General features: G+C 63.1%; 47 protein-coding genes and 1 pseudogene (1 of these 48 running past the window's edge). 14 read left to right on the forward strand and 34 right to left on the reverse strand.

What is annotated here, in order from left to right:
• Positions 1-471: 471 nt before the first annotated feature.
• From EST26_RS06710 to radC, 3 genes and pseudogenes are all read right to left on the reverse strand, one after another.
• A pseudogene (locus tag EST26_RS06710) lies at positions 472-1,654 on the reverse strand (IS91 family transposase).
• A gap of 7 nt (positions 1,655-1,661) precedes the next feature.
• A complete protein-coding gene (locus tag EST26_RS06715) occupies positions 1,662-2,534 on the reverse strand; it encodes a site-specific integrase (RefSeq protein WP_291066416.1) in 873 nt (290 codons plus the stop codon).
• Between the two features lie 127 nt (positions 2,535-2,661).
• Complete coding sequence (gene radC, locus EST26_RS06720) at positions 2,662-3,354, reverse strand: DNA repair protein RadC (RefSeq protein WP_291066418.1); 693 nt, start codon at positions 3,352-3,354, stop codon at positions 2,662-2,664.
• A 110-nt stretch (positions 3,355-3,464) separates the two neighbouring features.
• Here radC and EST26_RS06725 point away from each other — a divergent pair, with 110 nt between their 5' ends.
• From EST26_RS06725 to EST26_RS06760, 8 genes are all read left to right on the forward strand, one after another.
• On the forward strand, positions 3,465-3,911 hold the full coding sequence (locus tag EST26_RS06725; protein WP_291066420.1) for an FKBP-type peptidyl-prolyl cis-trans isomerase: 447 nt from the start codon (positions 3,465-3,467) through the stop codon (positions 3,909-3,911).
• On the forward strand, positions 3,911-4,882 hold the full coding sequence (gene ispH / locus EST26_RS06730; RefSeq protein ID WP_291066422.1) for a 4-hydroxy-3-methylbut-2-enyl diphosphate reductase: 972 nt from the start codon (positions 3,911-3,913) through the stop codon (positions 4,880-4,882). Before EST26_RS06725 ends, ispH begins: the two co-directional genes overlap by 1 nt.
• A gap of 44 nt (positions 4,883-4,926) precedes the next feature.
• Positions 4,927-6,240, forward strand: coding sequence for a serine--tRNA ligase (serS, locus tag EST26_RS06735; protein ID WP_291066423.1), 1,314 nt, complete (start codon positions 4,927-4,929; stop codon positions 6,238-6,240).
• A 144-nt stretch (positions 6,241-6,384) separates the two neighbouring features.
• Positions 6,385-6,861 (forward strand): 4Fe-4S dicluster domain-containing protein, encoded by a 477-nt coding sequence (locus tag EST26_RS06740; RefSeq protein WP_291066425.1) that lies wholly within the window; start codon positions 6,385-6,387, stop codon positions 6,859-6,861.
• A gap of 26 nt (positions 6,862-6,887) precedes the next feature.
• Complete coding sequence (locus tag EST26_RS06745) at positions 6,888-8,735, forward strand: aldehyde ferredoxin oxidoreductase family protein (protein WP_291066427.1); 1,848 nt, start codon at positions 6,888-6,890, stop codon at positions 8,733-8,735.
• Between the two features lie 79 nt (positions 8,736-8,814).
• Positions 8,815-10,125, forward strand: a complete 1,311-nt coding sequence (locus tag EST26_RS06750; protein WP_291066429.1) for an FAD-dependent oxidoreductase — start codon at positions 8,815-8,817, stop codon at positions 10,123-10,125.
• A 4-nt stretch (positions 10,126-10,129) separates the two neighbouring features.
• On the forward strand, positions 10,130-10,384 hold the full coding sequence (locus EST26_RS06755) for a MoaD/ThiS family protein (protein ID WP_291066431.1): 255 nt from the start codon (positions 10,130-10,132) through the stop codon (positions 10,382-10,384).
• A 17-nt stretch (positions 10,385-10,401) separates the two neighbouring features.
• Positions 10,402-10,701 (forward strand): hypothetical protein, encoded by a 300-nt coding sequence (locus EST26_RS06760; protein WP_291066433.1) that lies wholly within the window; start codon positions 10,402-10,404, stop codon positions 10,699-10,701.
• Positions 10,702-10,781: 80 nt separating this feature from the next.
• Here the strand turns inward: EST26_RS06760 and EST26_RS06765 are convergent, their stop codons facing one another.
• The gene (locus tag EST26_RS06765) at positions 10,782-12,146 is read right to left on the reverse strand and encodes a M23 family metallopeptidase (RefSeq protein ID WP_291066435.1); all 1,365 of its coding nucleotides are present in this window, start codon (positions 12,144-12,146) and stop codon (positions 10,782-10,784) included.
• 195 nt (positions 12,147-12,341) lie between these two features.
• Between EST26_RS06765 and tyrS the strand changes: the two genes are divergently transcribed.
• Both tyrS and EST26_RS06775 read left to right on the forward strand, forming a co-directional pair.
• The gene (gene tyrS, locus EST26_RS06770; RefSeq protein WP_291066437.1) at positions 12,342-13,604 is read left to right on the forward strand and encodes a tyrosine--tRNA ligase; all 1,263 of its coding nucleotides are present in this window, start codon (positions 12,342-12,344) and stop codon (positions 13,602-13,604) included.
• A complete protein-coding gene (locus tag EST26_RS06775) occupies positions 13,604-14,563 on the forward strand; it encodes a cation diffusion facilitator family transporter (RefSeq protein ID WP_291066439.1) in 960 nt (319 codons plus the stop codon). Before tyrS ends, EST26_RS06775 begins: the two co-directional genes overlap by 1 nt.
• A gap of 55 nt (positions 14,564-14,618) precedes the next feature.
• Here the strand turns inward: EST26_RS06775 and ybeY are convergent, their stop codons facing one another.
• From ybeY to EST26_RS06790, 3 genes are read right to left on the reverse strand one after another with little or no spacing between them, the layout of a single operon-like run.
• The gene (gene ybeY / locus EST26_RS06780) at positions 14,619-15,083 is read right to left on the reverse strand and encodes an rRNA maturation RNase YbeY (protein WP_291066441.1); all 465 of its coding nucleotides are present in this window, start codon (positions 15,081-15,083) and stop codon (positions 14,619-14,621) included.
• Between the two features lie 29 nt (positions 15,084-15,112).
• Complete coding sequence (locus EST26_RS06785) at positions 15,113-15,532, reverse strand: MliC family protein (RefSeq protein ID WP_291066443.1); 420 nt, start codon at positions 15,530-15,532, stop codon at positions 15,113-15,115.
• A 33-nt stretch (positions 15,533-15,565) separates the two neighbouring features.
• A complete protein-coding gene (locus EST26_RS06790) occupies positions 15,566-16,570 on the reverse strand; it encodes a PhoH family protein (RefSeq protein ID WP_291066445.1) in 1,005 nt (334 codons plus the stop codon).
• Between the two features lie 29 nt (positions 16,571-16,599).
• Between EST26_RS06790 and ruvA the strand changes: the two genes are divergently transcribed.
• Entirely contained in the window at positions 16,600-17,178 is a 579-nt protein-coding gene (ruvA, locus tag EST26_RS06795) for a Holliday junction branch migration protein RuvA (RefSeq protein WP_291066447.1), read from the forward strand.
• 210 nt (positions 17,179-17,388) lie between these two features.
• On the opposite strand, the gene EST26_RS06800 is transcribed toward ruvA, so the two are convergent.
• From EST26_RS06800 to EST26_RS06925, 26 genes are all read right to left on the reverse strand, one after another.
• A complete protein-coding gene (locus tag EST26_RS06800; protein WP_291066449.1) occupies positions 17,389-19,662 on the reverse strand; it encodes a YgiQ family radical SAM protein in 2,274 nt (757 codons plus the stop codon).
• 124 nt (positions 19,663-19,786) lie between these two features.
• On the reverse strand, positions 19,787-22,123 hold the full coding sequence (parC, locus tag EST26_RS06805; RefSeq protein ID WP_291066451.1) for a DNA topoisomerase IV subunit A: 2,337 nt from the start codon (positions 22,121-22,123) through the stop codon (positions 19,787-19,789).
• Between the two features lie 98 nt (positions 22,124-22,221).
• A complete protein-coding gene (locus EST26_RS06810) occupies positions 22,222-22,842 on the reverse strand; it encodes a methyltransferase domain-containing protein (RefSeq protein ID WP_291066453.1) in 621 nt (206 codons plus the stop codon).
• Positions 22,843-22,888: 46 nt separating this feature from the next.
• Positions 22,889-23,803, reverse strand: coding sequence for a glycosyltransferase (locus EST26_RS06815; RefSeq protein ID WP_291066455.1), 915 nt, complete (start codon positions 23,801-23,803; stop codon positions 22,889-22,891).
• Between the two features lie 5 nt (positions 23,804-23,808).
• Entirely contained in the window at positions 23,809-25,527 is a 1,719-nt protein-coding gene (locus EST26_RS06820; RefSeq protein WP_291066456.1) for an asparagine synthase-related protein, read from the reverse strand.
• 37 nt (positions 25,528-25,564) lie between these two features.
• Positions 25,565-26,521 carry a glycosyltransferase family 2 protein gene (locus EST26_RS06825; protein WP_291066459.1) on the reverse strand — a complete coding sequence of 319 codons (957 nt, stop codon included), beginning with the start codon at positions 26,519-26,521 and terminating at the stop codon, positions 25,565-25,567.
• A gap of 63 nt (positions 26,522-26,584) precedes the next feature.
• Complete coding sequence (locus tag EST26_RS06830; RefSeq protein ID WP_291066460.1) at positions 26,585-27,640, reverse strand: hypothetical protein; 1,056 nt, start codon at positions 27,638-27,640, stop codon at positions 26,585-26,587.
• Positions 27,641-27,642: 2 nt separating this feature from the next.
• Complete coding sequence (locus EST26_RS06835; RefSeq protein ID WP_291066462.1) at positions 27,643-29,124, reverse strand: lipopolysaccharide biosynthesis protein; 1,482 nt, start codon at positions 29,122-29,124, stop codon at positions 27,643-27,645.
• Positions 29,121-31,355, reverse strand: coding sequence for a polysaccharide deacetylase family protein (locus tag EST26_RS06840; RefSeq protein ID WP_291066464.1), 2,235 nt, complete (start codon positions 31,353-31,355; stop codon positions 29,121-29,123). Before EST26_RS06840 ends, EST26_RS06835 begins: the two co-directional genes overlap by 4 nt.
• On the reverse strand, positions 31,342-32,760 hold the full coding sequence (locus tag EST26_RS06845; RefSeq protein ID WP_291066466.1) for a putative O-glycosylation ligase, exosortase A system-associated: 1,419 nt from the start codon (positions 32,758-32,760) through the stop codon (positions 31,342-31,344). Before EST26_RS06845 ends, EST26_RS06840 begins: the two co-directional genes overlap by 14 nt.
• 51 nt (positions 32,761-32,811) lie before the next feature.
• Positions 32,812-33,981 carry a glycosyltransferase family 4 protein gene (locus EST26_RS06850; RefSeq protein WP_291066468.1) on the reverse strand — a complete coding sequence of 390 codons (1,170 nt, stop codon included), beginning with the start codon at positions 33,979-33,981 and terminating at the stop codon, positions 32,812-32,814.
• 53 nt (positions 33,982-34,034) lie between these two features.
• Complete coding sequence (wecC, locus tag EST26_RS06855; RefSeq protein WP_291066470.1) at positions 34,035-35,255, reverse strand: UDP-N-acetyl-D-mannosamine dehydrogenase; 1,221 nt, start codon at positions 35,253-35,255, stop codon at positions 34,035-34,037.
• On the reverse strand, positions 35,256-36,395 hold the full coding sequence (wecB, locus tag EST26_RS06860; RefSeq protein ID WP_291066472.1) for a UDP-N-acetylglucosamine 2-epimerase (non-hydrolyzing): 1,140 nt from the start codon (positions 36,393-36,395) through the stop codon (positions 35,256-35,258).
• Complete coding sequence (locus EST26_RS06865; RefSeq protein ID WP_291066583.1) at positions 36,392-37,606, reverse strand: TIGR04063 family PEP-CTERM/XrtA system glycosyltransferase; 1,215 nt, start codon at positions 37,604-37,606, stop codon at positions 36,392-36,394. Before EST26_RS06865 ends, wecB begins: the two co-directional genes overlap by 4 nt.
• 55 nt (positions 37,607-37,661) lie before the next feature.
• Complete coding sequence (locus tag EST26_RS06870; protein WP_291066474.1) at positions 37,662-38,795, reverse strand: glycosyltransferase; 1,134 nt, start codon at positions 38,793-38,795, stop codon at positions 37,662-37,664.
• Positions 38,792-40,891 (reverse strand): NAD-dependent epimerase/dehydratase family protein, encoded by a 2,100-nt coding sequence (locus tag EST26_RS06875; protein WP_291066475.1) that lies wholly within the window; start codon positions 40,889-40,891, stop codon positions 38,792-38,794. The genes EST26_RS06870 and EST26_RS06875 overlap by 4 nt, the downstream gene beginning before the upstream one ends.
• 40 nt (positions 40,892-40,931) lie before the next feature.
• The gene (locus EST26_RS06880; RefSeq protein WP_291066476.1) at positions 40,932-42,839 is read right to left on the reverse strand and encodes an XrtA/PEP-CTERM system amidotransferase; all 1,908 of its coding nucleotides are present in this window, start codon (positions 42,837-42,839) and stop codon (positions 40,932-40,934) included.
• Between the two features lie 2 nt (positions 42,840-42,841).
• Positions 42,842-44,443 carry an exosortase A gene (gene xrtA / locus EST26_RS06885; RefSeq protein ID WP_291066477.1) on the reverse strand — a complete coding sequence of 534 codons (1,602 nt, stop codon included), beginning with the start codon at positions 44,441-44,443 and terminating at the stop codon, positions 42,842-42,844.
• Complete coding sequence (locus tag EST26_RS06890) at positions 44,436-45,659, reverse strand: TIGR03087 family PEP-CTERM/XrtA system glycosyltransferase (RefSeq protein ID WP_291066479.1); 1,224 nt, start codon at positions 45,657-45,659, stop codon at positions 44,436-44,438. The genes xrtA and EST26_RS06890 overlap by 8 nt, the downstream gene beginning before the upstream one ends.
• Positions 45,660-45,671: 12 nt before the next feature.
• Complete coding sequence (locus EST26_RS06895) at positions 45,672-46,724, reverse strand: FemAB family XrtA/PEP-CTERM system-associated protein (RefSeq protein ID WP_291066481.1); 1,053 nt, start codon at positions 46,722-46,724, stop codon at positions 45,672-45,674.
• Positions 46,717-47,577 carry an XrtA system polysaccharide deacetylase gene (locus EST26_RS06900; protein ID WP_291066483.1) on the reverse strand — a complete coding sequence of 287 codons (861 nt, stop codon included), beginning with the start codon at positions 47,575-47,577 and terminating at the stop codon, positions 46,717-46,719. The genes EST26_RS06895 and EST26_RS06900 overlap by 8 nt, the downstream gene beginning before the upstream one ends.
• Positions 47,570-48,697 (reverse strand): XrtA/PEP-CTERM system-associated ATPase, encoded by a 1,128-nt coding sequence (locus EST26_RS06905; RefSeq protein WP_291066485.1) that lies wholly within the window; start codon positions 48,695-48,697, stop codon positions 47,570-47,572. The genes EST26_RS06900 and EST26_RS06905 overlap by 8 nt, the downstream gene beginning before the upstream one ends.
• Positions 48,698-48,700: 3 nt before the next feature.
• Positions 48,701-50,272: a TIGR03016 family PEP-CTERM system-associated outer membrane protein gene (locus EST26_RS06910; RefSeq protein WP_291066487.1), complete on the reverse strand. Its 1,572-nt coding sequence runs from the start codon at positions 50,270-50,272 to the stop codon at positions 48,701-48,703.
• 23 nt (positions 50,273-50,295) lie between these two features.
• The gene (locus EST26_RS06915; RefSeq protein WP_291066488.1) at positions 50,296-51,216 is read right to left on the reverse strand and encodes an XrtA-associated tyrosine autokinase; all 921 of its coding nucleotides are present in this window, start codon (positions 51,214-51,216) and stop codon (positions 50,296-50,298) included.
• A gap of 27 nt (positions 51,217-51,243) precedes the next feature.
• Positions 51,244-52,782 (reverse strand): XrtA system polysaccharide chain length determinant, encoded by a 1,539-nt coding sequence (locus tag EST26_RS06920; RefSeq protein WP_291066489.1) that lies wholly within the window; start codon positions 52,780-52,782, stop codon positions 51,244-51,246.
• A gap of 81 nt (positions 52,783-52,863) precedes the next feature.
• Entirely contained in the window at positions 52,864-53,502 is a 639-nt protein-coding gene (locus tag EST26_RS06925; protein WP_291066490.1) for an XrtA/PEP-CTERM system exopolysaccharide export protein, read from the reverse strand.
• 253 nt (positions 53,503-53,755) lie between these two features.
• Between EST26_RS06925 and EST26_RS06930 the strand changes: the two genes are divergently transcribed.
• From EST26_RS06930 to EST26_RS06940, 3 genes are read left to right on the forward strand one after another with little or no spacing between them, the layout of a single operon-like run.
• Complete coding sequence (locus tag EST26_RS06930; RefSeq protein WP_291066492.1) at positions 53,756-54,952, forward strand: amino acid aminotransferase; 1,197 nt, start codon at positions 53,756-53,758, stop codon at positions 54,950-54,952.
• Between the two features lie 34 nt (positions 54,953-54,986).
• Entirely contained in the window at positions 54,987-55,907 is a 921-nt protein-coding gene (locus tag EST26_RS06935) for a CoA transferase (protein ID WP_291066494.1), read from the forward strand.
• 15 nt (positions 55,908-55,922) lie between these two features.
• Positions 55,923-57,137, forward strand: a complete 1,215-nt coding sequence (locus tag EST26_RS06940) for an NAD(P)/FAD-dependent oxidoreductase (protein WP_291066496.1) — start codon at positions 55,923-55,925, stop codon at positions 57,135-57,137.
• On the opposite strand, the gene EST26_RS06945 is transcribed toward EST26_RS06940, so the two are convergent.
• Positions 57,134-57,671: the 3' end of a PLP-dependent aminotransferase family protein gene (locus EST26_RS06945; protein WP_291066498.1), read on the reverse strand. Its footprint extends 662 nt past the window's final position; the window shows 538 of its 1,200 coding nt (coding positions 663-1,200); its start codon lies beyond the right edge, outside the window; it ends in the stop codon at positions 57,134-57,136. The genes EST26_RS06940 and EST26_RS06945 overlap by 4 nt on opposite strands.

The following is a 57,671-nucleotide window of genomic DNA, read 5'->3' on the forward strand; positions in this document are numbered from 1 at the left end:
GGACACCTTCTGATAGTTGTGCGACTCACGCTGGCGCGAGTTGAGCTGGCTATACGGTACTTTGGCTAGGGCAAGGGGCATATTTTGGTGAGCCGAGGACGGCGCCTGTTGAGTGGCCTAACGAACAGCGTTTATCAGCCGCAAAGCAACGTGTGAATTCATCATGGGCCTCCCTTGCGGCTGATAAACCTTGTTGGACTGAACCGCGCGAGGTGGCGGCGTGTGTTCTTGTGAATGGGCAGTGTAAGCTTCAACCGCCGATTCGGGCAATCCCAAAGGCCGCTGGGAGCGCCCATTGTGTGGTGCTGACCACGTTGGAGAGGTCGGTTTCGCCCTGCACAGCGCACGACCGAGCCTGCTTGCAGGCTTTGCCCGTGTCACCACCGGCGCTCACGCCCCTGGGGGCGCAGGTGAGCCCACGGCCACACCGGCGTGGCTGGCGGTGATTCTTCAAAGCGTGCCCGGCCGCATTCATGGCGGCCCCCGGCAGGCAGCCTCTCGGGTTGGACCGGTCGATCTGCTGCGCTGCGGCCCCAGCAACTGCACCAGCCGCAGCCGTCCCATTCGGCAGTGGGGACAGGTGTCGATCTCCAGCGCCGCCACCCGCCGCATGAAGGCCTGCGCGTCCCAGGTGGCCTGCGGCTGCGGCTGGGGCATCTGCAGCAACGCCCTGGCCTGGCTCAGGCGCTCGCCCTTGCTCGCCGGCGCCAGCAGCCCAACGTTCCGGATGCGTTTGAACCCAGCGGGCAACACGTGTTGCAGCAAGCGGCCAATGAACTCGTCCCCGGCAATCTGCAGCACGCGTTTGCCGCCTGAGTCGTTGGCGCGCACACGCAAGCGCACCGCGTCCCCCTCGATGCCCAACAAGCGCTCGTTGCCCACCGCCGTGCGGTGCGTGTAGCGGAGGTAGTCCAGCACCGCTGCGGGCCCAGCCATCGGGGTCTTGGCGTACACCACCCAGTCGTGGTGGCGCAGCGCGGCCAGGCGCTGACTGCGCTCGTTTTGCGTCTGCGCCGGGTCGCGCGCAAGTGCGCCCGATTGTTCAGCCTGCACCAGCGCTGCTAGAAACTTGCCCCGAAACACTTCTCAATCAGCGCTTTGACCGGGAACAGGAAGTCCGGCGCTCGCTGGGGCATGACCCACCGGGTGTTTCCTTCACCGTCGCGCTGCAGTGCCCCACAGGCCATGAGCGCGTGCACATGCAGGTGGCGGCGCAGGTCCTGCGTCCAGGTGTGCAGCACCAGCGTGAAGGCGCCCGTGCCGCCCAGCCAGCGCGGGTTGGCAGCGTGGCCGCCGTGCACTGCATCAGCGCATCAAAGACCCAGCGCGGGTGAACACCGGCCAGCGCGTTCAACTCGTGCGGCAGGGTGAAGACCAGATGGCAATACGGCACATTGAGCAGCTCGGCCAGGCGTGCGCTGCGCCAGTTATCGCGCGCCCGGCTCTGGCACTGCGGGCAATGCCGGTTGCGACACGAGTGCCAGCGCCACTGCGGCGCCCCGCAACCGTCGCAGGCCAGTTGCTGGCCGCCCAGCGCCGCTGTGCGGCAGGCCACGATGGCGCGCCAGGCACGGGCCTGCACTGTGCTCAGGCGGTGCCCGCTGAGGTATTTGGCTCCAAAGTGCCGCAGCACCTGGGCCAGCGTGGTGGCCATGACCGCCTCACTGGCGGATCACCGGCGCCAGCTGGCTCAGCAGAGCCAGCGGCTGGCTGCGCGCGCCATCGGGTGCGTCCGGACGCGCCAGGTGCAGGTAGCGCGTGGTGGTGCTCACCTGGCTGTGGCCCAGCCACTGCGAGAGGCTGTGCAGGTCCACCCCGGCTTCGAGCAGGTGCGTGGCCCAGCAGTGGCGCAGGGTGTGGATGCCGCCGCGTTTGGTGATGCCCGCGTGCGCGCAGGCCGCGCGGTACCAGCGCTGGGCGCTCTCGGGCTGCAGCGGCTGGCCAGGGTCGCTTTGCGCCACGAACAGCCACTGCCGGGGGCGCCCCACTTGCCACCACGCGCGCAACAGTTCCAGCACATCGGGTGCCAGCGGCACGTAGCGGTCTTTGCCGCCCTTGCCTTGCTCGACTCGGATGCACATGCGGTCGGCGGCGCTGTCGATGTCGCGCACCCGCAGGTGGCACAGCTCCGACAGGCGCAGACCCGTTCCATAGGCTGCCATCAGGAAGGTGCGCGACTTCGCGTGCCGGGCCACGGCAAACAGTCGGGTCAGCTCCTGGCGCGAGAGGATCTCGGGCAACTTCTGGGGCGCTGGCGCCAGCGGGATCTCGAAGGCTTTGCCATCCAGCCCCAGCACGGTGCCGTAGAGAAAGCGGCAGGCGCTGGCGTACTGGTTGACGCTGGAGCGCGAGAGGTGTTTGTCTTGTATCTGGTGCAGCAGGTAGCGCTGTACCTCCAGGGCCGTGAGGGTGTCCGGGCTGCGCCGGTAGTGGCGCGCCAGACGCGCGACGGCCTCGGTGTATGCCTCCTGGGTGCGCGTTGCCATGCCGCGCAGCACCATGGCTTCGAGCATGCGTTGACGAAGCGGGGTCATTGCCTTCTCCTTGAAACCGGGAACATTCCCGTCTCCAAGGCTGTCAAGCTCACAACCCCATGCAAAACGCGGTGGCAGCACCAGAGTGCCAACCACCGCGTCAGCGGTTTAGTTCAACTCAGCATTATCAGAGCAGCCCCAACTCGGCCATCGACACCGCTTGCTCGCGCGTGACGATGAAGTGGTCCAGCACGCGCACGTCTATCAGCGCCAGCGCGGCTTTCAGTGCCTGGGTGAGCGCTTCGTCGGCGCGCGAGGGTTGGGCGGTGCCGCTGGGGTGGTTGTGCGCCAGCACCACCGCAGCGGCGTGGTGGTGCAGGGCGCGCAGCACCACTTCGCGTGGGTAGACACTGGACTGCGTCAGCGTGCCGCGAAACAGTTCCTCGAATTCGATCAGCCGGTTCTGGCTGTCCAGAAACAGCAGCGCAAAGACTTCGTGCGCGCGCGCGCCCAACTGCAGTTGCAGATAATCGCGCACCGCCTGCGGGCTGTCGAACAGCGGTTTTTGCTTGAGCTCCTGCGCCAGCGCCCGGCGCGCGAGTTCCAGCACCGCCACCACCTCGGCGCGTTTGGCCGGCCCCAGGCCCTTGATGATTTTGAGCGCGTCGGCGCTGGTGTGCAGCAGGCCGGCCACGCCGCCAAAGCGCTCCAGCAGCTCTTGTGCCAGTTGCAGCACGTGCTTGCCGGCCATGCCGGTGCGCAGCAGCAGCGCCAGCAGTTCGACGTCGCTCAGCGCGGCGGGGCCGCGGGCGAGCAGCTTTTCGCGCGGGCGTGCGTCGAGCGGCAGGTTTTTCAGCCCGGGCGTGGCAAGGCCATTCATGGGTTTTCCCTTCCAGCTTTGTGTCGCTTTCTACAATGACCGCTGTCGGTGAGCGCACGCCGCCCGGCCCCTGCGCAGCACCTATCCCAGCCACCTTCCTCATCTCGTTTATGACTCAGGTCCAAGCAGGCTCTTTCCTCACCTTGCACTATCGCCTGTCAGGGCCGCAGGGCAGGGTCGTCATCGATACCTTTGGCGGCTCGCCCGCCACGCTCAGCCTGGGTGCAGGCGAGCTCTCGCCCGCCATCGAGCAAGGCCTGATCGGACTGCACGAAGGCAGCCGCAGCGTGCTCGAGTTTGCCGCTGGCGAGGCCTTTGGTTCGCGCCAGGCGCAACTGGTGCAGTGGGTGGCGCGCCAGTTGCTCGAGCGCCTGGGCGATCCGCAGCAGGTTTACGCCGTCGGTGACGTGGTGCAATTTCCCACCCCCGACGGTCAGGGTCGTTATGCCGGTTCGGTGCTCGAGCTGGGTCCGGATGGCGCGTTGTTGTTTGACTTCAACCACCCGCTGGCCGGCCAGCCGGTGCGGTTTGAGTTGCAACTGATAGGGGTTTTGTGATGGCTGGACCGCAAGAAATCGTATTGGCCGAGCCGCGCGGCTTTTGTGCTGGCGTCGATCGCGCGATCGAAATCGTCGAGCGCGCGCTGACCAAGTTTGGGCGGCCCATTTATGTGCGGCATGAAATCGTGCACAACACCTATGTGGTCAACGACCTCAAGGCCAAGGGCGCGGTTTTCATTGAAGACCTGGACGACGTGCCGCCCGGCGCCACGCTGGTGTTTTCAGCCCACGGCGTGAGCAAAGCAGTGCAAGAGCAGGCGCAGCGCCGTGGCTTCAGGATTTTCGATGCCACCTGTCCGCTGGTGTCCAAGGTACACGTCGAGGTGGCCAAGCTGCACCGGGAGGGCTTTGAGTTCATCATGATCGGCCATAAGGGCCATCCGGAGGTCGAGGGCACCATGGGTCAGCTCGACAGCGGCATCCACCTGGTGGAGGACGCATCCGACGTGGCGCGCGTGCAGCCGGCGCAGACCGACAAGCTGGCGGTGGTGACGCAGACCACGCTCAGCGTGGACGATGCAGCCGACATCCTGGCGGCGGTGCAAGCGCGCTTTCCCACGGTGCGCAGCCCCAAGCAGCAAGACATCTGCTACGCCACGCAGAACCGGCAAGATGCGATCAAGCTGCTGAGCCCGCAGGTCGACATCGTGATCGTGGTCGGCAGCCCGGCCAGCTCCAACAGCAACCGGCTGCGCGAGGTGGCGCTCAAGCTGGGCACGCCCAGCCACATGGTGGACAACGCCGACGAGTTGCAAGCCGGCTGGTTCGAAGGCCGCGCCCGCGTCGGGCTGAGCGCCGGCGCTTCGGCGCCCGACATCCTGGTGCAGCAGGTGATAGCGCGCCTGCGCGAGCTGGGCGTGATTGCGCTGCGCCGCATGGACGGTTTGAGCGAAACCATCAAGTTCCCGCTGCCCAAGGGGCTCAAGGAGTCGGAGCCCGTGGCGACGGCACCCGCCCCTCGGCCCTGAAGCCACGCGCCGGGCCGGCGCGGGGGCAAAACTACAATGGCCGTATGCTAGACATTGTTCAACTCAGAAAAGACCTGGCCGCCGTGCTGGCCCGGTTGCAAACGCGCCAACAGCCCCAGACCTATCTGGACGTGGCGGCATTTACCGCCCTGGAGTCCGAGCGCAAGACGCTGCAAACCCGCACCGAAGAGTTGCAAAGCCAGCGCAACAGCCTGTCGCGCCAGATCGGCCAGTGCAAAGCCAAGGGCGAAAGCGCCGGCGCGCTGCTGGCGCAGGTGGCCGCCCTCAAGGACGAGCTCGACGGCTCGGCCGCTCGGCTGGAGCAGATTCAAGCCGAGCTGCAGGCCTTGCTGCTGCTGGTGCCCAATCTGCCGCACGAGAGTGTTCCGCTGGGCAGCGACGAGCACGGCAACGTCGAGCTGCGCCGCTGGGGCGTGCCGCGGGTGTTTGATTTTCCGCTGCGCGATCACGTCGAAATCGGCCAGGCGCTCGGGCTTGACTTTGACACCGGCGCCAAGCTGGCCGGGGCGCGCTTTAACTTCATGCGCGGCCCGGTGGCGCGCCTGCACCGCGCGCTGGGCCAGTTCATGCTGGACCTGCAAACCCAGGCACACGGCTACACCGAGTGCTACACGCCCTACATCGTCAACGCCGAGACCTTGCGCGGTACCGGCCAGTTGCCCAAGTTTGAAGCCGATTTGTTCGCCGTCAGCAAAGGCGGTCAAGACGGTCTGGCTGCCTGCGATGCGCAGGCGCTGTACCTGATTCCCACCGCCGAAGTGCCGCTGACCAACCTGGTGCGCGACTGTGTGCTGGCGCAGGCCGAATTGCCGCTCAAGTTGGTCGCACTCACGCCTTGTTTTCGCTCTGAGGCCGGCAGCGCCGGGCGCGACACGCGCGGCATGATCCGCCAGCACCAGTTCGACAAGGTCGAGCTGGTGCAAATCGTCCATCCCGAGCACAGCGCCGCCGCGCTCGAGGCCATGACTGGCCACGCCGAGGCGGTGCTGCAAAGGCTTGAACTGCCCTACCGGGTGATGGCCCTGTGCAGCGGCGACATGGGTTTTAGCGCCAGCAAGACCTACGATCTGGAGGTCTGGGTGCCGACGCAGGGCTGCTACCGCGAGATCAGCTCGGTCTCCAACTGCGAGGCGTTTCAGGCCCGGCGGCTGCAAGCGCGCTTCAAGAACGCGCAGGGCAAGAACGAGCTGGTGCATACGCTCAACGGTTCCGGCCTGGCGGTCGGCCGCGCGCTGGTGGCGCTGCTGGAAAACCACCAGAACGCCGACGCCAGCGTGCAGGTGCCGTCGGCCCTGCGGCCTTATCTGGGCGGCTGCGAGCGGCTGAGCTTGGGCTGAAGCGGCTGCGCTGCGCAGCCAGCACGTGACACCGGGTTAACCCTGAGCACAAAATCACCATACGCTCGCACAATGGGTAGGCAATTTCCTTCATAGGCATGGCGCCGTTCGCACCCAGGCGCCACCACCCCACAGGAGCGTCAGATGCACAAAGCCTTGCACATCAACCCAGATAAATGCACCGGCTGCCTGCAGTGCGAAATGGCTTGTTCATTCGAGAACTACGGCATTTTCGCAACCTCCAAGTCGCGCATCAAGGTGTTTGACTTCCACCACACCGGCAAGAAAGTCCCCTACACCTGCACCCAGTGCGACGAGGCCTGGTGCCTGCACGCCTGCCCGGTCGAGGCGATTCAAGTCGACCGGGCCACCGGCGCCAAGGTGGTCAACGAGAGCACCTGCGTCGGCTGCAAGGTCTGCACCATTGCCTGCCCGTTTGGCACCATCAACTACGTGCAGGAAACCGGCAAGGTGCAAAAGTGCGATCTCTGCGGCGGTGATCCGGCCTGCGCCGATGCCTGCCCAACGGCAGCCATCACCTTCATCGACGCCAACTGGAGCGGCATCGACAGAATGAAACAGTGGGCCGACAAGCTGGGCAACCAGTCCGCCGCCGCCTGACCCCCATCCACCGAAGGAGCAGCATCATGTCTTGGGCCGGAAAAATTCTTCGCGTCAATCTGAGCGCGGGCCGCATCAGCAGCGAACCCTTGAACATGGCGTGGGCGCGAGCCTACCTGGGTTCGCGCGGTCTGGGCAGCAAGTACCTGAGCAGCGAAATCGACCCCCGGGTCGATCCGCTGTCGCCCGACAACAAAATCATCTGGGCCACCGGCCCGCTGACCGGCACCATGGCATCCACCGGCGGGCGCTACACCGTTATCACCAAGAGCCCGCTGACCGGTGCCATTGCCTGCTCCAACTCGGGTGGCTACTGGGGTGCCGAGCTGAAAATGGCCGGTTGGGACATGGTTATTTTTGAGGGCCGCTCGCCCCAGCCGGTCTTCCTCCACATCAGCGATGACACAGCCGAGCTGCGCGACGCCTCCGAGCTGTGGGGTCAGAGCGTCTGGAAGACCGAGGCCGCGCTCAAGACCCGCCTGCAAGACCCGCTGCTGCGGGTCTCCAGCATTGGTAAGGCGGGTGAAAACAGCGTGTTGTTCGCGTCGGTGGTGAACGATCTGCACCGCGCTGCCGGCCGCTCGGGCGTGGGCGCTGTCATGGGCAGCAAAAACCTCAAGGCCATTGCGGTGCGCGGCACCCAGGGCGTGGGCAACATCCGCCATCCCAAGGCGTTCATGGCGGCCACCAAGGCGGCCAAAAAAGTGTTGGCCGACAACGCCGTCACCGGCCAGGGTCTGCCCACCTACGGCACCCAGGTGCTGATGAACGTGATCAACGAGATCGGTGCCTTGCCGACCCGCAACCATCGCGACAACGCCTTTGAAGGTGCCAGGGATATTTCGGCCGAAGCCATGGCCACGCCGCGCGCATCTGACGGCAAGAAGCAGTTGGTGACCAACCAGGCCTGCTTTGGCTGCACCATCGCCTGTGGGCGCATCAGCAAGATTGACCAGACGCATTTTTCGGTGGCCAACAAGCCCGAGTACTGGGGTGCCAGCGGTGGCCTGGAGTACGAAGCCGCCTGGGCGCTGGGCGCGGCCAACGGCGTCAACGACCTCGAAGCCTTGCAATACGCCAATCTGTTGTGCAACGAAGAGGGCATGGACCCGATCAGCTTTGGCGCCACTGTCGGCGCGGTGATGGAGCTGTACGAAATGGGGGTGCTGAGCGCCGAGCAGTTGGGTATCAAGGCCGGGTTTGGATCGGCACAGGCTTTGGTCCACTTTGCCGAAATTACCGCCCGAGGCGAGGGCTTCGGCAAGGAACTCGGCCAGGGATCGAAGCGCCTGAGCGCAAAATATGGCCACCCCGATTTGTCGATGAGCGTCAAGGGCCAGGAGTTTCCGGCCTACGACGGCCGCGCGATTCAGGGCATGGGCCTGGCCTACGCCACCAGCAACCGCGGCGCCTGCCACTTGCGCGGCTACACCGTCGCCTCCGAGGTGCTGGGCATTCCGGTCAAGACAGATCCGTTGGAACACCAGGGCAAGCCCGAACTGGTCAAGGCGTTTCAGGACGCCACTGCCGCCTTCGATTCGGCGGGCATCTGCGTCTTCACCAGTTTTGCCTGGACGCTGGCCGACGTGGCGCCCCAGGTGCAGGCCGCCTGCGGCGAAGAATTCACCCTGGAGCAGCTCAACCACATTGGCGAACGCATCTGGAACATGGAGCGCGAGTTCAACAATGCCGCCGGTTTCACCCGGGCCGATGACACGCTGCCCAAGCGCTTGCTGACCGAAGCCTGCAAGACCGGCCCGGCCACCGGCAAGGTCAGTATGCTGGCCGAGATGCTGCCGGGATACTACGCTGCGCGCGGCTGGGACCACGAGGGCCGACCGACCGTCGAAACCAGGGCCCGGCTGGGTCTCTGAGTCTTGCCGCCCGTGCGCGTCTGGCCCAAAAAAGCAGGGACATTCGGCGCACCGCCCTTGAGCCTTGCGGAAAACCGACATGCACCACCTCATTCTCGGCGCCGGCCCGGCCGGCGTGATCGCGGCGGATACCCTGCGCAAGCACGCGCCGGCCGACCGCATCACCCTGGTGGGCGATGAGCCTGAGACGCCGTATTCGCGCATGGCGATTCCGTATCTGCTGATGGGCCAGATCGACGAGCGCGGCACCCATTTGCGCCTGCGCGAGAGCCACTACGATGAGGCGCGCCTGCATATCGTTCGCGCCCGCGCCACCCAGGTCGACGCGCCGGGCCGCACGGTGCGTCTGGACAACGGACAGGTGCTCGGCTTTGACCGCCTGCTGATCGCCACCGGTTCGCACCCCTTGCGCCCGCCGATTGCCGGTATCGACTCAGCCGGCGTCCATTCTTGCTGGACGCTGGAAGACGCGCGCGCGATTGCCAGGCTGGCCCGGCCTGGAGCCCGCGTGCTGCAAATGGGCGCCGGCTTTATTGGATGCATCACCATGGAAGCGCTCAAGCAGCGTGGTGTGCAGCTCACGGTGGTGGAGAGGGGCGAGCGCATGCTGGCGCGCATGATGGGTGCGGTGGCCGGCGGCATGATACGCGCCTGGTGCCAGCGCCAGGGGGTGCAGGTCTGCACCGGAACCCGGGTCGAAGCGATCGAGCCGCTGGCGGCAGGCGCTGCGTCGGCACAGGCCAGCGGTCTGCGCGTGCGGCTGTCGAACGGGCAGACGCTGGCGGCCGATCTGGTCATCAGCGCCACCGGCGTGCGCCCGGCGATCGGTTTTCTGGAGCATTCCGGCATCACCTGTTTGCAAGGCGTGCTGACCGACGAGCACCTGCAAACCAATGTGGCCGGCATCTACGCCGCTGGCGACTGTGCCGAGGCGTTTGACAAAGTCAGCGGCACGTCCATCGTCAGCGCCATTCAGCCCAACGCGGTTGAACAAGCGCGTGTGGCAGCGCTCAACATGCTGGGGCTGGCCACCGAGCTGCGCGGCGTCACGCAGATCAATGTGCTCGACACCCTGGGCCTGATCAGCGCCAGTTTTGGCCACTGGGGGGGCGTGCCCGGCGGCGAGCACGTGGAGCTGACCGACCAGGCGCATGGCAAACACCTCAGCCTGCAATTCCGAGACGACGTGCTGGTCGGTTGCAACGCGGTCGGCTGGACCGAGCACGTCGGCGTGCTGCGCGGCTTGGTTGAAGGCCAGGTGCGCTTGGGCGAGTGGAAAGACCGGTTGCTGCACGATCCGACCTGCTTGATGCAGGCTTATCTGGCTTGCGCGCAAGGGCAGGGTGGGTGGAGCGGGGCGACCGACCAGCGCCGCCGCGCCGGCGCTTGAGAACATGAAAATCACCGTCAAGCTGTTTGCCACCCTGACCGACTACCTCCCTGCGTCAGCGCGGCGCAGCAATCTGGTCGAGATCGAGGTGGAGCCGGGTGCCAGCATCAACCAGATCATCGAATCCTTTGGCCTGCCACCCAGGCTGGTGCATCTGGTGTTGGTGAATGGAAAGTACGTCGAGCCGCAGGCCCGTTTGAACACCACTCTCTCCCCCGACGACGTGCTGGCAATCTGGCCGCCGATTGCCGGTGGCTGAGCATGGGTGGCGCCGCCATGCCAGCCAACGGCGCCGAAACGTTTCGGCGGGAGATGGGTTGCAGCGAAGCCGAATGGCTGCGCTGCCTGCCAGCGGCGATTGGCGAGCATGCCTGGCAGCAGGCGGGCGCCAGCGCCCGAGTTGAATTTCCTGACGGCCACCTGCAACTGCAGTGGCAGCCCCTGGCACCGCGCTGCATGGCTTTGTTGCGGCTGCCGGTGTTGCAGGTCGATTTTTCTTTTCAGGGTCTGGACGCGGCGCAGCAAGCGGCCTTCATGCGCCGCTTTGACCTGTACGTGCAACGCGGCGGTGGCTGAAGGAATGGGCGCATTTGGCTGGGGCGCTGGGGCGCTTTAGCTGAAGCCATTCGACAGGCGGCTCAGAACGGCGGCCGCACTCATTCGGCGCTGGCTTGCTGCAAGGTGCTGGCGGCGTCGAGTTTTTGACGCTGGGCCTGCGCCACCGCGTCAAAGCGTGCCTGCAACTGCGGATTCAGGGCCACGCTTTCGGCGGCCATGTTGCGCAAGGCCAGCAGCGGATCGAGCGGTACGCCGTTCTCATGAATCTCAAAGTGCAGGTGCGGGCCGGTGCAGGTGCCGGTGCAGCCGACGGCGCCCAGGTTTTCGCCCCGGCTCAGGCGCTGGCCACGGCGCACGTCCATGCGGCTCAGGTGGGCGTAGACGGTGACAATGTCGTCCTCGTGCTGGACGAATACCACGTTGCCAAAGCCGCGCTGAAAGCCGACGAATTGAACCACGCCGTCGCTGACCGTGCGCACCGGCGTTCCGGTGGGTGCGGCGAAGTCAACGCCCAAATGGGCCCTGCGCACCCCGTGTACCGGATGAAAGCGCATGCCAAAACCGCTGCTGACGCGGGTGAATTGCAAGGGCGAGGCCAAAAAGCGCTGCTGGGCCATCTGGCCGTCGAAGCCAAAATAAGCACCTGGGGTGCCGGGTTCGCCAAACCAGACCTTGGCGTACGATTTTTTGTTGTTGATGAATTCGGCGCTCAGCAGGCGGCCGCTGCCCAGTGCCTGACCGTCGGCTTGCAAAACCTCGTACACCACGCTGAAGCGGTCGCCCGCGCGCAGGTCGTTGCGAAAGTCGATTTCGTTCGAGAACAGCTCGGCCAGTTGCACCGCCACCGCATCGGGAATGTTGGCCGCGTCAGTGGCGGCAAACAAGGAGCTGCGAATGAGCCCACCACTCAGGCGGGTGCTGGTGCTGAGTTCACCGCTTTCGAGTCGGGCCACCCACTCCTGGCCCTGGCGCTCGATCTGCAGGCGGTTGAAGCTGCGCAGGTTTTCATCTGAGGGCAACCAGCGAGCGGTAAGCCGCAACAGCTCGCCGCGATCATTGGTCTGTGCGGTGACTGCGGTGCTGCCGCGATTGCCAAACAGCAAGCGCGCGCTTGCGTCGCTGCGCAGGAAGCGCAGCGCTGCCGGGTCGTTCACGCCCAGGCGCTGCAGCAGGCTTTGCGGGGAGTCGTCGCGGCGCACGTTTTCGCTGCGGTACAGCGTCAGCGGCACCGATGGCGCCGACAAGGGTGCGATGGACAGTGGCCCCAGGCTAAGGGATTCAACCACCTGAGTGACCGGCAGGTTCGAAGCCGTGGGCACCAGCGGGGCAATGCCGAAAGCGGTGACGCCGGTGCCCAGCAGCAGCGCGCCCACGCCAGCCATGACGCGACGCGGATGGCGCAAAATGCTCTGGCGGGCGGATTGAGCGCGTTCGAACAGCGAGGTGAGGCTTGATTTGATCAAAATGCAGTCCTGGCTTGCACACCGCAAGGCGGTGTGCGAAAGGTTGAACGATGGCGCGGGGCAGACGGTTTGACCTTACCCATGGCCTGCGCTGTGGATGTGGGCGGCACCAGCCAGCCCTCTAAAATCGGCGGGAAAGCACCCGCGCAGCGCAGTATAGCCAGAACCAGGGCCGTGTCGGCCCAAATAACCCACATGAACCCCAGCTCAAAAGACTTCGAAAGTGTTAAGAATCCGACCGTTTCCGGGGTCGAGCCGACAGACGGTGTGCGCCAGGCGCTGGCCGTGACGCTGCGTGGCGCCGAAGAGCTGATCCCGCTGGACGACTGGGTGAAGAAGCTGCAGCGTGCTCAGGCCAGCGGCGTTGCGCTGCGCATCAAGCTCGGACTCGATCCGACCGCGCCCGACATTCACCTGGGCCACACTGTGGTGCTCAACAAGATGCGTCAGTTGCAAGACCTGGGGCATCAGGTGATTTTCCTGATTGGTGACTTCACCAGCCTGATTGGCGACCCTTCCGGACGCAACAACACGCGCCCGCCGCTGACGCCCGAGCAGATCAAGGCCAACGCGCAGACCTATTGCCAGCAGGCCAGCCTGGTGCTGGACCCACATAAAACCGAGATTCGCTACAACAGCGAATGGTGCGAGCCGCTGGGCGCCAGCGGCATGATCGGGCTCGCCGCCCGTTACACGGTGGCGCGCATGATGGAGCGCAATGACTTTCACGAGCGCCTGCGCAACGGGTCTGCGATCTCGGTGCACGAATTCCTTTACCCGCTGCTGCAAGGTTACGACTCGGTCGCGCTCAGGAGTGATCTGGAACTCGGCGGCACCGACCAGAAGTTCAACCTGCTGATGGGCCGTCACCTGCAGCAGGAATACGCTCAGGAGCCGCAGTGCATTCTGACCATGCCGCTGCTCGAAGGGCTGGACGGCGTGGACAAAATGTCCAAGAGCAAGAACAACACCATCGGCATCACCGAACCCGCCAACACCATGTTTGCCAAGGTGCTGAGCATTTCAGACGTGCTGATGTGGCGCTGGTACCCGCTGTTGTCGCTGCGTCCGCTGGCCGAAATCGAGGCGCTGCGGCGCGAAGTGGCGGCGGGACGCAACCCCAAAGACGCCAAGGTGCTGCTGGCCAGGGAAATCACCACCCGCTTTCACAGCGCGGGCGCCGCCCAGGCGGCCGAGCAGGACTTCATTCACCGCAGCCAAGGCGGTGTGCCCGATCAGATGCCAGAGCTGAGCCTGAGCGGCGCGCCGCTCGGTGTGGCGCAGATGCTCAAGTCGGCTGGCTTGGTTCCTTCCAGCAGTGAGGCCAACCGCCTGATCGACGGCGGCGGTGTGCGCATCGACGGCGGCGTGCTCAGTGACAAGGGGCTCAAGCTCGGCCCGGGTTGCTATGTGCTGCAAGTCGGCAAGCGCAGGTTTGCGCGCGTCACGCTGAGCTGATGGCCGCTGTGCGCGCAGCACGCCAGGGTCGGGCTGGGTACACGCCCCGGCAACTGCTGGTCGCCTCGGTTTTCGTCGCTTTGCTGACGCTGGCGCTCAAGGTGCTGGCCTGGCAGGTCAGCGGCTCGGTTGGTCTGTTGTCGGACGCGCTGGAGTCGTTCGTCAACCTCGCCAGCGCGCTGTTTGCCCTGGCGATGGTGACTGTTGCGCAGCGCCCGGCCGATTCGAACCATCCCTACGGCCACACCAAGGCCGAGTATTTTTCCAGCGGCTTCGAGGGCGTGCTGATCCTGGGGGCGGCGCTGGCCATCGGCTGGACTGCGGTCGATCGCTTGTTCAATCCGCAGCCGCTGGCCGCGCTGGGCCTGGGTCTGAGTTTGTCGCTGGCCAGCGCCGTGCTCAACGGGCTGCTGGCGGCGCTGATGCTGCACGCCGCGCGCCTCTACCGGGCCAGCGGCGTCGCGGGGGCCGAAGCGGTGCAGGCCGACGCGCGCCACTTGCTGACCGACGTGTTCAGCACCGCCGGCGTCGTGCTCGGTGTGGCGGCGGTCTATTTCACCGGCTGGCTCTGGCTGGACCCATTGGTCGCGCTGCTGGTGGCGTTCAATATCTTGCGCGTTGCCGTGCGCTTGCTGCGCCGCTCCAGCGACGGCCTGATGGATCATGCGCTCGAGCCGGACGTGCAAGCGCAGATCGAGGCCGTGCTGGCGCGCTTCACCGACCCCGAGCGCCCCGGCCTGCTGCGCTTTGACCACGTCCAGACCCGACGCGCCGGCCAGCGCCGCTACGTCGACCTGCACCTGCACCTGCCGGCGTCTTGGTCACTGGGTCAGGCAGCGGCGGTTCGCACCCGTGTGGAGCACGAGCTGATGCGTGCGGTGCCGGGCCTGCGCGCTGGCATCCAGTTGCTGCCCAGTGAGGTCGAGGCGCGTTTCGACGCCGAGGAGGACGTGCCGTGATCGCCTTGTTGCAGCGCGTGCGCCAGGCCTGGTTTCAGCGTTGGTCGGTCGCGCTCTATCGAAGCGCTGGGTAGGGATCGGCAAAGCCCAGACGCAGCAGCAACTGGCTCTCCAGCGCTTCCATGGCCAGCGCGTCGGACTCATTGCTTTCGTGTTCGTGGCCTTGTGCGTGCAGCGTGCCATGCACCAGCAGGTGAGCGTAGTGCGCCTGCAGTGCAATGCCCAGTTGCTCAGCTTCTTGCGCCACCACCGGCGCGCACAGCACCAGGTCGGCCATCAACAGCGGCTGCCGTGCGTAGTCAAAGGTCAGCACGTTGGTGGCGTAGTCTTTGCCCCGGTAGTCGCGGTTGAGCGCGCGGCCTTCGTCGGCGTCGACGACGCGCACCGCGATCTCGGCGTCGGACTCTAAAGCGTGGCGAAGCCAGCGTGCGACGCGCCAGCGCGCCAGCGCGGTGCGGTGCGGCGCGGCGTCGCTCAGTCGGGAAAATTGCAGCGAGAGGGCAAGATGGGGCAGGGGCATGCGGTCGTGTGCTTCAGGTCATGGCCGCGTCAAGCTAGCGCTTCGGCCCGGCAGTCTTGCAGCAGCACTTGTTCGGTGGCGGTGTGGTCGGCGGCCAGAAAGCTCAGAAAGCTGGCGTCGGCGCGCTGGTTCCAGCGCAGGCTGCGTTGCTCGTCGAGCGCGATGTAGCGCAGGCCAGCGGGGGTGGGGCGGGCTTGCAGGATGGCCAGACTGCCTTGGTAGTAAACGTGGGCAAACCGGGTGCCATCTTTCAGGTCGAGATAGCTCACCGCCAGTCGCACCTGCGCGGCGCAGCGGTAAACCACGGTCTGCGCACTCCAGTTCGGGTGCTCAAAGCGCGGGCTGCTGGTTGGTGGCGTAGCCTGCCAGTGCAGCGGGTGCAAGACCGGATCGGGTTTGCTGCAGGCCAGCAGCAACGCCAGCGCCACAGCGCTGAGCAGGTATTTCACAGCGGCAGGCAGGAACAAAAGACGGTTGGCCGCTCAGGCCGCAGACGGGGGAGCGGCCACACGCGGGCGCCGGCGCGGTCGCGGCGTTGCTGCTTCGTCCACGCCAGCAAGGCTGCGCGCCTCGTAGGCGTCGACGATGCGGGCCACCAGCGGGTGGCGCACCACGTCGGCGCTGCTCAGGTGGATGACGGAAATTCCGCTGACGCGGCGCAACACGCGTTCGGCGTCGATCAGACCGCTCAGTTGGCTGCTGGGCAGGTCGATCTGGCTGACGTCGCCGGTCACCACCGCCTTGGCGCCAAAGCCGATGCGGGTGAGAAACATCTTCATCTGTTCGACCGTGGTGTTTTGCGCTTCATCCAGAATCACAAAGGCGTGGTTGAGCGTGCGCCCGCGCATGAAGGCCAGCGGCGCGATCTCGATTTGCTGGCGCTCGAACGCTTTTTGCACCTTGTCGGTGCCCATCAGCTCGTACAGCGCATCGTACAGCGGGCGCAGGTAGGGGTCAACTTTCTGGCCCAGGTCGCCGGGCAAAAAACCCAGCTTCTCACCCGCTTCCACTGCCGGGCGGGTCAGCACGATGCGCTGCACCGCGCCGCGTTCGAGCGCATCGACCGCGCAGGCCACCGCCAGATAGGTCTTGCCGGTGCCGGCCGGGCCAATCGCAAAGCTGATATCGTGCGTGGCCATGTTTTCCAGGTAGCGCGTCTGGGCCGGGGTGCGCCCGCGCACTTCGCCGCGTCGGGTCTGCATGCCCAGTGCCGCCACGCCGGACTCGGCCTGCGCGGAATCAAAGCTGAGCATGAGCTGTACCTGTTCGGCCGCAATCGGTTTGCGCGCCATTTCATGCAGGGCTTGCAGCACCAGCAAGGCCTGCGTGGCCCGGGCCTTGGGGCCTTCGATGCGGAATTGCTCGAAGCGGTGCGCCAGTTTGACTTGCAGTGCCGCCTCTATGCTGCGCAGGTGGGCGTCCAGCGGACCGCACAGGTGGCTCATGCGCAGGTTGTCGGGCGGGGAGAAGGTGTGTCTGAGAATCAAACCGATAATCCAGTCAAAGGAATGACGCAATGATAGGCAAGTTGACTGGCACGCTGTGGGAGAAAAACCCGCCCCAGATTTTGCTCGACTGCCAGGGCGTCGGCTACGAGCTTGACGTGCCCATGAGCACCTTTTACAAGCTGCCGCAGATCGGTGCAGAAGTCTCGCTGCTGACGCATTTCGTGGTGCGCGAGGACGCGCAGCTTTTGTACGGTTTTGCCAGTGCGACTGAGCGCACCGCTTTTCGCCAACTCATCAAGATCAGTGGCATTGGCCCGCGCATGGCGCTGGCCGTGCTCTCGGGTTTGAGTGTGGACGAATTGGCGCAGGCCATTGGCACGCAAGAGGCGGCACGCCTGATCAAGGTGCCAGGCATAGGCAAGAAAACCGCCGAACGCCTGCTGCTCGAACTCAAGGGCAAGTTTGGCCCCGACAGCGGCCTGCGCACCGTCGACGTGGCGCGCAGCGGGGTGCAAAACGACATCGAACAGGCGCTGCTGGCGCTGGGCTACAGCGACAAAGACGCCGCGCTGGCTTTGAAGACGCTGCCGCCTGAGCTGGGAGTGAGCGACGGCATCAAATGGGCCATCAAGGCGTTGACGCGCTAATCGGGTGCAGCCGCAGGCGCTGCCAAGGGCGCGCTGGGTGGCGGCAGTTGGCATGGGAGGTCGGTTGTTGCGGGTCATATGGGCACCCAGGGCAGCGTTCGTAAACTCGCAGGGCAACATCACACGGGCGTCTGCGCTTGGGTTTGAGCGCGGCACGCCTTTTCTTGAACGCGGCGCGCTGTCCAAACCTTGTACTGCCCGGATGAGCGCTCAAGCAGGCGATTTCGGTTTTCGCCCGCCCTGTGCCGCTGCACGCGGGCGCGGCGGCAGGCCCGTGTGCTGCGTGAGCAAACGACCGCCCGCGGTCACCGGTGTGCTGTTTTTGCGCCGGGCGCTCTGGTAGCCGCCGTCACCCAGCGGCTGAAAAGTGGGAATCAGGTGTTGCTTGCCGTTGCCGATCAGGTCGGCGCGGCCCATCTGCTTGAGCGCCTCGCGCAGCAGAGGCCAGTTGTTCGGGTCGTGGTAGCGCAAAAAGGCCTTGTGCAGGCGGCGGCGCTTTTCGCCGCGCACCACATCGACCCGCTCGGCGCGGGCGTCGCGGTGAATCCCTTTGAGCGGATTGAGAGCGCTGTGGTACATGGCCGTGGCGCTGGCCATCGGGCTGGGGTAGAAGGTTTGCACCTGGTCGGCCCGAAAGCCGTTCTTTTTCAGCCACAGCGCCAAGTTCATCATGTCTTGGTCGCTGGTGCCGGGGTGGGCGGCAATGAAGTACGGAATCAGGTACTGCTTTTTTCCTGCTTCCTCGCTGTATTTTCGAAACAACTGCGCAAAGCGCTCGTAGCTGCCAATGCCGGGCTTCATCATTTTTGACAAAGGGCCGGCTTCGGTGTGCTCAGGCGCGATCTTGAGGTAGCCGCCGACGTGGTGCTGCACCAGTTCCTTGACGTATTCCGGGCTTTTGAGCGCCAGGTCGTAACGCAGACCGGAGCCTATCAAGACCTTTTTGATGCCGCGCAGCGCACGCGCGCGGCGGTAGATTTGAATCAAGGGGTCGTGATCGGTGTGCAGGTTGCTGCAAATGCCCGGATAGACGCAGCTCGGCTTGCGGCAAGCGGATTCTATGGCCGGGCTTTTGCAGCCCAGGCGGTACATGTTGGCGGTTGGCCCGCCCAAGTCTGAGATGACGCCGGTAAAGCCTTCGACCTTGTCGCGAATTTCCTGCAGCTCGCGAATGATCGAATCCTCCGAGCGGCTCTGGATGATGCGGCCTTCGTGCTCGGTGATGGAGCAAAAACTGCAACCGCCAAAGCAGCCGCGCATGATGTTGACCGAAAAGCGGATCATCTCCCAAGCCGGAATTTTGCTTGCGCCATCGAAGCGGCCCTGTGCGTCGGCGTAGGCCGGGTGCGGGCTGCGCGCATAGGGCAGGTCGAACACCTCATCCATCTCGGCGGTGGACAGCGGAATCGGCGGTGGATTGATCCAGACATCACGCGCCGCTGTGCCCACACCGTGTGCCTGCACCAGCGCGCGCGCGTTGCCGGGGTTGGTTTCGAGGTGCAGCACACGGCTGGCGTGGGCATACAGCACCGGATCGCTTTTGACTTGCTCGTAACTTGGCAGGCGTATCACGCTGCGCTCGCGCGGCACAGGAGTGCTTGCTGAACGCTGGAACACCATCGGCCTGGCCGGCGTTTGCTCTGCGGCGCCGGCGCTGCATTCGCCCCCCCGTGCGCGCGCTTGTTCAGCGCTGCTTTGATACGGGCTGAGGTGCTGCTCGACGCGGCCGGGCCGGTCAATCTCGGTCGAGTCGATCTCGAACCAGGCGTCCCCGCTCGGGTCGCCCGAGCGGCGCACAAAGGCGGTGCCGCGCACGTCGGTGATCTGTTCCAGCGCCTGGCGCGCTGCCAGCCGGTGTGCCACTTCCACCAGCGCGCGTTCGGCGTTGCCGTACAGCAGCAAATCGCATTTGCTGTCGACCACGATCGAGCGTCGCACCTTGTCGCTCCAGTAGTCGTAGTGTGCGATGCGGCGCAGGCTGGCTTCGATGCCGCCCAGCACGATGGGCACGTCCTTGTAAGCTTCTCGGCAGCGCTGGCTGTAAACAATGGCGGCACGGTCGGGCCTGCGCCCGCCCACGTCACCTGGTGTGTAAGCGTCGTCGCTGCGGATTTTCCGGTCTGCCGTGTAGCGGTTGATCATCGAATCCATGTTGCCGGCCGTCACACCCCAAAACAGATTCGGCCGACCCAGCGCCTTGAAGGCGTCTGCGCTGTGCCAATCGGGCTGGGCAATGATGCCGACACGAAAACCCTGCGCTTCCAGCACCCGCCCCACCACCGCCATGCCAAAACTGGGGTGATCGACGTAGGCGTCACCGGTGACCAGCACGATGTCGCAACTGTCCCAGCCAAGCTGCTCCATCTCCAGCCGGCTCATGGGCAAAAACGGTGCCACCCCAAAGCGCTTGGCCCAATACGGGCGATAGCTGGAAAGGGGTTTGGCTGCGCGCTCGAAAAAGGAAACGTCGACCGGAGCGTTCATGAAAAGAAAAACATAGCTTGAGCTCGAGTGTAGGGCTTGCCCCATATCCGTGCCTGCGCAGGGTTTGAGGCTGTTGCGGGGCCTCGCACGCGCACGCCCGCACGGTCAACTGCCGGATTTAGGTTCAATCCACTCGGTTCACCCGAGCCGGCTTGAAGCCCATGTCGGTCGCTTTGCCCTTGCGGGCGCGTGCCGCGCGGGCGTTGTTCAAACTGCGAATCTCCAGCGTTTGCTCGCGCGACTGGCCATTGCGAGCGACCCCTTCGATTTTCACGCTGCGGCAGTACGCGGCAGCACCAGCCAGTGCGTCTTGCTCGTCCAGGTCGATCAGCAACAGGCCGCGACCGCCCTTGTCCATGTGCTTGAGTTCACCGATCTCAAATGTCAGGACGCGCCCGCCCTGGGAGACGCAGCACACATGGGTGGCCGCAGTCGGCGGCTGGCTGCCCGAACCGTTGGCGACGTGCGATGGGGCGCACAGCGTTTCGCCCTGATTCAAAGCCACGAAGGCCTTGCCGGCTTTCTGGCGCGACAGCAGGTTGTCGAGTGCAACCAGAAAACCGTAACCCCCGCTGCTGCTGAGCAACAGCACGGCGTTGGTCGGGCCAGCGAAATAGTGCAGCGCCAGCGTACCGCTTTCGAGCTCGATCAAGCTGGTGATGGGCTGGCCGTCGCCGCGCGCATTGGGAAGAGCGGCCACCGGCACCGAGTACACCCTGCCGCGACTGCCAAAGACGATCAGCGCATCCACCGTGCGGCACTCGAATACCCCGTACAAACCATCACCGGCCTTGAAAGCAAAGCTGGTCGGGTCGTGACCGTGGCCGCTGCGCGCGCGCACCCAGCCCTTGGTAGAGATCACCACCGTGACCGGCTCGTCGATCGGCTTGACATCGACGGCGCTGCTCTTCTGCGCCTGAATCAGCGTGCGGCGCGCATCGGCAAAGGTGTTGCCATCGCGTTCGATCTCGCGCACCAGCAAACGCTTCAAACTGGCCGGATGGGCCAGAATGTCTTGCAAAACACCTTGTTCCTGGTGCAATTGCAGCAGTTCCTGCTCGATCCGAATCGCCTCGAGCCGGGCAAGCTGGCGCAGCCTGAGCTCTAGAATGTCTTCGGCCTGACGCTCACTGAGTCGAAAACGCTCGATCAAAGCGGCCTTGGGCTCATCGCTGTGTCGGATCAGAGCGATCACCTCGTCGACGTTGAGCAACACGACCTGCCGCCCTTCGAGCACGTGCATGCGATCTTGCACCTTGGCCAGACGATGGCGAGAACGGCGCGCCAGCGTCTGCTGACGAAAATCCAGCCACTCGGACAAGAGCTGCCGCAGCGACTTTTGCATCGGCCGCCCGTCCAGTCCGACCACGGTGAGGTTGATCGGGGCCGAGGTTTCCAGACTGGTGTGCGCCAGCAGCACGCTGATGAGTTCTTGCTGACCGATGCGGCTGCTCTTGGGTTCAAACAACAGACGCACCGGCGCGTCTTTGCTCGATTCGTCGCGCACCGCGTCCAGCAGTTGCAACAGCCGGGCCTTGAGTTGCAGTTGCTCCGGCAACAGCGCTTTTTTCCCCGCCTTGAGCTTGGGGTTGGTCAGTTCCTCGACCTCTTGTAGCACCCGTTGGGCGCTGACGCCTGGTGGCAGTTCAGTTACCACCATCTGCCACTGGCCGCGCGCGAGGTCTTCAAATTTCCAGCGCGCACGTACCTTGAGGCTGCCACGGCCGCTGCGGTAGGCGAGCGCAATGTCGCTGGCGGGGCTGATGATCTGGCCGCCAGCGGGGTAGTCTGGCCCGGGAATGATGCGGAACAAATCGTCGTCGCTGAGTTGGGGGTTTTTCAGCAAGGCCACGCAGGCATCAGCCACCTCGCGCAGATGGTGGCTCGGAATTTCGGTCGCCAAACCGACTGCTATTCCAGAGGCACCATTGAGCAGATTGAACGGCAAACGCGCCGGCAACTGCTTGGGCTCATCGGTCGAGCCGTCGTAGTTGGGCACAAAATCAACCGTGGATTCATCGATTTCATCGAGCAAGAGCGCTGAAATTTTTGCCAAACGGGCTTCTGTGTAGCGCATCGCAGCGGCGCCATCACCGTCGCGCGAGCCAAAATTGCCCTGACCGTCGATCAACGGGTAGCGTTGTGAAAAATCTTGCGCCATGCGCACCAGGGCATCGTAAGCGGCCTGGTCGCCGTGCGGGTGGAAGCGACCGAGCACATCCCCCACGACGCGCGCACACTTGACCGGCTTGGCCGCCGTGTTGCCCGTCTGGCCCAGGCCCATGCGGCTCATGGCGTACAAAATGCGCCGCTGCACCGGTTTTTGCCCATCGCAGACGTCGGGCAGGGCCCGACCCTTGACGACTGAAAGCGCATATTCAAGATAGGCGCGCTGCGCATAGGCAGCCAGACCGTCGGCCTGCGCCACAACTGCTGCAGGGCTGAATAAATCAACAGACATAAAACCAGACAAAAAAACCGAAATAGAGAGAACGCAAGCTCAATACCGTCAACCAAGGCGTCTGCTGCATGGCTTGAGCAGCAGACGTCGAGCAGACCTCATTTGCGCGCCAGCGCCCAGACTGTGACCGGGAAATCAGGCTCATTTTTCAAGGAACCAAACCAGCCACGCCTGGCCCAATGACTGAAATTCGCCCGCACGCAAGCGCGATTGCCCCAGGAACCCGTGACGACCTGGTCGAGTGGAAAGCCCGCTTCGGCCAGAAAATACTTCAAGCCGGTTTCAGTCCAACGGGTGCAATCGTGGGGAATCGGGTGATATTTTATCAAAAACGGCGTAGTCATAAGAAAATAACCACCGGCCGGCAGCATGGAATGAATATTCCGGGCCGCTCGGTAGGGCCACAAAAGATGCTCGAACACCTGATCGGCAATGATCAGATTGACATCTGCCTCAATGACATCGGTGCATATATCGTAGGCGGGATAATTCATTTCCTGGAAGCTGCGAAACGGCAAGCTGCGCCAATGCTCGCCAGCAGAGATTTCCAGCACATCGAGCTTGCTCAGGCCAATGTCGGCCAGCAGCCTGGTACAAGCCTCATGCATGACCGGCCGGGTCCAGTGCCGGTGGTCATAGCCAAGCTTGCTCAACCACGCCTTGACTTGCTGCGGCGGCAGACGCTCGGCTAAATAATTCTGATAAATTCGTGTCAACATGAAATGGCCTCAAAAGAATAAGCTGGCAAGGACAGCAAAGAGCAAGTCAAGGCCTCATCCGATTGCGCTGCTGCTTGATTTTGCGCAGCGCAAGAAAATCAAACCAGGTATCCCAGCCGCGCCAGACCAAGGGGATAGAAACTGAAGCATCAGCGTACAAATGAGCTATGTGGGACGGCAATGCAGACAAGCCCTGCGCCTTCAGCGGCGCCCGCAGGAGTTGCCCTTGAAAATGACGCAGGCTGTAGCGGATTTTTCTGCGATAGTAAAGACGCAGATCTGCCAACGAAAGGGGGGACAGTTTGCGGTAAGAAAAAGTTGCCGCCGGACAAGCCACCACATGCTCCCGCTTCCACTCCTGCCTGGGATTCAAGTCCCAGTAGGCCAAGGAACCAACCAGCGAGTCATCGCCAATCAAACCGACCGGCAGGCGCACATGCTGCGCCCTGAGTCGGGTCACGAATTCAGCCGACAGGGCATAAAGATTGCCCACCAGACCACCGCTGGCAAGAATCTGCTGGCGCAGCCGGGACGATGCGCGCTCAGTCGGCACACCGGTGGCGGCGTGGATGCAGGGCTGCGCCGCCAAGCCGGCCTCCAGAGCATCCAGACTGGCGCGGGAAATGGTGCAATCGCCGTCGGTAAACACATAGAGGTCAGCCTGCACGTTCAATTCATGGACAAACACATTCCAGGCATTCGCCTTGTCGCCGATGGAGATGATGATCAGGCGGCAAAAATCATTGCTTGCAGCATAGGCGCGCACCAAACCGTCGGTGGCGTCGGTGCTGCCGTTGTTTAGCACATAACAAACGTCGCCCGGCCCGCTGGCGGCCTTGATGTGATCGAGGCAATCGATGATATTCCTTGCCTCATTGTGCGCAAACACCGCAATCGCACGCCTGAACTTGACTGACATGAGCACCTCAATCGAATTGAATGCCAAAACCCGTTGCGACATAAAGACTATATGAATGGCTTGGCTGCCTGCAGCAGATAGATGTAACGCAAAAAACCGATCCGACCCAAAAGGTACGCAAACAAAAGCTTGCCATGATGCAGCAGTTCATGCGGAAAATCGTTGCGCTCAAGCATCTGCTTATAAAGATCGAGCTGCCGGCGCTGATTTAAACGCCTTTCACCTGCCGGCAGCCAGCCGTCCGTCCACTGATTGCGCAAACCAAGCGGCTCAGGAACAGGACAGGGATCGCTGTTCGGGTATGCCTGCCAAGGAACCGCTTGCACCGCCGCAGGAAAAGTAGACAACCATTGGTAATACAATCGATGACGCGCCAGCCACTCGGGCGGGGCTGACAAAGCCAGCGCCACAAAATCGGCATCACAAAACGGCAGCACATAATCGATCCGGTGCAAATCCAAGTCTTCAAAGTGAGACGGCAGGAATTCGCCACGAATTTCCTGCGTGACAATGAAGGTGCGCAAACCGCGAGCCAACTCGGTACTGGTGCATCGCTGCAATTCAGCATGTACTGAACGATTCAGCGCAGCCAAGATGATCGCATAGTGTTTGGTGCGAAAAATATGCCTGGGCAAGAAAAATCCGCTGTTGCGAAAAAAAATCTGCAACACCTTTTCCACATCGCCCGATTGCTGCGCCAACAGCAAATCGGGAGTGGCGGTGGTTTGCGCCAGCACCGCATCACCACCATGTCCAGACCAAACCTGATGGGGTAGTTCTGGCAATTCATCTGCACCCAAACCAAGCCGCCACTGCTGATGAGCAAATATCCTTAGGTTGGCGCCAGCGGGTGCGCTCTTTTGCAGCTCAAAATGGTGCGTGCCCAAAGCCTGTGCGGCCTGCCTGCCCAGCACGCAATCAACCGACCCAGCCGGGGCAAAATTTATCGAGTGCACCTGTGCGCCCGCTTGACGCATGGCGGCTATCACGCAGCGCGAGTCCAGTCCTCCAGACAACTGAGCCACGGCTGAATGCTGGCTGCCAAGACGCAAGTGCACGGCCTGTGAAAAACAATGCTGCAACTCGTTGCACAAAGCAGAACGATCGAGCGTGAAGGGACTCAGACGACTCCAATCCCAATAGACAGATTCTGCAGGTTGACCGGCAACAATATCAAGCAGCACGCCGGGAGCCAAACGTCGGATATGCTCGTGCACAGTCCGATTCGACAGTATGTAGCCCATGGCAGACTGCTGCGCGCACGCAGTCAAGTCACGCGGGTAATTCAAGTGAGGAGCTAGCACCAGCATCATGCGCAGGCTGCAGGAAAAGATCAAGCAGTCGTTGCTGCGCGCATAATAAAGCGGGCGTATGCCGAGCTTGTCGCTAGCCAAACGAATCCGATCTGCTGCGGGGTCCAGATGTACGCAGCAAAACGTGCCGCGCGCGCGCTGCAGCACATCGCTGCGGCCGATTTGCCAATCCTTATGCAAAATGGAAATAGCCAAAGACGGCTCAGCAGCACCATCTGCGCACGCAATGACCGGGTCACCGGCCAGGCAGGCCAGACTGCCATCACTGTCATGCCACACGACAGCCGAAGGACTCGACTGCAGGTCGACGTGAGCGACAGCATGACGGTCACCCAAAAAAATCCGTGGACGATCCCCAGCATGTCTGCTGAGCGTGCGCTCGAGCAGCTCAATTTGCTGATGCGAAACCGAAGTAGATTGACTTAGGCTGACAATACCCGAAAAAAACTGCATAAAAATTAATCTCAACGATTAAACTTGTCGACGAATACTAAGCAAGCAGACGAAGAAAAGCTTTTGGCATGAGATGTATTTTGGGGTGGCGTGCATAACGAAGGTATGTTCGACATGCCGCAACAGTGGCAGAAAAACCCTGCGTGGGTGCAAAATACAACAACACCTCAGACTGATTCGATAACAACTCTTGCAAGCGGGAACCTGCTGCCGGATCGAGCGCCAAAATGTTCTTGTTCCTGATCATTTCAAGCACTTTGAGCACCGCCAATGCCTGCGAATACTGTTTGCGCGGACCTGACATATTGCCAGCATGACGGTGAATGATGCAACCCACTCTGTCGATGAATATTAATTGTCCAAGCGCAGCCAACCGCACAAAGAGTTCACGATCCTCTGCAAATCGAAGACTGTCGTCGTGCAGCGTCAACGAACCTCCGATACTTCGCGGAAACATAGCGCCACTGGTTGGGATAAAGTTTCCTCCCAGCAAAGCAGACAAAATCGATGAATTCATGGGACGCACTGTGGCAGCGTCGCTGGAACTGCAATGGCGCAGCGCCAGCAAGCGAAAATCAGGCAGGCTGACGCGCTCGGAGTCTGGTGCAGTCACGTGAAACTCGCGCCGCATGGCAGAAAAATACAAGGTGGCGGCAGGGAATTGCTGCTGCGCCAGGTGCAAAAACTCGATATGCTCCGGCTCAAACTCGTCGTCGGCATCCAGCAAGGCTATATGAGTCGAAACAGCACTGCGAATGGCTAAATTGCGCGTCGCTGCAAGGCCTGAATTTTCTTGCTGCAAGACCCGAGTCGGAATGGATTGGGCAACCGCATGGCTTCGAGCCAATTCTGCAGTCTGGTCAGTCGAGCCATCATCCACCACCAGAAGCTCATCCGGCAGATGGGTCTGTCGCAGCACGCTGTCGAGCGCGCGGACAATGAAATGTTCGGCGTTGAAGGCAGGAATGACGACAGCGATGGAAATTTTTGACATCACAATTCTTCCAAAACGACGCAGAACTGGTAGCAATGAAGGTCAGTAAGGAATGGTATCGATTCAACGAATGAGTTGAAAAAGCAAGCGCTGCAGCGAACCCTGAAGAAATGCACTGCGGCCACCCTGGCAGGCGCGCGACTGATAGCCCAGCGACTTTTTGAAAAACGTCAAACCCTGCCCGCCATCGCCACCGGGATCAGCAGCGACGCCGCCGGTATTGATTTCTCTACAGCCTTGCTCGCGCATCAAAAAAACCACCGCGAGCGCTGCAAAGGTGTTGGCGCCACTTTCATATGCACCCTGGCTGCAGCCGCGCAGTAATTCTATCGAGCGCGACCCGGTTCGCAACACGAAAGTTGCCACACAGGGGTCCTGATCGGTAAAAGTGAGATAAACAGCGCCAACGCCACTGCGGCAACAGCGTTCGACAGCCGCAAAGTCCACACCCGGCAAGCCAATATACTGATAGTCGGTGTTGCCGCGCCCAACGCGCTTGCTTTTCGTATGGGACATCAGGTCTTGCAGTATGGATACGCGATCTTCTGCCTCATAAAGTTCAAAACGAGCGCCAGATTTCAATAGCTTGCGGTATGCCTGTCTCACCTTTGGCTTGGTGCCCAACAGCAACTGCTCGGGACTGGGCTGCAAATCAAGAAAGTATTCACTGATCTCGTGCTTCCAGGGCAGGATATCGGACGGCACAGCGTGGGGATGATCATAGGCAAGCATATCGACAAAGTACCAGCCCATCTGCTTGCCGTAGGCCAGCAGCGCGCTGATGCAGGCGCGCCGGCAATTCTCGTCAACCGCAGAACGGTAGACTGCACCAGTAAAAGAGATGAAACAGGCGTCCTGCCTGCGCAATAGGCCAGTGCCAACGGGTGCTACAACGCCGGCGAGCAAGCCCAGACATTCGTCGCCGTCATAAAACCGCAAGAACACAGGCTGGCGCTCAACTGTCGCAAGCGCGCTGAGAAACCGGCTCGACAGCAGCGGACTGCCAGAGAATTCGAGCAAGCAGCGCTCCCACTCTTGCAGGTCCAAGCACGCACTGATGCGCACATCGGCAATGGGCTGGGACAGGTGCATGGACTGCCGTGAAAAAAGCAAATTCATGTCTAGGTTTTCCTGTTAAGTCTATGCCAGGCTGGCAACAGACGCTGCATGATGAACGCCTCGCCACCAGCTGGCCGACCAGCCAGCAGCCACAGGGCAAGAATGCAGAAAACATATAGCAAGGCTCCTGCCGTACACTTAATGAGCAGCACGAATAGCACTGGCAGAGCCAGCGCTGACTGTAGCCAGAGCAGTACCAAGGCCATTACTGCCCCAGCCAGTACGGGTCGGTAAAAAGTCCTGAGCAAATCGCTCCAGCGCAATGCAGGAAAAGCGAGCAGCAACAATGTAAATGAAAGCACAATCGCCACGCCGGCTGAAATTGCAAAGCGTGTCCAGGCAATGTCTGTTGCTGGGGCCTGTGCAATGACAGTAAAGGCAGCAGCGACAAACAGCAGCGCCAGCATCCATGAAATCAGCACATTCCATCGAATCCGACCGAGCACGATCAGCATGTATTGGCTGCTGGCAATCAGGGCAGCTCCGGCATGTACCAGCGCCAACACCTGCAGGAACGGAGCCACCCCAAGCCAGGCCGGACCCAGCAGCACCTGCACCAGTTCGTCCGCGACAATGAGCAGTCCAATAGCTGCTGGCAAGGCCAGCAGATTCTGTGCACTTTGCGCCACCAAATAGAGTCGCTTAAGCTCTTGCGGGTCGTGCGCAGCAGCGACAAAAGCCGGAAATAGGGCGCGATTGATCGGCGCCAACAATTCAGTCGTCGGCATGGCGGCAATATCATCGGCCAGCGAGTATTCGCCCATGGTGCTCGTGTTGTTCCAGCGACCGACCAGGATGCGATGCAAATTGTCCTCGGTGTAGCCGCCTAGATTACCAATCAACATCCACTGCGAGACCGCGAATATTTCTCGCATTTTCCGGGTGCTCAGCCGAGGCCGCATTGGATGCATCAGATAACTCAGTACGATTCCGCTGCTGCGCCCGGCCAGGGTGCCGAACACCATCGCCCAATAGCTCTGCATATACCAGGCCAGCAGCATAGTGACAGAAAACCCAATCAGGCGCCGGAACAGGCGAAAGTAAAACTCGGACTGGAAATCAAGGTCTTTCTGAAATTTGATGACCCCGATATTTTCCAGTCCGGTCAGGAACATTGCCAGTGCCAGCACCTGCAGCACCGGCTCGATGCGCTGGTCGACGAAATAATCAGCAATCAAGCCGGAGCAGAAAAATATCAATAGCGCGGCCGCGCTGTTTTGCAATAGACGCAAGGTCCAGGCGGAGTTGTAATGTTCCTGTGTCGCACGTGGGTTTTGAATCAGGGCCACGTGCACCCCCATGTCGAGCAGGACATCGGCCAGTCCAACCGCCAGCGCCGCCATGGCAATGACGCCAAAATCATCCGGCAGTAATAAACGCGCCAGAATCAGCGTGCTGGCCAAACCAATCAGCCGATCCACCCAGCGCGTGGCGACGGTAAAGAGCATGCCGCGCAGGAGGCTGGGGCGAGGGGTGTCGGTCATGCTGTGTCAGGCCTATGCAAGCGATCAAACAACTCGACCAGGCGCTGCGTCTGTGCCGCGCGCGAGTATTTTTCCAGTTGCTTGCAATTGGACTGAAATAAAGTTGCAGGGCGTTCGCGCCGGAGTTGCTCGAAAAAAATCAGCAGCACGGTCTTGATGGCATCGTGATTATTGCTGTCGGCCTGCCACACCTGTTGGTAGTTGGCTAGGAATGCCGCTGAATCGCCCTGCGGATCGACCAATGCCAGCAGCGGTCGCTGCGCGCGCAGATACTCGTAGATTTTGGCAGGAATTTGGGCATTGAATTGACTGCCTTGAATCACCAGCAAGCCGTCGGCGGCTAGCATTTCAGCGATCGCTTGCCGGTAGGGCACAGCTGGCGCCAGATCGACAATGGTTTCCAGCGAAAAACGGCTGGCGCAGGCCAGCACTTCTTTTTCGTGGTGCGCCGCCCGGAATCTGAGCTGCAATTGCTCGGGCCGCAGCAAGCCCTGATCGATCAGGCTGCGCAGCGCGGCAAACAAAGCGGACGGGTCCCGTTCGCGGGGATAAATCAAGCCGCTGTGCAACAAAACCAGCTTGCCTGCATCGACATCGCTGCGCTGCGCCTGCACTTGTTCAAATGCCGATTCATCATAGCCGTTCTCGATCACCCGGCACTTATGCGCCGCAGCCGGGTAGCGCTGCTGATAGGCGGTGGCGGCCCGAGCGGTTGTGAATACGCAGAAGGCGGCTTCTCGCATGGCCTGCTGCTCAAGCAGGTTCCAAAGGCGGCGCTGCACCCCAGCGGCTGGAAATGTATCGGTCAGCATCGGGTCGCGAAAATCGGCCACCCAGGGCAGGCCGCTCAGTCGCGCCAGGCTGGCGGCGATCCCGTGTGCGGTGGCTATCGGGTAAGTACTCCAGATCAGTTGCGGCCGCTTGCGTCTGATCTCTTGCAAACCTGCCAGCACAGCGCCGGGCCACCAACTGGACCAGCGGTCAGGCCAGGCAAAAGCCGCCGGATATTTTCCGAACAGCGACAGATGCCGGGAGGCGTCGAGCGCAAAGCCGCGCAGGATGCGGGTGGCAGCGGGTATAGACGCCACCAGATCGGTGCGCGATTCGACGTAGGCGCGCGGACTCGCGGTCAAGACGGTGGGGTGCCAGTTGTGTGCAGGCAGATTTTTGACAAAATTCAACGTGCGCAAAACGCCGCTGCTGCCCGCCTGCGGCGGAAAATGAAAAGCGACCATCAGTACACTTTTGCCGGATTCATTTTCCCGCAGGCGCTGCGCATGTGTTTTCTTTTGCTGCCATAGTTGCCGGTTCAGGCGGGCCCCAGCGCTTAGCGCAGGCGTGCATCTGGGTAACTGCAGTACCGAAGTGCTGTGGCTTGCCAGCCCCGGCTGCGTGCTCACGGCCAGACAGTAGCCGCAACGGCTGACCATTTCCATATGCTCCGAGCGATACCCCAGCCCCGGCTCGCCAAAGGGATAGGCCAGTGCCTGCACCCGACCTTTAATTAACCCTTCCAGTTGTTCTTTGGACTGACCGATTTCCTGATAAGCCAGCGTGGCTGGGCAGCACGTCAGCATGGCATTGGAAATGGTTTGACTGCCGATGGAAAATCCCCGGCCATGAAGTGCGCGCACCTGTTCGGGCAGCAGGCGCGGGGTTTGCATCGGGTTGCTCTTCAATTGCGTCTCGATCTGCTGCAGGTATTGTTCGCGTGGCGCCGATTCTTGCGCACGCAATTTGCTTTCGAGCTGGCTGATGGTCTGCAAGCGTGCGCTGGTGTTACCGAGTTTGAGCGCTGAAGCTGCAATGGAAGGCAAAACCAACTCATCAATGTCTGCTGCTGCCTGCAGGACTGCGTGGCGCAGTCGATCGCTCCATAAAGGGTGGCCAAAAAACTGTCCGCTGCTGATAAAGAAGGTGGCGTGCAGTTGCTGCTGCTCTAGTTGGGACGCGACCGCATGCAACCATTGAGTGCTGCCCTGATCGAAGGTGATGGACGCTGCGGCGCCAGGCAGCTGGCCCGCACGCAATCCCAACACCGCATCAGATAGCGGCAGCACCCGGTAGTTGTTGTTTATGCGCAAGAGCAGTTTTTGAAAAGCACGCAGCGCCGCTTCACGCGTATCGGCAGAGTTGTCAAAATCAGCCGGCATGACGAACCTGAACAGCGTCAGCTTGCCGCGCAAGAGCCAGCTGTTCGTTGCGGTCAGCAGGGTTTCAAGGTGTTCCATCGATCAATGGCAATTGGGCCTGTCGGCGTTGTTGCTGCCGGATGACCTCCAGCAGCATCATGCAGATGTAGGGCAGCTCAAAGTACGCCACGCTGAGCAAAGAACCGGCCACCAAGTAGACGCACAGCGCAATGATCAACATGCCGGCCAGATCGCCGGCCCAGCGCTGCGCGACACCGGCCTGTTTGACTAGCCGGCGAATTTCTTGGTAGGTGTATGCGGCGTTGATGAAAAGGGCCAGAAAAATAAAAAACCCAACAAAACCCAGATCGCCCAGCACCTCGAACCAGATGCTGTGCGCCGCCACTCCGCTGCGGCCAACATCTGGCGTTTCAATGAAACCCAGTAGACCCGGTTCGTCCTTGAATTTGTCCCAGACCGGGTACGATTGAATCGCCCGAAAGCCACCACCAAAAATCGGATGCTCGACTGCAATGGCTGAGCTGACCTTCCAGGCGGTGACTCGGCCCATGAAAGACTCATCTTCTTCAGCGGTTTGGATGGTTTGCATGCGTTCGGTCCATTCGGTCGGCGCGAGCTGCAGCACCAGAAAACCGCTCAGCAGCACAAACACCAGTCCGGGAATGATTTTCCTGCTGCGCAGCACGATCAGTAGGGCGACGGTAAACAAGGCGATCAGGCCGCCGCGCGAATGGGTGGCGACTACAGCCAACACGGTCAGGAGCAGGGCGCCGGCAAAGCCCCAGCGAATGAGCTTGTGCGAGCTGTACTGCCAAAGGTAGTAGAGCAGCGGCAATACCATGGCCAGCACCATGGCGAGGTGGTTGTTGTCACCAAATTTCAAGATCACCTGGGCGTTGTGGGCGCCCCCACTGGCTATGAATTTCAAGCCGTCCAGGACACCATGAAAGCTGGTTGCAATGGCGATCATGATCACCAGGGCATGGATGCGCAAGCGATTTGTCACCAGCATCGGCATGAACAGACAAAATAATACGGTCTTTGCCAGGTTGCTGAACAGCTCCCAATTTCGCACCAACCCAGGATAGGCAAACAGGGCGCAGAAAAAACCGTGCAGCACGAACAGCAAAAATAAAACAGTGGTGCGGTTGAACTCGAAGCGCTGATTTTCGCTGTCCTTCAGAAGCAGCAAGCTGGCCATGGTGATCATGGCAAAAATTTGCACGAATGGCACGCCGATCATGAAGCCGTAGAGATAACTTCCGATTGCGATCAGACCGGCCCAGCCCCACAGCAAATAGGCAGTATACGAATGGGTGAAGGCCAGCGGCACGAATAGCAGCATGAAACCGAAGACGAGCAGGTCACGCACGGGGCTTGTCCTTATTCGGCTTTTTTGCAGCCGGGTCCCCGGCTTCGATTTTGAAGGAGAACAGGCCGAGATGGGATTTTTTCCCCGACAGCCGGGCTTGACGCACGGCAATCAACAGCAGCAGCACCAGCAGCAGTTGGGCCAGCAAAATCAATCCAACGATCATGCCAGGCTCCGAAACAGCTTGAGTTGTGCTTGGGTGGTGGCGTCCCAGGAAAAACCTTGCGCGTGCGCGCGTGTGGCTGCGCGGCTGGGTGGGGTTTGCATCAATTGCTGCCACGCGGCCACCAGCGCCGCCGGATCGCGTTGCTGCAGCAACACCCCGGCTGCCGGGTGGTTTACGATGTCGGGCGTGCCGGAAACGGCCGTGGCGAGCACTGGCGTTCCGCAGGCCATGGCTTCGAGCAGCACGTTGGGCCAGCCTTCGCTGCGGCTGCACAGAGCGAGCGCGTCGGCGGCGCTGTACCACCATTTGAGCTGATCTTGCGCCACCTGCCCAATGAAGTGCACTCGGTCTGCCACCCCGCAGCGCTGCGCGGTGGCTTGCAAAGACTGGCGCAGCGGTCCAGCGCCGATCAGCAACAGCTCCAGTGCAGGAATGCTCTCGATCGCCTCAATTGCAATGTGCTGGCCTTTGAGTTCGACCAGGTTGCCGACCATCAAAAGGTATTGCTTTTGCATGCTCAAGCCCAATTGCTGTCGGGCGCCGGTGCGCGGCTCGGGGCAAAAGCGCTGCAAATCGACGCCGTTGCGCATCGTCTTGACCTTATTCGCGTCGGCGCCGAGCCGCACCAGTTGGTCGGTCAGCGCTTGCGATACGCCAATGGAGGCGGCGGCTTTTGCAGCGGCATCCAGCATCCAGCGGCGCGGCAGCGCATAGCGTGCGATCAGGTTGATGTCGGAGCCGCGCGCGGTCACCACAAACGGTTTGTTCGACCAGCGCGCGAGCAGGGCTGCCGCCACCCCGTCGGGGTAGTAGTAGTGGGCGTCGATCAGTTGAAAATCAAAGCCAGCGCGCTGGAGTTGGCGCAGTGTGGGCCAGGCGGCGCGCGCCATCGCGTAGGGGGCCAGATGCATGCCGACTTTGGGCGCCAGCAGGTAGCGGGGGTGGTGGACCTCGATGCCGTTGCGGTGTTCAAAGCGCGGTGTGGCGGCAAACTGCGCGTAGGCGCCAAAGCGGGGCGATTGGAACGGAAACCAGGGCACCGGCGCCACCACGCGCGCCTGCACCTGCCCGGATTTGAGCAACTCGCGCAGCCGGGTTTCGACAAAAATGCCGTGTACCGGCCGCACCGAACTGGGAAATAACGATGAAAATAGAAGAATTTTCACGACAACCGATTCCCGTACTGCAAGCTCAGCGGCGCGCGACTCATGCGCTGCCCTCAGCGCAACACGCCTTTGGTATCAATCACCACCTTGTCTTTGATCATCTGTGGGTCGATTTCGGTGAATTCGGTGTGATCGACCAACAGCAGCAAAATATCGGCTTGTTTGAGTACGTCTTTCAATTCGAACAGGGGGAACGGTACTTTGTCGCTGGCCACGTTCGGATCGCAGGCCAGCACGGTGCCGATTTGACTCTCGCGCAGCCTTTGCACGATGTCCATCGACGGGGATTCACGCATATCGTCGATGTTGGCCTTGAAAGTCAGACCCAGACAGCCAATGATAGGGTCGCGAAAGCGCTGCGCCTTGGCGCGCACTTTTTCCAGCACCCAGTGCGGTTTGGCGTCGTTGACTTCACGGGCCGTGCGGATCAGGCGTGCCTCTGCGGGAGCGCTGGAGACGATGAACCACGGATCGACCGCGATGCAATGGCCGCCGACGCCCGGGCCGGGCTGCAAGATGTTGACGCGTGGATGGCGGTTGGCCAGCGCAATGGTTTCCCAGACGTTGACGCCCAGGCGGTCGCAAATCAATGACAGTTCGTTGGCAAAGGCAATGTTGACATCGCGAAACGAGTTTTCCACCAGTTTCGAGAGTTCGGCCGTGCGGCTGTCGGTTTCCAGAATGGCCCCGTTGCAAAAGGTTTTGTAGAGCGTTCTGGCCTTGGCCAGTGCGGCCTTGCTGGTGCCGCCGATGATGCGGTCGTTGTCCACCAGTTCGCGCAAAATCTGGCCCGGCAACACCCGCTCGGGGCAATGCGCGCAGTGCACCTTGCCGGCCAGTTCGGGCCGCAGGTCAAGGATGATTTGTTCGACCACCTCGGTGGTACCTACCGGCGAGGTCGATTCGAGGATGACCAGGTTGCCCTCGCGCAAAAAAGGCGCAATGGCGCGCGTAGCGGCCTGCACATAGGACAGGTCGGGCGCCTTGAGGTTGCCGTTTTCTTCCTTGAACGGCGTCGGCACGGCCAGAATGAAGGTGTCGCCCTCTTCCGGTAGCAAGGCAGCGCGCAGGTTGCCGCTGTTGACGGCAGAGCGCACCAGGATGTCGAGGTCGGGCTCGACGATGTGAATGCGACCAGAATTGATGATATTAACTGCCGTTTCATTGACATCCACACCCAGCACCTGATGGCCCTTGGTGGCCAGCATAGAGGCGGTCGGCAGGCCGATGTAGCCCAGCCCCATCACGATGATTTTTTGTATTTCGCGCGGCATTTATGGCTTTCCTTTCCAGTTAAGAATCGATTCGATGATGCGCCGCACCGCCTGACCGTCGCCATAGGGGTTGTGCGCCCGCGCCATGCGGGCGTAGTCGTCGGTGTCGCTGAGCAGGCGCAGGGTCTGCTCGACAATTTTTTCACGCGAGGTGCCAACCAGTCGAACCGTACCAGCCGCTACCGCCTCGGGGCGCTCGGTGGTCTCGCGCATCACCAGCACCGGCTTGCCTAGCGAGGGGGCTTCTTCTTGCACGCCGCCCGAGTCGGTGATGATGAGATGCGAGCGGTCCATCAGATAGACGAACGGCAGGTAGTCGACCGGCTCGATCAGGTGCACGTTGTCGAGCGCGCGTGCGGCCAAAATCTCCCGCACGGGTCTGCGCACCTGCGGATTGAGGTGCACTGGATAGAGAATTTCAACCTCGGGCTGCGCAGCAGCAATGTCGGCCAAGGCCAGGCACATGTTTTCAAACCCGGCACCAAAATTCTCCCGCCGGTGGCCGGTGACCAGAATCAAGCGCCGCTGCGGGTTCAAAAAGGAAAACTGCTGCTGCAGCGACTGCTGCACCGCAGCAACGGTGCGCACCTTGTGCACCACCGCCAGCAGCGCGTCGATCACGGTGTTGCCGGTGACGTGAATGCTCTCGGCCGCCACGCCCTCGCGCAGCAAATTGGCGCTTGCCTGGCTGGTGGGGGCGTAGTGCAGGTCGGCCAGGGCGCCGGTGAGGCGGCGGTTCATTTCCTCTGGGTAGGGCGCGTGTTTGTTGCCGGTTCGCAGCCCGGCCTCGACGTGGCCCAGCGGCACCCGGCTGTAATAAGCAGCCAGGCTGGCAGCCAAGGTGGTGCTGGTATCGCCGTGTACCAGCATCAGGTCGGGCCGCTCCTGCTGCAACACGGGTTTGAGTCCGCGCAGGATATTGCCGGTGATGTCAAACAGGTCTTGTCCGGGCTGCATGACGTTGAGGTCGTGCTGCGGCACGATGTCAAACAGCTTGAGCACCTGGTCGAGCATTTCACGGTGCTGCGCGCTCACGCAGACCAGCGTCTGCACCCGATCACCCAACGCTTGCAAGCCCTTGACCAGGGGCGCCATTTTGATGGCTTCGGGACGGGTGCCGAAGACGAGCATGACCTTCATCGAGAAAACCCCTCCACGACCGATGCATACGCGGCCTGGTAATTGGATACGCTGTTGCGCCAGTTGCGTACCGACTCGACAAAGTGTCGGCCGTTGGCGCGCAAGGCAGGCCATTGTTGTGGCTGCTGCAACAAGCCCAGCAAGGCAGCGCACAGCGCCTGGACGTCGTCGGCCTTGAACAGAATGCCGGTTTTTTGGTGTTGTACCAGTTCACGATGACCGCCGACGTCGGACGCCACGAATAATTGCCCCTGCGCCATGGCCTCCAGCGGTTTGAGCGGTGTGACCAATTCGGTCAGGCGCATCGAGTGCCTGGGGTAAGCCAGGATGTCGATCAGATCGTAATAGCGGCTGACGCTGTGGTGCGCTACCCGCCCGGTGAACACCACGTGCTGCTGCAGGCCCAGGGCTTGCACCAGCGCTTTCAGGCCGGCCTCTTGCGGCCCACCGCCCACCAGCAGCAAGCAGATATCGGGCCGCGCCTGCCGCAGCGCAGGCAGCGCGCGCAGCAGCAAGTCCAGCCCTTCATAGGCATAAAAAGAGCCGATGAAGCCGATTACCACGCGCCCAGCCAGCCCCCACTGCTGCTGCAGCGCCGGGTCCGGCGCCTGCGCCCACTGGAAGGCGCCGACGTCGACCGCGTTCGGGATGACGGTGATTTTGCTGGCCGCCACGTCGCGCGCGACGATGTCGGCGCGCAGACCCTCACAAATGGTGAAGACGTGCGCCGCCTGGTGGATCGCGCGCGTCTCCAGTGCACGAGTGAGACGGTAGCGCAAACTGCCCTCGCGTGTGCTGCCGTGATCGACCGCCGCGTCTTCCCAAAAGGCGCGAATTTCATACACCACCGGTATGCCGAGCTTGCGCCCCACCCGCAAGGCCGGCAAGGCGTTGAGCACCGGCGAATGGGCGTGAATGAGGTCGGGCCGCAGGCAGGCCGCCACCTCCTCTAAACGCTGCGCGAGCTTGCGCATCAGCAGCCATTCACCCGCCAGCGGCCACTGCCCGATGGCCGACTGCAGCGGCGCCGTGCGGTAAAAACCCAGTCCATCGACGTCTTCTTCGTCGAACGCCACTGGCCCCTGCTTGGGTGAGGTGAGGTGCCAGGTGTGCCAGCCCAGCGCGCGCTGCTCGCGCAGCAGTGCCGCAGTGCGAAAGGTGTAGCCGCTGTGCAGCGGAATCGAGTGATCGAGCACGTGCAGAATTCGCAGCGGTCGCTGCGCCTGGGCAACTGGCGCGCGCTGCGTGGGTGCTGCTGGGTGTGAATCAGTCATGCGCGCCTCGACCCAGATGGCCGTCAAAGACGGCTTTCCACTCGGTCAGCATCTGGGCGCGCGAATACGAACGGCGTACTTTCTCCCTGCCAGCGTGCGACCAATAGGGCCAGCGGGCCCGCTGTTGCACCGCGGCGATCAAGGTGCGGGCAAAACTTTCGTCGTCCGGCGCGGCCACGTTCTCGGGTGAAACATCGGCCAGCATCGACCCCACATCGCCCACTCGCGTAGCCACCACCGGCAGTCCGATCGCCATCGCCTCGAGCAAGGCCAGCGGCAGCTGCTCGGTGTCGGACGAGAGCGCAAACAGGTCAAATTCGGCCAGCCTTTGCGCTGGGTCCGGCAAATACCCGGTGAATTCAACCTCGGCCGCCACACCCAGCTCCTGCGCCAAGGCCTGCAATTCGCCCAGCAAAGGCCCGCCGCCGACCACGATCAGACGCGCCGCCTGGTGCGCGCGCAACTGGGCAAAGGCACGCAGCAGACGCGCCAGATTTTTCTCCGGCCGCAAACCCGCTACGGTGCCAATGCAAACCACAGTCTCGGCGCCAGCCGGGCGGGTGGTCTCGCGCTCAGACGGCGCAAGCGCAACGCCGTTGGCCAAAAAATGCACCTGGTCGGCGCGCAGCCTCCAGTGCTGGCAGGCGATGCGCTCCAGATGGCGCGATGCCACCACCACCGGCACCCGATTGAAACCAAGCAGAATGTGGCGCGTCAAGACCCGGCGCGGCAGTTGCCGCCCGGCCTCGTCCGGACCAAAACCGTCTTCGACGTGTACCTGCGGCAAGAGCTTGGGAAAATTCGCCGCCGCCCACTCGATCGCGCCCCAGTTGTACGACAGCAGCAAATCGGGTCGAACCGATTTGAGCACGGCACGAAACTGTTGCTGATTGTCCAGCGCACCGCCCTTGGTCACATGCAGCCGCAGCGGTTGCCAATCGACGCTTGCGCCCAGGCGCTCGCCGGCGTCAAAGCAATTGTCCATCGCCAGCACCAGATGGCGGTAGGACGAGCCGAGCGCATGGGCCAATTCGACGAAGCGTGCCTGCGGCCCGCCCAGCTTGAAGGTCGAGAAGGCGTGCAGCAGCACGCGCGCCGGTGCTGCCTGGTGGGTGCTGGCACTCATTGCCCATGCACGGCAATGCCACGCCGGTGAAACGCCGCCGGATCCGCTTGCGGCTGCCAGTTCAGGTCTTGCTTGACATCGGCGGTGTTGAACGAGGCCGGCAGGCCGCGCGAAAGCAGGTCGCGCCGGTACGGCCGCGCCACTTTTCTGCCACTCAGCCGCTTGATCAACCACTTGCCCATTTCCACCAGCCACAAGCCGGTGGGTGAGGAGGGCACAAACTTGAGCGGCCGCTGTGTGACGCTGGCAACAGCGGCCAGGTACTCGCGTGCGCTGGGGCGCACATCGCCCACCAGGTTGTAAGCCTTGCCAACCGCCGCCGGCGCCGTCAGGGCCGAGCAAATCGCCGTGGCGCAGTCTTCCACCAGCACCCAGGGCAGCGGGTTGTTCCCCTGGTTCCAGCCGATGCAGTACTGATCGTTGTTAAAAAAGCCAAGACCGCCATGAAAGGCCGACGTGCCCGCGCCGGTGACCAGTCCGGGGCGCAGCAACACCACCGGCAAACCGCTGTCTTGGTGAAATTTCAACACCGCATCGTCGGCCAGCGCTTTGGCGTGCGCGTAGTCGTTGCGGGTGGTGGGCTGGCGGTCGGTCGGCGTCGAGCCGGTCACTTCTTCGCGCGCATCGCCCAGGTACAGACCGGCGATCGAACCCACATGCACCAGCCGGTCGACCCCGGCGGCCTGACAGACCTGGGCCACGGCAAGGGCCGAGTCGACCATGGCCGCACGTATGGCTGCGAAGTCGGCCCCACCGCCGCCGTGAGCTAGATTGATGACGTAGCGTGTTCCGGCGATGGCGCGCTCAAGGTCGGCAGCTCGCTTGACGTCACCGCGCAGCAGTTCGACGCCAGGGCGGTGGAACACCGCTTGCAAGTTGGTGTTGCCGCGCGCCATGACGCGCACCCGGTAACCCCGATCGAGCAAGGCGGCCACGGTATAAGAGCCGATGAAGCCGGTTCCGCCCAGCACCGCAACCCACGGCCCGGTTGGCGTTGCGGCGGCGGATTCGATCTTGCTGCTGGCCGCCAGCGGTTTGAAGCCACTGGCCATTTGCTCGCAAACGTGCACCAGATGCGCGCCGAATTCGAGGTCGAGCACGGGTTTTGTGCCGGCTTGCAGCGCGCGGTAGAAGGCTTGCAGGCTGCCCTTCATGCCCAGATAAAAAGCGTCTGAACGGGGCTTGAGTTTGAGCATCGCCAGCGTGTAGTCGCGCAAGCTGGAAAAGCCCTGCTGAATGATTTGCTTGCCACTGGCGCGCGCTGAGAGCCAGGCGTCGACCGGCTCCATATAGGCGCTGCGCTGCAGGGTGTGAAACTGGTTGGAGAATATGTCGGCCACCGCCACGCCGTCGTCGCACACCACGCTCATGCGGCAGACGCTGAACTGGGCACCGACATGAAAGCGCAGCTGCGCTGGCATGCGCTCGCACAGCATGGAAACCTGGCAGGCGTTGTGCAATCCCACACCGGGAGCGATTTCAACCGGGGCTTGGGCCTGTACGCTCAGCTCGATCACGCGCCCGGCCAAGTCGACCAGTTGCGCCAGCGGGTGCACCGCCTGTTCGAGCAAGATATTGATCGGCTGATGAAACATCCAGTGAGAAAACTGCCGCGCCGCCAGTTGCCGCAAGGGCACTTCGTAGATGTAGTTGATGTAACGCGGCTGACCCAGACGCCCAGATGCGATGGCCTGCTTCAGCTTCAGATAGGCCGGGTTGAACACCAGGTTCTGGTTCACCCCCACCACAGCACCCGACTGACGGGCGGCGGCACGCATCTGATCGCATTCGGCGCTGCTGAGCGCTAGCGGTTTTTCCAGCAATACAGCTTTGCCGGCGGCGATGAACGGCATGGCGGTGCTCAGGTGCAGATCGGGCGGCGTCAGCACGTGTACTGCGTCGGCCGCGCAGTGCACGGCCTGGTCGATCGTCTCGAACACATGCGGGGCGCCGAACGCTTGTGCCAGACTGCGCGCCGCAGCGGTGTTGAGGTCAAAGACACCATACAAATCGACCCCTGGCAGCTCGCGCAGGACAGCTGCATGGGTTGCGGCAATGTTGCCGGCACCCACCAGCAGGACTTTCTTGTTGCTCACAAAACTCCCCGGTTCAAATGAAAATGGGACTCAAGACCCGTCAGGCGGGCGTGTATTTTTCGCTCTGACGCAAAAAAGCGTCGAACATGATGAGCATCCAGAGCGCGGTCGAGTGATCGCTGCGGCCGCCCAGATGCTGGCGCACCAGCGTTTGCACGGTGGCGGCGTTGAAATAACCCGAGTCCAGCATGCGCGCACTCAACACCGAATCACACAGGCGCTGGCGCAGCGGGCCGCGCAGCCAGCTCGCCAGCGGCACCGAAAAGCCCATCTTCGGTCGGTACAGCACCTCGTGCGGCAACAGCGGCTCGAGCGCTTTCTTGAACAGGTACTTGCCCTGTCCGTTGTGAATCTTCAGACGGCTCGGCAAGCCAGCCAGCCATTCAACCAGTGGGTGATCGAGCAAGGGTTCGCGCACTTCGAGCGCGTGCGCCATGCTGGCGCGATCGACCTTGGTGTTGATGTCGCCCACCAGCCAGGTCTTGTAGTCCAGGTACTGAATCAGCGCCAGTGGGTCCTCGGTCTGTGCCTGGCTGGCGTGCTGGCGAAACACGTCCAACGCGCGGTAGCCGTTGAGGCCGCGCACAAAGGCGGTCGAAAACAAACGCTGGCGCTGTTCGCTGCGCAAGTGCGAGACGCTGTGATGGTAGGCCTGCACCGCGTCCATTGCCAGCGCCTCAAACGTGGTCTTGGCACGCAGCGGACGCGGCGCCCAGTCGGCCTTGGGGTAGAGCCGCCCGAGCAGGCCAAACAGCGGCTGGCGCAGTTCCGGTGGCAGCCGGCTGCGCAGGCTCTCTTCGGCCAGATGGAGCCGGTAGCGCCTGTAGCCGCCCAGGCCTTCGTCGCCGCCGTCGCCGGAGAGTGCCACCGTGACGTGCTTGCGCGCCATCTGGCAGACGCGGTAGGTGGGAATGGCCGAACTGTCGGCATAGGGCTCGTCGTACAGCCAAGCCAGGGTGTCGATCAGGTCGAAATCGTCGCTCTTGACGACTTCGATCCGGTGATCGGTCTGATAGCGCGTGGCCACCTGCTGGGCAAAGGCCAATTCGTTGAAGCGCGGGTCGTCAAACCCGATCGAACAGGTGTGCACCGGCGCATCCGACAAGCCGGCCATGGTGGCCACCACCGCGCTTGAATCGACGCCGCCGGAGAGAAAAGCACCCAGCGGCACCTCGGCCACCAGCCGCAGTTGCACCGCTTCGCGCAGCCGCTCGCGCAGCTCGGTCTGGGCATCCGGCAGGCTGATCGGGTTGTGGTTGCTGAACCGCAAATCCCAGTACGGCTGTGACGCGGGCATTTCCGCCTGACCACGGCGCAGACTCAGTGTGTGGCCGGCCGGCAGCTTGTGCGCCTGCCGGTAGATGCAGCGCGGGTCGGGCACGTAGCCAAAGCTGAAGTAATCCTCCACCGCCAACGGATCTATGCTGCGCGCAAAACCGGGGTGAGCCGTCAGCACCTTGAGTTCGGAGCCAAAAATGAAACTGCCGTCGGGCAGCCAGGCGTAGTGCAGCGGTTTGACGCCCAGCCGGTCGCGCGCCAGAAACAGGGTTTGCTGCTGGCGGTCCCACAGCGCAAAGGCAAACATGCCGCGCAACCGCTGCACGCAGGCAGGTCCCCAGGCGCGCCAGGCGTGAACGATGACTTCGGTGTCGCTGCGGGTTTTGAAGTGGTGGCCCAGCGCCCGCAACTCAGGCATCAGTTGCATGAAGTTGTAGATTTCACCGTTGAAGACGACGCCCACGCTGCCGTCCGGGGTGAATAGCGGTTGCTGACCAGTGGCCAGATCGATCACCGACAGCCGTCGGTGGCCCAGCGCCAAGCCGGGCTCCAGGTGCAAGCCGTCTTCGTCCGGGCCGCGGTGCGACTGTATGTTGTTGATGCGCGCCGCCAGCGCGCGGTCAAAAGAGCGCTGGCCTTGCGGGTCGAACAAACCAGAGATGCCGCACATATTCAGTCGGCCGCTCGGGTTTGCCGCAGCGCCGCCTGCAGGCCGGCACCCTGCGCTTGCAAAAACTGGTGCAGCACGGCGTTGGCGGCGGCGCGCCCGTCGGCCTCGGGCAGACGGGGATCGAGTGTGGTGTAGAGCACGACGATGGCGCCGTCGTCGCCTCGCCCCAGCAGCAGGCCGAGGGCGGTGTAAATCTTGGCGCGCACGCCGCTGGAGGTGAAGCGGTCGTCGACCCAATAAAACTTCCAGACTTGCAAGCGCTTGGCCGATCGGCTGGAGAGTGTGCTGCCGAGCTGGCGCAGGCTGAGCGTGCTCACCTGCAGGGGTTGACCGGCCAGTGCGGTTGTGGCGCTGGCCGCTGTCACCCCTGACCAGTTCGGGTCGGTGCTCAGCACCAGCGCGTTTTCCGAGCTGACCAGCTTGCGCCGCTTATCTTGCTGGCGGTAGTAGCTCAGGTGTACGCCAACCGCCTGTCCCTGCGGGTTGACGTAGCCGGTGTGGGCGCTGGCGACCACGTGGCTGAAAGCCGGTAGCCAGTCGCTCGGAGCGGCTTCGGCGCGCTGCCACGGCGCTTGCGGCGCGAGCACGGCCAGTTGTACCGGAGTGCTGCGCACGCTCAGCGCCAGCGCGCGCTCGAGCAGATGCGGCGTGGTCACGATGAACAGAACAAACAGCGCTGCCTGCGCCGTCCAGCGCCGCTGGTTCGGGGTGGGGCTGGCGTCAGGGCTGGCGTCGGCGGTCACCGTCGGCGCGGGCAGTGGCGGATCGATCCAGCGCGCACCGATGAGCAGCATGAGCAGGATCACGACGCCGAAGAACACCCAGCCGTACAGGATGTGGTCGACACCGGTGGCCAGTTCGTTGCCCGAGAGATGACCGAGCAGGACAATCATGTAGGCGCGCAGCCAATTGGCCACCAGCGGCACCAGGATCGCCACGCCGACGAAAATCAGGCGTTTGCGCAAACTGCGGTAGCTCAGGTAGGCAAACAGGCAGCCGACGGTGACGGATGCGATCAGGTAGCGAATGCCGCTGCAGGCCTCTATGACCGACCACGAACCCGAGGGAATGACGAACTGCAAGCCCTCGCGGTAGACTGGAATGCCGCTCCAGCGCAGCGCCAAGACGGTGAAATCGGCCGTCCAGTCCATCAACTGCGGCAGCATGAAATCGCCCATCGGAACGGCAAAAAACAGGAAAGCAAGCGCAAAAGTCATTACCCGGGCCACGTGCCAGCCGAGCACAGCGGGCACCGCCAGCACCAGCAGCATGACCAGCGCGAGTTGGCTGACGACGTTGACGCCGCCCAGATCGCCGGCCAGCCACAGGCCGGCCGCGCCCAGCATCAGCAGCCCAGCCAGCCCGGCCGGCTGCGGGCGCAGCGGCGCCAGTGCGTGGCGCACGCGCCAGATCAGCCAGAGCGAGATCAGCGGCACCGCGAAGCCGTGGCTATAGGTGTCCGACTGCGCCCAGATCGACGCCATGATCCAGACGGTGTGCCAGTACAGGCCCAGAATCGACAGCAGCAGCAGACCCAGCGCCGCCAGCGGCACACGCCAAGGGGCCGGGATGTCAAGCGCTGCAGACGTGCCTGTCTTAACCATGTTCAGCTCCCTGCCTGCTGGCAAAAGTGAGAAATTTGTCCAGGCCGCCGAGGTGGGCTTGCCAGCTAAAGCCTTGCAGCACGAAGCCGCGCGCTTGGCGTCCGTGCGCCGCCGCTTGCCTGCCGCACTGCAACAGCGTGTGCAGCGCCTGGACGAATTCGTGCGCCGTATCGGCGCGCAGCAGGCCTTGTGCGGCGCCGGCGCCGATCGCATCGGCGCAGGCGCGCACCGTCACCACCGGCTGCGCCATCGCCATGGCTTCCAGAATCTTGTTTTGCAGACCACGCGCCACCCGCAGCGGTGCTACCACGGCGCCAGCATGCTGCAGATAGGGGCGCACGTCGGGCACGGTGCCGGTGACCACCACCCGCGGCGAAGCCAGTGCACGCACCGCTGGCGTGGGTGCACGGCCGACGACGTAAAAGCGCAGTTGCGGCCAGCGCGCCAGCAGCAGCGGCAACATATCGGCCACAAACCACTGCACGGCGTCGACGTTGGGCCAGTAATCCATTGCGCCGGTAAAGACCACGGCCTGCTCGTCGGCGGCAAACGGGTTCGGGTGGCGCACCTCGGGGTCGAAAAAATCCGCGTCGACCCCGTTGCCGAGGGATTGCACGCCGCCGCGCGCCTCTGGCGCGTGCGACAGAAACAGCGCCGTCTCCTGCGCGGTGACGAAAAAAGAACACCGCGCCCGCGCCGCCAGCAAGCGTTCATACGCCAGCAGCCGCGCGCCTTCGCGCCGGTACAGCCACGACAGCGGCCAGCGGTGCGCGAACGCGTACTGGCTCCATTTGGCCGAATCGACATCGACGAAATCAACCAGCATCGGCACCTGGGGCAGCAGGGGCAGCGCGTACTGCGCCATCGAGGAGGAAAACACCACGCTGGCCTGCAGGTCATGGGCGGCTGCCGTTTGCCGTACCCAGCGCTGCAGGGCCGCGCTGCCGTAGTAGGCCAGCGTGAGCGGCTGCGACTGCAGCAGACCGCTCAGGCTCTTGAGTTTGGCGCTGCGCGGGTGCAAGCGCTCGACGTGTACATCGGGGCACAAGGCTTTGAGCGCCGGCAGGTGTTGCTCGTCCTGCGGGTCGTCAATGAAAGTGCCCAGAAACACCCGGTGCTGCTGCAGCAAGTGGCGCAGCAAGTGGTACGAGCGCACCTTGTCGCCTTTGTTGGGCGGATAAGGCAGTCGGTGCACCAGATAAAGAATATTGGCCATGGCGCAAGCCGCTTAGCCCAGATGGCGCACGATGTGCGGCCCCAGCCAGTTGGCCACCCCCAGCGGCAGGCGGCGCCAAGCGGAAATCAGCAACTGGTAGTTGGCGTTGGCCGGGTTGTGTTGCGGAATGGCTTCGCGCTTGTAGAGGCAGAACTCGTAGTGCAGCGGCGTCGGCTCGAAGCCCCAGTTTTTCTTGAAGGCGTAGGTGCCGGTGCCGACCTTGCTGCGGCCGTAGTCGAACACTTTGAGTCCGCGCGCGCAGGCGCGGCGCATCAAATCCCAGTACTTGAAGTCGTTGGCGGCCAGATCGCGTGCGGTCTCGTCGTCGCCGGCGTAGTAGGCCAGCACCTGGTCGCGGAAGTAAAAGCTCAACACGCTGCTGAGTGGGCGGCCATCGGGCGCGCAAACCGTCAGCACCTCGCAGTCGCTGCCAAAGGTGTCGAGCAAGGCCTGAAAGTAGCGCTGCGACAAGGCCGGTGTGCCGTGGCGGTGCACGTTGTGGGAAAACAGCTTGAAAAAACGCTTCGCATCGGGATCGAGATGCGCCGTCAAGCCATTTTTGATGCCTTTGCGCACCATGGCGCGCTGCTTGCGCGGAATCGCCAGCAGGTTGTCTTCTTCGGTTGGCAGGATTTCCTTGCGGAAGGTGACGTACAGGTCTTGTGCCGGCCAGTCGGGGTGGCGCCGCTGCAGGTGGCGCAATTCGAGGTGATCGACGCCGAGTTGACGCGCCAGTTGCTGTGCTTCTTGCTCCAGGACTGCCGCCGCCGCCTCGGTGCTGGCCGCCACGCCGCCGTAGACGGTGAACGGCAAGGCGGTCAGGGCGTTGCCAAACAGCCAGCTCTTGACGTGCCCGAGCGGCAACACGCCCTGGATTTGGCCGTGTGCCTGGGCGTAGAGGAAATAGGTGTCGTGGCGCAACTGCTGGCGGATGATGGACTGCCAGCCCGCGCGGTGAAAAAAGGTCGCCTGTGGGCAAGCCAGGACGAAAGCGTCCCAGCGCGCTTGCTCGGCGCTGTCGCTGCCGCTGAGGCGGTGTACCCGCAGCGCGGTCGCATCAGACACAGGGCGCTCCAGCCGTTGGAAAGAAAATGTGATCCATGCGACCCCAGCGAAAGTCCTGCAGCAGCCGCTGCAGGCGCTGCTCGGTGCGGCCGATGTTGACGTAGTGGCGAAAGCGCGTTTTCAGACCGACGCCGGGCACGCGCGGTTGATCGGGGTCGATCTCCCACGGATGGCAGTAAAAAATGACGGGCTGCGCGTCGCGCAGATTGATTTGGCGCAGCATCCAGCGCGATAGCGCGTAGGGCAAGAGCCGAAAATAGCCGCCGCCGCTGGACGGCAGGTTGCGCTGGAACACGCGCAAGGTGCTGGGCGGAATCTCCAGCAGTCCGGCGCGCACCGGGTGGGCAAAACGCGGCGCCTCGGGCATGCCGTAGTGGTCGTGCCGCACCGGGTAAATGCTCGAGCTGTAGCGGTAGCCGGCGCGCAACAAGGCATCGAGCGCCCACAAATTGCCCGCACCGATGGAAAAACTGGGCGCACGATAGCCCAGCACCGCCACCCCGCAGAGGTCTTCCAAAATTGCTTTGGCCGAATAAACGTCTTGGTAAAACGCCGCTTCGCTCAGGTCGCTGGCGCGCTGATGACCGTAGCCGTGGCTGGCGAGCTCGTGCCCGTCGGCGACGATGCGCCGCACCAGTGCCGGGTAGCGTTCGGCGACCCAGCCCAGGGTGAAAAAAGTGGCTTGGGTGCTCCGCTGCGCCAGCAGGTCGAGCAGGCGGTTGACGTTGCGTTCAACCCGGCATTCGCAGCGCTCCCAGTCGGCGCGATCAATGTGGGGCGCAAACGCCGATACCTGAAAGTAATCTTCGACGTCAATCGTCAAGGCGTTGGTAATGGACGCACGCTCAGTCATGGTGATTGGCTCTTGCTGCATCGGGCGTCGGCGCTTTGCGGCCCGCTTGGGTGATTTTTTTCAAGACCGTCAGAATCTCCAGGCTGATGCGTTCTTGGCGCAGCACGCTGCGTTCGATGCGCAACAGGCGTGCACTGAGCTGCTCGGCCGAGACGCGACCGAGTTGTTCGTTCAGGCTGTCGGCCAAGCCGGCGTCCAGGTTGAGGTTGGCCAGATCGAACTCTTCAGCACTCCAGTCGACCACCGCAGACGCGTGGGCGGGTGGGCTCCAGGCTTGCCTGCGGCTCGGCTGCGTCGTGGTCGGGGTGTCGTTTTCGGCTTGAATCTCGCCCAGCACCTCGTGCAAGGCGGCGCTGTCGATATACGGGTTCTCGCTCAGATAACCCTGCAGCAGTAGACGGTCGCATATGCTGTTGATGCGCCGAGGAATACCGCCCGAATGCAGGTGAATGTCGGCAAACACCGCCGCTTCGAAACGGGGACTGCCGAGCGCTCCGGCACACTTGAGCCGATGCTCGATATAGGCGCGGGTGTCCTCGGCGTCCAAGGGTCCTAGGTGGCAGCGGGCGGTGACGCGCTGGCGCAACTGCAGCATGCCCGGGCCTTGCAAAATGTCCCGGAATTCGGGCTGTCCGATCAGAAAAGTCTGCAGCAGCGCCTGCTCGCCGAACTGAAAATTCGACAGCATGCGCAACTCTTCCACCGCCTGCGGCTGCAGATTCTGCGCTTCGTCGACGATCAGCAGACAGCGCTTGCCCTGGGTGGTTTGGGTGATGAAGAACGCCTCCAGCGCCATCAGCAGGTCGGCCTTGCTGTGGCCGCGCACCGACACACCGAAAGCGCCGCAGACCAGCCGTAGCGCATCTTCGGCGCCGAGTTGTGTGCTGACCAGGTGGGCAGCGACTACGGTGCCGTCTTCCAGGCTCTCCAGCAAATCGCGCACGACGGTGGTTTTGCCCGCGCCGACCTCGCCGGTGATGACAATGAAGCCCTCGCCGCGCATGACGCCGTAGACCAGGTACGAACGCGCCCGCCGGTGCGGCTTGCTGCTGTAATAAAAACGGGGATCAGGGTTGAGCTGAAAGGGCTTGCCGCTCAAGCCGTAAAAGGCTTCGTACATGGCTTAGAACCGGTGCGTGAGCAGTCCCGCGACGGCGGTTTCCTGCGCCGAAGCTGCAGCGCCATCGCTCAGGGTGCGACGCAGTTGCAAATGGGCGCTGGTGCGCAGCCCAAGCTGGCTTGCCAGGCCCAGTGTCAGCGAGCGGCTGCGCGACTGTAGCGCGAGATTTGACCCCTGTGCCCGTTGGCTTTCCAGTGTGGTGCTGATCGAGGTCAGCGGGGTCAGGCGGTGCGCATAGGAGGCGCTCCAGGACCGCTGGCGGATGCTGCTGTGGCGGTCGAAATCGTCACCCAGACGGATGGCCGGACTCAGGCGACTGCTGCGACCCTGCGCCGCTGTCAGCGTGACAATGCCGCGCACGCCCAGCCACGCCACCGAGAGCTGCTGGTTGCGCTGCAACATGGCCGACGAACTGAGAAAGCTCTGATGCACCGACAGGTTTGCCGGCAGACCGAGCCGGTTCAGTTCGGATTGAACGCGCTGGGCGCGCCGGATTGGGTCTGGCTCGACCCCGACGTAGAGCCGATCCAGTAAATCGTACAAGCTGCCGAGCGAGGCCGTTGTCGCCTCCAGCGGGCTGTTGACCGCAGAACGCGTATCGGAGAAGCGCCAGACGGTGCGCCGACTGCGGTGTTCGAGCAAGAGGCTGTGCGCGCTGCCGAAATAGCGCTGCTGCAAATCCAGCGCGACCCGGGTGCGCGTCGACGGCCGCCAATCCAGGCCCAGACCGGTGTTTTGGTACGACTGGCGCGTCAGCGTGAGCACGTCGTTGGACTCGACGCCGGCTTGCAGGCTGAGTCTGAGCTGAGGCGAAACAGAATAAATCAAATTCGCACGCACGGCGTCGGCCTCGGTGCGCCGACCCAGCGAGTGCTCCACCTCTTGCAGCGACGCATCGAGTGACCAGCCCAGCGGCGAGCCGGTTTGGCGGCTGTCCAAGCGCAGCGCCAGCTCCTGTACGTCGACATCCGAGCGCTGGGCCGTCTCGGTGCGGGTCGATCGCAGGCGGTAGCGCAGCTCGTAATCAGCCAGGGCAGCGATCTGACCCCTGAAGTAAGGCGAAAACCCGAAGCTGGCGGTCTGGGATCGATTGGCATCGGTCAGGCGCCCGACCGATTGCAGGCCCAGCGCCGAGACCGACTGATCGGCCACCACGCCCGAGAGATCGACGAAGGCGCGCTGATCCCAGGCCTGTAGCGTGGCGCTGGCGTTGAGCTCGTGTCGCAGCCCATCGCCTGCAGTGCCTTGCACGTGGTGTCGATGGCTGAGCGAATAATCCAAAAAGCCCTGTAGGCGCGGGCGATTCATGAGCACGCGCAGCCCGGGACGGACGTCGAGCGCTTGTTCGCTTTGTGGGTTGAGGCGAGAGAGGTTGCTGTTGTTTGAAAGCGTCAGACCGATCGCCACCCGCGGCTCGATCCAGGCGTCGGGGCGCGCGGGCGCTGCCTGATCCGGATCCGGCAGCGCCGAGGTCTGCGCCAGTGCCAGCAGCGGCAGGCACAGCGCGGCCACACTGCTCAGGGCCATGGTGCGCAAAGGCAGGTTCAACCCGGGTTGTGTGGGTTTGTGGGTCATGGGTTCCGATCCTGGGTGTTGTGTCATAGGGCCACGGCAGCCGAGGCCGCAGTGGCCGCTGGCTTGGACTCCTGACCGTAACCGTAACCGTAACCGTAACCGTAAGCATCCTGCGCTCCTGCGGTACGCGCCTGGTTGAGCAGCAGCAGCTTGACGGGACAGGCTTCGATGGTGCTTAGTGCATGCTGGACTTGGGATTGCAGCGTTTTCTCGGCCTGAACCACCAGCACGATCTGCCCCATGTGCGCAGCCAGCGCGCGCGCCTCGGTGGTCAGCAGCAGGGGCGGCGAGTCGAAAACGACGATGCGGTCGGCGTAGCGTCGTCCTATCTCCTGCACCAGCGCACGCATGGCGTCGCTGGCCAACAACTCGGTCGCGCGCGGGTGTGGTGTGCCGCTTGGCAGCACGCTGAGCTTGTCAACGTTGGTGCGCAACAGCGCCTGCGCTACGTCGAGCGAGCTATCGAACAGCAGGTCCAGCAAACCCGGTCCGCTCGGCAAGCCCAGGGATTTCGACAGCGAGGGACGGGCCACGTCGGCATCGACCAGCAACACCGTGTGGTCGAGCTCCATGGCAATGCTCATCGCCAGGTTGACGGCGCTGAAACTCTTGCCCTCAGCCGGCATGGCGCTGGTGATCATGATCAGATTGCCATGCTGCACCACGGCCGCGCCCTTGTTCATGGCGTTGTCGAGCAACGGGCGTTTGATGATGCGAAACTGATCCGCAATTGCCGAACGCGGGGCGTTGGGGGTGACAAAACCCTGCGCCAGCAAAGCGGCCAAATCCAGCGTGACGACACGGGACGGCGGGACGCACGGGGTACGAGCGTCCGGCGTCGGCTCAGGCGGGCTTTTGCCCGGCAGGGCAGCGGCGCCGACATCGACCCCGGCCTGACGCAATTGCTCCAGCCGCTGCGCGGCCTTCTCGATCAAACTTGACATCCGACGCTCCTATCTGGCAGTGCCATATCAAAGCGCCAGCAAGGCCATGCCGAGCGCAAACAGCAGCACCAGCGCCAGCACAGAAGCCAGGAAACGCAGCAGGCTGCGCCGCTCGGCCCGGCGCGAACGCTCGTTCTGAATCTGTGTGACCACGCCGAGCAGCGGCAACTGGGTCGAGGCGCGCAGGCTGTTGGCGTCAAAAAATACCGGCCGAAACTGGCTCATCAGAAAACTCACGCTCAGCCCGGCCGCCAAAGCGCCCAACAAGGCCAGCGGCAGCAGCAGCAAGCGGTTGGGCGCCACCGGCGCGGGATTGGCGCGCGGCGGGTCTATGACGCGAAAGTCAGCCAGACTGGCCGCACCGCTGAGGGCGCCGCCGATGGCGATCGACTCACGGCGGCTGACCAGCTCTTCGTAATTCTTTTTGTGTATGTCATAGTCGCGGTTGAGTTGCGCCAGCTCCGCTTCTATGCGTGGAGCGAATTGCAGTTGCTCACGAACCCGGCTGGCGCGTGACTCGTGCTCGGCGACCCGGGCACGCAAACCAGCCACCTGCACCTCGGCAGCAGCCAGCACGCGCGTGAGTTCGACCAGCGCCGGATTGGCCTCAAGAACCGGTTGGCCCGGGTTGGCCTGTGCGATACGCTGCAATTCGGCCACCTCGCGCTGCTTTTGCTCCTCCAATTCACGCACCAGGCGGCGGGTGTTGGCCACATCCGGGTGCTGTTCGGTGTAGCGTTGCAGCAGCGCGTCCAGGCTGCGCCTGAGGGCGTCGATGCGCGCGTCGAGCTCAGGGGTGGCAGCGCCCGAGAGCGCGGGCAACTGGCGCTGGGCCGCACGGGCTTGCTCCAGTTGGCGCCGGGCCGCCTCGCGGGCACTCTCGGCCTCGCGCAGCTCGAGCCGGGCCGAGCTCAGCGCTGTCGAAATTTCATTCGCCCGCGCCGCTATGTCCAGCCCGCCCTGGGTCTGCATGTCGATGTTGCGCAAACGAAAATCCTTCAGCCGCAATTCGGCCTGGGTGAGCAAGGTTTCGTAGGCCTTGATTTGCTCGTCGATGAAACGACGCGCGCTGTCGGCGTCGGCTCTGGAGTCGCCCAGACCCGATTCGACGAAAATCGACATCAGCGACTGCACCACCCGCAGGGCAGATTCAGGACTCTCCCCCCGATACGACAAGGTGTAGAGGTTGTCGCGACCAGTGGAGCGGATCGACAGCGACCGGGTGACCTGGTCGATCAGCGCATCTTGCTCGGCTTTGGTGTTGGCGCCCAAGTCGAGATCGGCCATTCGAACCAGCCTCTCGACGGTGGGGCGGCTTATCAAGGTGCGGCTGAGCATGGTGACTTGCTGCTCGATGTCGGGCTGAATCGCCAGCCCGGCCATCAAGGGACGCAGAATCGACTGTGTATCGACGTACACCCGGGCCGAAGCCTCGTAGCGGTGTGGCATCTGCAACACGGCTACCGCCCCGACGGCAGCCACGACCCAGGCCACCAACACCGCCAGCCGGCGGTGCTTCCACATGCCACGCAGCAGCGTCAGCGCCTGGTTGATGATTTCATGCATACGCTAGACCGTGTGCGAGAGCGAATTACGGTACTGAAGACCGAGACGCCGAATCTCAGTGGTCCGCCTGGACGCGATCACTCAAAACCAGCCCTGCGGAATGATCAGCACGTCGCCCGGCAGCATTTCGACGTTGGCCGAAATGTCGCCGCGCTTGACCAGATCGTGCAGCCGCACGCTGTAGCGTTTGTTGCCTTCAGCGGCGCGAACGATGGTTGCGCTGTTGCCGGCGGCAAAATCGGTCAGCCCGCCGACGGCGATCATCACGTCGAGCACGGTCATTTTCTGCCGAAACGGCAGAGCCTGAGGCCGGGTGGCTTCACCAAGCACACGAATTTGCTCGCTGTAGGGTCCGACAAAATTGGTGACGATCACCGTTACCACTGGATCGCGAACAAACCTGCCCAGCGCCTGCTCGATGTCGCGGGCGATCTGCGTTGGGGTTTTGCCCTGCGCCAGCAATTCATCGACCAGCGGCGTCGACACTTTGCCATCGGGTCGCACCGGCACGGTGGCCGACAACTCGGGGTTGCGCCAGACGTTGATGTTGAGCATGTCGCCTGGCCCAACGATGTAGCTGTAATCGGCTTTTGCTGCAACCGGCGGCGCCGGGAGCAGACCCGCTGTCGGCGAGGCGCAGGCGCTCAGACCGAGCACCACCACGCCAGCGCCCAAGCCTTTGAGCACAGCCAAAACGAATGCAGAAGTTCGTCTAATCATGATGCGCGCCTCAAGAACTGGTTAAATGTTATTAAAGGTTAACCTCGGGTGGTGAATATACATCATTCCGGTGACGGTAGCGCGAAGGCTTTTACCCGATTGGGTTCAAACGGGTGGCTTTTTTGGCTTTGATGTCGGTATTATTTACAGTCGGCCACGCCAACCAGCGCCGGGCAAGCCCTCTGACCGCTCCGAGCGCTGCCACGCAGCGCTTAAAATCAGCCGCAGTGCACGTCAACTTCAGGAAATCCGCATGTCTGTCTTCTCCGCCGTCGAATTGGCCCCGCGTGACCCGATTCTGGGTCTGAACGAGCAGTTTGTCGCTGATGCAAACCCCTATAAAGTCAACCTCGGCGTCGGGGTTTACTTTGACGACCAGGGCAGGCTGCCGCTGCTGCAGTGCGTACAGGCAGCCGAAGCGGCCCTGATGGAAAAGCCCAGCGCGCGCGGCTACCTGCCGATTGACGGCATGGCCGCCTATGACAGCGCGGTGAAGAATCTGGTGTTCGGTGCCGGCAGCGCCGCCGTACAAGCGGGCCGGGTGGTCACCGTGCAGGCCATCGGCGGCACGGGAGGACTGAAAATTGGCGCCGACTTCCTCCAGCGCATCAGTCCCAAGGCCCAGGTGCTGATCAGCGACCCGAGCTGGGAAAACCACCGCGCGCTGTTTGGCAACGCCGGCTTCCAGGTTGACAGCTACGCCTATTACGACGCCGATCTGCGCGGCGTGAACTTCGATGCCATGCTGGCCAGTCTGAACGCGGCAGCGGCCGGCACCATCGTGGTGTTGCACGCCTGCTGCCACAACCCCACCGGCTACGACATCACCCCGGTCCAGTGGGAGCAGGTGATTGCGCTGATCAAGGCGCGCGATCTGACCGCGTTTCTCGACATGGCTTACCAGGGCTTTGGACACGGCATTGCCGAAGACGGTGCGGTGATTGAAAAGTTTGCCGCCGCCGGTCTGAGCTTTCTGGTCTCGACCTCGTTTTCCAAGAGCTTTAGCCTGTACGGAGAGCGCGTGGGCGCGCTGTCGGTGCTGTGTCAGAGCAAAGAAGAGGCCGACCGGGTGCTGTCGCAGCTCAAGGTGGTGATTCGCACCAACTACTCCAACCCGCCGATTCACGGCGCTGCGGTGGTGGCAGCGGTGCTCAACAACCCGCAGCTGCGTGCCCTGTGGGAGCGCGAGCTGGGCGAGATGCGCATGCGCATCAAAGCCATGCGACAAAGACTGGTCGACGGCCTGCAAGCCGCTGCTGTGCAGCAAGACATGAGCTTCATCACGCGGCAGATCGGCATGTTCAGCTATTCGGGTTTGCAGCCAGAGCAGATGCGGCGTCTGCGCAGCGAATTTGGCGTCTACGGCACCGACAGCGGCCGCATGTGCGTGGCCGCACTCAATAGCAAGAACATCGACTACGTCTGCCAGTCGGTCGCCAGCGTGCTCTGAGCCCGCGCTGGCTCACGAGCTGCTGCGACGCCGCATGAGCGACCCGGACCTGCCCAGCGCATCCGCGCGCGGCAAACCGCTGCGTGGTGTGCGCGTGCTCAGTTTGGCGCTGAACCTGCCCGGCCCGGCCGCCTTGCTGCGCCTGCAAAACATGGGCGCGCGCTGCCTGAAGTTTGAGCCCCCAGCCCCAGCAGGCGCGCCAGCGATCAGCAGCGCCGACCCGATGAGCCAGTACAGCGCCAGCGCCTACGCCAGCTTGCATCAGGGCATCAAGCGTGTCGAGGTCGATCTGAAAAGCCAGCGCGGGCAAACCAGACTGCAGCGCGAACTGGCCCGCACCGACGTGCTGCTGACCTCGTTTCGCCCGGCGGCGCTGGCCCGCCTGGGACTGGCGCCGCAAGCGCTGCGCCAGCGTTACCCGGCGCTGTCGGTGGTCGCCATCGTCGGCGCACCCGGTGCGCGCGCCAACCAGCCGGGACACGACCTGACCTATCTGGCCCAAGCCGACTTGGTGCCTGGTCTGGACTTGCCGGCCACCTTGTTTTCCGACATGGCCGGTGCCTTGCTGGCCAGCGAAGCCGTGCTGCAAGCCGTGTTGCGGCAAAAAACACGCGGCAAGAACAGCTTTCACCAAGTCGCCCTGTCGGCCGCTGCCGACTGGCTGGCGCTGCCCCGCCGCTGGGGCCTGACCTTGAGCCACAACATCCTGGGCGGCGCGCACGCGGGCTACCGGGTCTACCCCTGCCAGGATGGCCGCGTCGCGCTGGCCGCATTGGAGCCGCACTTTGCCGCGGCGCTGTGCGCCGTTGCCGGTCTGCCCGCGCCAGCAGCCAAGGCCATGTGGCAAGCGGACATGCACACCGCAGTGGCGGCTTTTTTGGCGTCGAAAACGCGGCAGCAAATTGACGCCCTGGCGGCCCGGCACGACCTGCCGCTGCACGTCCTGCCCGCCTGAGCCGTCGGCGTGGCCATGCAAACATTTGACGCCGTCGTCGTTGGCGCTGGTGCCGCCGGTCTGTTCTGCGCCGGCGTGGCGGGTCAGCGCGGCTTGCGCGTGTTGCTGCTCGACCACAGTGCCAAGGTGGCGGAAAAAATCCGCATCTCAGGGGGTGGCCGGGCCAACTTCAGCAACCGCGAACTCGACCCGCGCGCGCCGCACAAGCACTACCTGAGTGAAAACCCGAATTTTTGCCGCTCGGCCCTGGCGCGCTACACGCCGGCTGATTTCATCGCGCTGGTGCAGCGCCACGGCATAGCCTTTCACGAGAAACACAAAGGCCAGTTGTTCTGCGACCGCTCGGCCGAAGACCTGATTGCCATGCTGCTGCGCGAATGTGCGCTGGGCGGCGTGCAGCGCTGGCAGCCCTGTGCGGTGCGGGCGGTTCGGCTGGCGGCCGATGCCCACTATGAAATCGACACCGAACAGGGAACGGTGCGCAGCCCTGCGCTGGTGGTAGCCACCGGCGGACTGTCTATCCCGCAGATCGGCGCCAGCGACTGGGGCCACCGGCTGGCCCGGCAGTTCGGCCTGCGCCTGGTGCCCACACGCCCCGGTCTGGTGCCGCTGTGCTTTGAAGACCGCGCAGCGTTTGCGCAACTGGCTGGCCTGGCGTTGCCGGTGCGGATTGAAACCGGTGCGAAGAAAACGCGCATCGGCTTCAACGAAGACCTGTTGTTCACGCACCGCGGCCTGTCGGGCCCGGCGGTGCTGCAAATATCGAGCTACTGGCAAGCGGGCACGCCGCTGCACATCAACTTGCTGCCGGGCGCAGACCTGAGCCAGACGCTGGCGCGCGCCAAGGCCAGTTCACGCAAACAAATCGCCAACGAACTCGCTGGCCTGCTGCCCGCCCGTCTGGCCGACGCCTGGGTGCTGCAATCGGCCGACTGGCAGCGCCCGATCAGCCAAGCGAGCGACCAAGCGCTGGCGCGGCTGACCGAAAGCCTGACGCAGTGGGACATCACGCCCAGCGGCAGCGAAGGCTACCGCAAAGCTGAAGTCACGCTCGGCGGCGTCGATACGCGCGACCTGTCGTCGCAAAGCATGGAGTCCAGGCAACGCGGTCTGTACTTCATCGGTGAAGTGGTCGACGTCAGCGGGTGGCTTGGCGGTTACAACTTCCAGTGGGCCTGGTCCAGCGCCTACGCCTGCGCGCTGGCGCTGGCGGCTGGAACTACACGCTAACTTCTGGCCAGTGCCGCGGCCAGGCATTGCACGCCGGCTTCAATTTTTTCCAGCCCCACGGTGGCAAAACTCAGGCGCAGCGTGGCCGGGTCGGGCTGGTTGGCGTAAAAGGGCGCACCGGGCACAAAGGCCACACCTTGTTCAAGGGCGCGGCGGGCCCATTCGGCTGCGTCTTTGACCGGCGCGTGCGCCCCGTTCAGACGCGCCCAGACGAACAGGCCACCCTGCGGTGGCTCAAAATCGATCGCCGGGCCGAGTTCGCGCCGCAGCGCCTGCGTCATGGCGGCGGCGCGTTCGGCGTAGACCTGGCGCATACGCTCCAAGGTGGCCGGCAAGCGACCGGCGCGCAGGTAGTGCGCCGCAGTGGCCTGGGCAAAGGTGCTGGTATGGGCGTCGCTGAACTGCTTGCACATGGTGGCCTTGGCCAGCAGTTCGGCCGGCCCGATCAGCCAGCCCACACGCAGACCGGGGCTGAGCACCTTGCTGAGTGAGCCGCAGTACGCCAGCCGCTCGCGGCTGCCGGGCACCTGGCTG

The sequence above is a fragment of the Hydrogenophaga sp. genome (assembly GCF_014773545.1).
Taxonomy (GTDB): Bacteria; Pseudomonadota; Gammaproteobacteria; order Burkholderiales; family Burkholderiaceae_C; genus Hydrogenophaga.

What these genes read in the sequence shown, in the direction of transcription:
- EST26_RS06870 (WP_291066474.1), bottom strand. Translation starts at nt 38,795, where the DNA reads ATGAGTGCCAGCACCCACCAGGCAGCACCGGCGCGCGTGCTGCTGCAC.
- tyrS (WP_291066437.1), top strand. Translation starts at nt 12,342, where the DNA reads ATGAACCCCAGCTCAAAAGACTTCGAAAGTGTTAAGAATCCGACCGTT.
- EST26_RS06775 (WP_291066439.1), top strand. Translation starts at nt 13,604, where the DNA reads ATGGCCGCTGTGCGCGCAGCACGCCAGGGTCGGGCTGGGTACACGCCC.
- EST26_RS06815 (WP_291066455.1), bottom strand. Translation starts at nt 23,803, where the DNA reads ATGTCGCAACGGGTTTTGGCATTCAATTCGATTGAGGTGCTCATGTCA.
- EST26_RS06905 (WP_291066485.1), bottom strand. Translation starts at nt 48,697, where the DNA reads ATGTACGAAGCCTTTTACGGCTTGAGCGGCAAGCCCTTTCAGCTCAAC.
- EST26_RS06835 (WP_291066462.1), bottom strand. Translation starts at nt 29,124, where the DNA reads ATGACCGACACCCCTCGCCCCAGCCTCCTGCGCGGCATGCTCTTTACC.
- ispH (WP_291066422.1), top strand. Translation starts at nt 3,911, where the DNA reads ATGGCTGGACCGCAAGAAATCGTATTGGCCGAGCCGCGCGGCTTTTGT.
- EST26_RS06925 (WP_291066490.1), bottom strand. Translation starts at nt 53,502, where the DNA reads ATGATTAGACGAACTTCTGCATTCGTTTTGGCTGTGCTCAAAGGCTTG.
- radC (WP_291066418.1), bottom strand. Translation starts at nt 3,354, where the DNA reads ATGAATGGCCTTGCCACGCCCGGGCTGAAAAACCTGCCGCTCGACGCA.
- EST26_RS06920 (WP_291066489.1), bottom strand. Translation starts at nt 52,782, where the DNA reads ATGCATGAAATCATCAACCAGGCGCTGACGCTGCTGCGTGGCATGTGG.
- EST26_RS06745 (WP_291066427.1), top strand. Translation starts at nt 6,888, where the DNA reads ATGTCTTGGGCCGGAAAAATTCTTCGCGTCAATCTGAGCGCGGGCCGC.
- EST26_RS06910 (WP_291066487.1), bottom strand. Translation starts at nt 50,272, where the DNA reads ATGACCCACAAACCCACACAACCCGGGTTGAACCTGCCTTTGCGCACC.
- EST26_RS06810 (WP_291066453.1), bottom strand. Translation starts at nt 22,842, where the DNA reads ATGTTGACACGAATTTATCAGAATTATTTAGCCGAGCGTCTGCCGCCG.
- EST26_RS06940 (WP_291066496.1), top strand. Translation starts at nt 55,923, where the DNA reads ATGCAAACATTTGACGCCGTCGTCGTTGGCGCTGGTGCCGCCGGTCTG.
- ybeY (WP_291066441.1), bottom strand. Translation starts at nt 15,083, where the DNA reads ATGCCCCTGCCCCATCTTGCCCTCTCGCTGCAATTTTCCCGACTGAGC.
- wecB (WP_291066472.1), bottom strand. Translation starts at nt 36,395, where the DNA reads ATGAAGGTCATGCTCGTCTTCGGCACCCGTCCCGAAGCCATCAAAATG.
- EST26_RS06800 (WP_291066449.1), bottom strand. Translation starts at nt 19,662, where the DNA reads ATGAACGCTCCGGTCGACGTTTCCTTTTTCGAGCGCGCAGCCAAACCC.
- wecC (WP_291066470.1), bottom strand. Translation starts at nt 35,255, where the DNA reads ATGCCGCGCGAAATACAAAAAATCATCGTGATGGGGCTGGGCTACATC.
- EST26_RS06880 (WP_291066476.1), bottom strand. Translation starts at nt 42,839, where the DNA reads ATGTGCGGCATCTCTGGTTTGTTCGACCCGCAAGGCCAGCGCTCTTTT.
- EST26_RS06755 (WP_291066431.1), top strand. Translation starts at nt 10,130, where the DNA reads ATGAAAATCACCGTCAAGCTGTTTGCCACCCTGACCGACTACCTCCCT.
- EST26_RS06825 (WP_291066459.1), bottom strand. Translation starts at nt 26,521, where the DNA reads ATGTCAAAAATTTCCATCGCTGTCGTCATTCCTGCCTTCAACGCCGAA.
- EST26_RS06935 (WP_291066494.1), top strand. Translation starts at nt 54,987, where the DNA reads ATGAGCGACCCGGACCTGCCCAGCGCATCCGCGCGCGGCAAACCGCTG.
- EST26_RS06915 (WP_291066488.1), bottom strand. Translation starts at nt 51,216, where the DNA reads ATGTCAAGTTTGATCGAGAAGGCCGCGCAGCGGCTGGAGCAATTGCGT.
- EST26_RS06760 (WP_291066433.1), top strand. Translation starts at nt 10,402, where the DNA reads ATGCCAGCCAACGGCGCCGAAACGTTTCGGCGGGAGATGGGTTGCAGC.
- serS (WP_291066423.1), top strand. Translation starts at nt 4,927, where the DNA reads ATGCTAGACATTGTTCAACTCAGAAAAGACCTGGCCGCCGTGCTGGCC.
- EST26_RS06715 (WP_291066416.1), bottom strand. Translation starts at nt 2,534, where the DNA reads ATGACCCCGCTTCGTCAACGCATGCTCGAAGCCATGGTGCTGCGCGGC.
- EST26_RS06740 (WP_291066425.1), top strand. Translation starts at nt 6,385, where the DNA reads ATGCACAAAGCCTTGCACATCAACCCAGATAAATGCACCGGCTGCCTG.
- ruvA (WP_291066447.1), top strand. Translation starts at nt 16,600, where the DNA reads ATGATAGGCAAGTTGACTGGCACGCTGTGGGAGAAAAACCCGCCCCAG.
- EST26_RS06840 (WP_291066464.1), bottom strand. Translation starts at nt 31,355, where the DNA reads ATGGAACACCTTGAAACCCTGCTGACCGCAACGAACAGCTGGCTCTTG.
- xrtA (WP_291066477.1), bottom strand. Translation starts at nt 44,443, where the DNA reads ATGGTTAAGACAGGCACGTCTGCAGCGCTTGACATCCCGGCCCCTTGG.
- EST26_RS06930 (WP_291066492.1), top strand. Translation starts at nt 53,756, where the DNA reads ATGTCTGTCTTCTCCGCCGTCGAATTGGCCCCGCGTGACCCGATTCTG.
- EST26_RS06830 (WP_291066460.1), bottom strand. Translation starts at nt 27,640, where the DNA reads ATGAATTTGCTTTTTTCACGGCAGTCCATGCACCTGTCCCAGCCCATT.
- EST26_RS06820 (WP_291066456.1), bottom strand. Translation starts at nt 25,527, where the DNA reads ATGCAGTTTTTTTCGGGTATTGTCAGCCTAAGTCAATCTACTTCGGTT.
- EST26_RS06900 (WP_291066483.1), bottom strand. Translation starts at nt 47,577, where the DNA reads ATGACTGAGCGTGCGTCCATTACCAACGCCTTGACGATTGACGTCGAA.
- EST26_RS06750 (WP_291066429.1), top strand. Translation starts at nt 8,815, where the DNA reads ATGCACCACCTCATTCTCGGCGCCGGCCCGGCCGGCGTGATCGCGGCG.
- EST26_RS06890 (WP_291066479.1), bottom strand. Translation starts at nt 45,659, where the DNA reads ATGGCCAATATTCTTTATCTGGTGCACCGACTGCCTTATCCGCCCAAC.
- EST26_RS06725 (WP_291066420.1), top strand. Translation starts at nt 3,465, where the DNA reads ATGACTCAGGTCCAAGCAGGCTCTTTCCTCACCTTGCACTATCGCCTG.
- parC (WP_291066451.1), bottom strand. Translation starts at nt 22,123, where the DNA reads ATGTCTGTTGATTTATTCAGCCCTGCAGCAGTTGTGGCGCAGGCCGAC.